Genomic DNA, 56,490 nt, shown 5'->3' with positions numbered 1-56,490 from the left:
GTCGTCGTGACCGACGACCGCCAGGAGGCGCTCGAGCACGCGCAGGCCTGCTTCGCGACGCCGCGCCCCGGTGCGGGGGACCCCGTCGTGGTCATCGAGGAGTACCTCGACGGTCCCGAGGTCTCGCTCTTCTGCCTGTCCGACGGTACGAGCGTCGTCCCCCTGGCCCCCGCGCAGGACTTCAAGCGCGCGTTCGACGGCGACGCCGGCCCCAACACGGGAGGCATGGGCGCCTACAGCCCGCTGCCGTGGGCCCCGGAGGGCCTGACCGAGGAGGTCGTGACCCGGGTCGCGCAGCCCACGATCGACGAGATGGCGCGCCGCGGCACGCCGTTCGCCGGCGTCCTCTACGTGGGCCTTGCGCTCACGAGCCGTGGCACCCGCGTGGTCGAGTTCAACGCGCGCTTCGGTGACCCGGAGACGCAGGTCGTCCTGGCCCGCCTCACGACCCCGCTCTCCGCAGTGCTGCGCGCAGCGGCTCGCGGCGAGCTCGCGGACTTCCCGCGCCTGCGCTGGTCCGACGACGCCGCGGTCACCGTGGTCGTCGCCGCCAACGGCTACCCCTCCACCGTCCGCAGCGGCGACCCGATCACGGGCATCGACCGTGCCGAGGCGGTCGAGGGCGTGCACGTCCTGCACGCGGGCACGGCGCTCGACGAGGGCACGCTGCGCAGCGCGGGCGGCCGCGTGCTGTCGGTCGTCGCCCGCGGCGAGGACCTCGCGGAGGCGCGTCGCCGGGTGTACGCGGGCGTCGACCACGTCGTCCTGCCCGGCTCGCACCACCGCACCGACATCGCTGAGAAGGCCGCGCGGGGCTGACCGTGCGCCTCTGACGGCCCGTGAGGGCCGTGCGCGTGAGGCGGACCGGCGGACGAGGAAGGGCCCGCGAGCCGATGCTCGCGGGCCCTCACCGTCCGGTGCCGTCCGACACAGGGGACCCGGACGGCGCCTCGTGGCCCGAGGGCCACGGACGTCCTGGTCAGGAGGTCGTGCAGGACGTGCCGTTGAGGGCGAACGCGACGGGCGCACCGTTCGTGCCGCTGTGGTCGGCGTTGAAGCCGACCTCGACGGATGCGCCGGGTGCGAGGTTCGCGTTCCAGGAGAGCCCGGTCACCGTGACGTTCGCGCCGGACTGTGTGAACTGACCCGACCACGAGTTGGTGATGGTCTGACCCGACGGGAACGCGAAGGCCAGGCTCCAGCCGTTGATCGTGCTGGTCGAGGTGTTCGTGACCTTCACGGTGCCCGTGAAGCCCGAGCCCCAGCTGTTCGCCGAGTAGGCGACCGTGCACGAGCCGGGTGGCGGCACGACGATCGTCGTGGTCGTCGCGCTCACCGCGGCAGAGGCCGCCGAGAGGTTGCCCGCGGTGTCCTTGGCCCGGACCGTGTACGAGTACGTGGTGCCCGCCGTCAGACCCGTGTCGGTGAAGGACGTCCCGGTCGGGGTACCGACCTGGGCTCCGTTGCGCAGGACCACGTAGCCGGCCACGCCGACGTCGTCGGTCGACGCGTTCCAGGAGAGCGGGACGGTGCTCGCCGTGGTCGTCCCCGCGGTCAGACCCGTGGGTGTCGAGGGCGGCAGGTCCGTCTGGCCCGCCGCGGTCGTGACCGACCGGGCGGCAGACGGCGTCGAGACGTTGCCGGCCGCGTCGCGCGCCGTGACCGTGAACGAGTACGTGGTCGCGGGGCTCAGACCCGTCGCCGTGAAGCTCGTCGAGGTCGAGGTGCCGACCTGCACGCCGTTGCGGTAGATCGTGTAGCCCGTCACGCCGACCGCGTCGGTCGAGGCCGTCCACGAGAGCGGGACCGAGGTGGCCGTGGCCGTGCCCGCGACGAGGCCCGTCGGGGCCGTGGGAGCCGTCACGTCGCCGGGCGTCGTGCCGCCGCCCTCGATGACCGGGTAGGCGTTCTCGACGAGCATCTCGAACTGCGCGTCGAACCACTGGCCCGCGAGCGGGGCCCCGCCCAGCGCGCCCGTCAGCTGGTTGGCGAGCTTGGGCGAGACGAACGTCGGGTCGCACATACGGTCGAACCGCTTGCCCTGGTCGTTCGGGATGTCCGTCGATGCGCCGTCGGACTCGCCCGGAGGCTTGACCCACACGAACGCGTGCAGGTGCGACTCGGGGTAGCCCGAGGGCGTGGCCTGCGGGCGCTCACCGATCCCGGCGCCCGCCGGGTTGCACCACGCGCCACGGTGGACGCGCTTGTCCACGCGGGACTCGTCGACGTAGGTGTTGTGGTTCGTCGACGTGCTGACCGCGGTCGGTCGAGCGTCGCCGCCCCAGCCGTTGCGGGACGTGTCGATGAGCATGCCGATCGAGGCCGGGAAGCCCTCGGCGACCAGGAGGTCGTAGAGGTGCGCGGTCCAGTCGGTCTCGTCGAAGTCGGCGTTCCACTCGTAGAAGCTCGACGACCGGACCGGCGTGCCGCCGATCTGGATGTCCTCGAGGAACGGCTCGGCCAGCGGCGTCGAGTTCGCGGTGTTGGTCACGAAGCCCGTGACCGACGCGAAGCCCGCGTTCGTCGACCTCACGACGTCGGCGAAGAGCTTGGCGGCGGGGCCCGAGTTGCTCGGCCAGCCCAGCCAGCCCGCGTGCGCGGCGTCGATGTAGGAGTAGACGTTGCCGACCGTGTGGAGCTCGTCGAGCGCATACTTCACGCCCGCGCGGTAGTACGGGGCGGACTGCTGGCAGTCGGGCGTGCTGATGTTGGTGATGAGGTTCGGCAGCGAGTCGGGCTCGATCGTCGCGGCGATGCGCAGCGAGTCGTACCTGGGGTCGTCGAGGATGTCGACGATCGGGTCGATGTACTCGTTCTTGTAGCGCACGAGCCCGGCGTCCGTGGCCGGCAGCTCACCGTTCGAGGCGAGCGCGTAGCAGTCACGACCCGGCAGGTCGTAGATGACCAGGTTGAAGACGATCGGCACCCCGGCGTCCTTCTGGGCGAGCGCCTCGTCCAGGTGGTACCGCAGGCCGGGGCCGTCGACGTTGCCCTCGATCGCGCTGATCCGGTCCATCCAGACGGCCGTGGGCTCGTCCGAGATCGCCTGCATCTTCACAGCCAGGTCGCCGTCGGCGCGGGCGGCGGCCGCTTCCACGGCGCCCGACCAGTACGGGTTCACGTACTGGGTCGCACCGGCGTACGGGTTCGCGACGCGTGCCTCGGCGGCGGCGGCCGGGATCTGAGCGAGCGTGAGGGGTGCGGCGACCAGCGCCGCAGCAGCCATGGCTGTCGCGCCCTTGCGCAGCCGATGGGGGGTTGGTGACACGAGGTCCTCCTGAGGTTCGTCCTCGGACCGGACGACACCGGCCGGTCCGTGCCGCGGGGGTGCGGCGTCGAGCGCAACGTGTCACGGACCGGGTGAGGACGGAACGGCGTGAAACGTTTAGGACGACTCGGCCGATCACCCGGCGGCGGACCGGAGGTGACAGGCGAACGATGTGCCGTGCGAGGTCAGCGCGGAGGAGCTGTGGTGCCACGGATGACGAGCCGTCCGCCGGAGACCGTCCGAGAGGCCACGTCGTCCGGGGAGCCTCCCCCGTGTCGCCCGACGGCGTGCAGGACCTGGCGCCCCGCCTCCTGCCCGAGAGCGCGGAGAGGCCGCGCGACGGCCGTGACGGGTGGGGTCGACAGGCGCAGCACCGGGGCGTCGCGACCGGCGACGACCGACACGTCCCACGGCACGGCCAGCCCGGAGCGGCGTGCGACGTCGAGGACGACCAGGGCGCCCAGGTCGTCCGAGGTGACGATCGCCGTCGGGCGGTCCGGGGCCGCGAGCAGCCGACGAGCGGTCGTCGCCACGTCCTCCAGCGTCGTGCAGGGCTCCACGATCGTGATGCCCCCTCGACGGTCGACCTCCTCACCCACGGCGTCCGCAGCGCCGTGCCCTGACCGGAGCGGCGTCGCGGGCGCGAGCACCGCGACGTGCCGGTGTCCCAGGTCGCCGAGGTGCCGGCCGACCTTGACGTCCGCTGCGGCGTCGAGGGCCACCGTCCGCGGGGCCCAGGCCGCCGCGGACATGGTGTGCAGCGGTCCGGCCGGCCTCTGTCGCCTCGGCGCGCCACGGCCGTCGTCGAGGTCCGCCGGGCGGGGCCAGGAGACGTGGTCGACCAGCACGGCCACGACGCCGAGCCGTTCGACGACGGCGAGGCGAGGGTCGTCGGTCCGGATCCCGGTCATGACGAAGGCGTCGTAGCGGTGCTCGGCCCACCAGGTCGCGATCGCGGCCGCCGCCGCGGACGGGGACTCCACGAGGTGCACGGCCAACGGGAGGTCGGCGCCGAGGACGTCGCGAAGTCCGTCGGCGAGCTCGAGATCGGCGTCGGCCGACGTCGCCCCGACCGTGTCCCGGACCAGGAGCAGCGCGACCGTCCCGGGCGTGCCGCGCAGGGCCCTGGCTGCGGCGCTGGGTCGCCAACCGAGTTCCTCTGCGACCTGGAGCACGCGGCGTCTGGTGCGTTCGGAGACGCCCGGGCGCCCGTTGAGGGCGTAGGAGACCACCGCGATCGACACCCCGGCCGCGCGGGCGACGTCGGTGATGGTGGGACGTCTACCGGTAGCAATCGGGCTTTCCGGACGTGAGAATGTGGCCACGGTCACACAGCATGCCGCAGGCGGCGCGCGCAGCACGACCCGACCGGCCCGACGGCGGACCGGTCGCACGGAGAACGCGGTACACGACGGAGTGGACACCATGGTCGATGTCACGACCCACCGACGAAACCTCACGATCGGTGTGCTCTCACCCGTCGTGGGCGGCTTCTACTTCGGCAAGATCCTCGCGGGGATCTCACGAGGACTGCGGACGGGGGGCCACCGGGTGGTCGCGTTCCAGACCTATCCGGCCGACCTGGACCGGGAGGAGTTCCCCGACCGGCCGCCGCCCCGGCAGGTCGTGGGGCTGGACGCGATGGACGGCGTCATCGTGGTGACGTCCGCGGTCGAGCACGACGTCCTGCGTGGGCTCGATCGGTCGGGCAAGCCTCTCGTCGTGATCAGCGAGACGGTCGACGACCTCGGGGCGCCCGTGGTCACTCCCGACAACGCGGGTGGTGTGCGCGCCGCAGTCGAGCACCTCCTCCGGCACGGCCACGAGCGCATCGGCTTTCTCGGGAACCCGCGCCAGCACGACCTCGTCGAGCGGCACGCCGCGTACGAGACCGCGCTGCGCGCCCACGGGATCGAACCCCGGCCCGAGTGGATCTATCAGACCCGCGACAACCAGGAGGCAGCGGGGGCGGCAGCAGGACGGGCCGCGCTCCAGGAGGGGCTCGACACCACCGCGACCGTCGCCGGCACCGATCGCAATGCGGTGGGCTTCCTCCGGTCGCTCGCCGACGCCGGCCTCGTGCTTCCCCGCGACCAGGCGCTGATCGGCTTCGACCACTCCGACGGTGGTGCCCGGTCCCGGCCGCGGCTCTCCTCGGTCGACCCCCATCACGACCGGGTCGGTGAGCTGGCCGCCGAGCTGTTGCTCGCGCGCATCCACGGTGAGCAGGCAGGGCCCGGCCAGCACCTCGCCGAGGCCACGCTGGTCTGCCGCGAGTCGTGCGGCTGCGTCGACAGCACAAGGACGGACCTGCTCGTCGACGGCAAGCCGACGTCGGCCGAGGTGGCGGAGGACGACACCGCCATGGCCCGCCTCGACGCCGTCGCGCGCGCCGTGCTCGACGACTCGGTCGTGCTGCGTGCCCGCCGGGGGGCGGGAAGCACAGGCTCGACCGGGTCTGGGGAGAGCGCCGTCGGTGGGTGGGTTCGGGCGGTGGTCGGCACCATGACGGACGCGGCCGGCGGCGGCACGCTGCCCGCACCGCAGTTCTACCGCGCGCTCGCCGACCGCACCGCCGTGCTGCGCCCCGTGCCCGAGGCGCTCGAGCTGCTCGTGCCGGCCGTGCGTGCGCTCGAGGCCGAGCTCCTGGTCGGGATCAAGCGCCGCGGCCCGGCGGGGTCGATCGGTGCCGTGGTCGGGGTCGGGGTAGGTGCGACGCGGGTGCGCCCGCAGGGGCGCTCGCGGGCACTGGGCGACGTGACGACCGAGATTCTCGTCGCGCTCGCCAAGGGGTGCACCCACGCGCTGCTCGTCCGGTCGGGGAACCTCGAGCGTGCGATGGTCGACCAGTACGAGCTCGACCTCGAGCTCATGCACGCCGACAGCGCCTCGCTGCGCCACCTCGACTGGCTGCCGAGGGGACAGGTGGGTCCGGCTGCGATAGCCCTCTGGAGCCCGCCCGGTGACGGGCCGGGAGGGGATGTGCTGAAGGTCGTCGGCGTCCGTGGCGGTCTGGCCGCTCAGCGCCTCGTGGGGCACAGCTTTCCCGCGGCGCAGTTCCCGCCGCGTGCGCTCCTGAGCACCGACGCCCTCTCGTTCGTCATCCCCGTGGCGTTCGACGCGAGCGACTGGGGGCACCTCGTGATCGGCGGCCCGGTCGACACCCGTGCGACCAGCGCACGCGAGAAGTACAACCACTGGGCGGCGATGCTCGCGGTCGCGCTCGATCAGGAGGATCACCTCGCCGCGCTGCGAGCCCAGCGGACGGAGCTCGAGGAGGCGGCGCTGCGCGAGCGGCGGCTGGCGGAGGAGATCAGCGTGAGCGAGGAACGCTATGCCCTGGCCTCGGTCGCCGCGTACGACGCGACCTGGGACTGGGACGTCGCGACCGGCACGGTCTACTACTCGCCGTCCTGGAGAGCGATGCTCGGCCTCCCTGCCGACGACCTGAAGGCTGCCGACCCCGAGGAGTGGCTCGACCGGGTCCATCCCGAGGACCTCCAGGCGGTCCAGGTCGCGCTCGCGGTCCAGCTCGGCGGCGTCGGCGGGAAGCTCGACCTGGAGCACCGGCTGCTGGCGGCCGACGGCCGCTACCTGCGTGTCCACTGCCGTGCCGTGACGGTGAGCGACGGCGCAGGATGCCCGACGCGGATCGTCGGGGTCCTGACGGACTGCTCGGACGAACGCCGGGAGAACGCCTCCCGGGCGGAATGCGGACCCTCCCACGGGCTCTCGGTGGTGCGCCCGCCGGTGGGTCAGGCGCAGCCGCCACCTCGCCGGGGCGGTGCGTCCGTGACTCGCGGGACCAGCGCCCCGGGCGCCGGGTGAGACGGCGCGCCCGGCGGCCGCACCGCCATCCGGACGGCCCCGGAGACCTGCGACGTGGATGAGAGACTAGGCGCCGTGACTGACTCGCGCGACGCCCTCGACACGGCCCACCTCGATCTCCCGGGGTGGCGGCACGTCTACTCGGGCAAGGTCCGCGACCTGTACGAGCCCGACCTCGCGCAGCTCGGCGGCGCCCACCCGCTCGGTGACGTCGTCCTGGTCGTCGCGAGCGATCGCGTCAGCGCGTTCGACCACGTGCTGTCCCCAGGCATCCCCGACAAGGGGGTCGTCCTGACACAGCTCAGCCTGTGGTGGTTCGACAAGCTCGCGGACCTCGTCCCGAACCACGTCGTCAGCACCGAGGCCAGCGCCATGCCGGGCGACGGTCTGGTGCCGGACCAGGTCGCAGGCCGCGCCATGATCTGCCGCCGTCTCGAGATGTTCCCGGTCGAGTGCGTCGCCCGCGGGTACCTCACGGGCTCGGGCCTCGTCGAGTACCGCGTGGACCGTACGGTGTGCGGAGTTCCGCTGCCCGAGGGGCTCGTCGACGGGTCGCGTCTGCCCGAGGCGATCTTCACCCCCGCGGCCAAGGCCGAGGTGGGGGAGCACGACGAGAACGTGTCGTTCGAGGTCGTCGCGGGGACCATCGGTCTCGACGCCGCGACCCGCCTGCGCGACCTGACCCTCGCCGTCTACTCGCGGGCCGAGGAGATCGCGCGCGAGCGCGGCGTGATCCTCGCCGACACCAAGCTCGAGTTCGGCATCGACCCCGTCACGGGCGCGACCGTCCTGGGCGACGAGGTGCTGACCCCCGACTCCTCGCGCTTCTGGCCCGCCGACCAGTGGCAGCTGGGGCGCTCGCAGCCGAGCTTCGACAAGCAGTACGTCCGCGACTGGCTCGCCTCCGAGGCCTCGGGCTGGGACCGCGCGTCCGACGCGCCGCCGCCCTCGCTGCCCGCGGACGTCGTCGAGCGCACGCGCGACCGCTACCTCGAGGCCTACGAGCGGATCACGGGCGAGTCCCTGTTCTGAGCCCGGAGCCCGTCGGGGAGCCGAGGCGCTCGCGGACGTAGCGGTGCCCGGTCGGTGACGTCCAGCGGACCGTGCCGTCGGTCGCGAGATCGGGGCGCCAGCCGGACCGTGCCCGGACCACGTGGTGGTGCCGGCACAGGGAGATGAGGTCCTCGGGCCGGACGTCGGGCTCGGGGGCGTCCGGCTCTCGCGGCGCAGGGCGGACCACGTGGTCGAGGTCGCAGCGGAACGCGGGCACCGAGCAGCCGGGAAAGGTGCACGTGCGGTCCCGTGAGAGCACGGCGGCGATCACCTGGACCCCGGGCCCGGGGCGGGCTGCGAGCGACGGATCGAACATGTGTTCGATCGTAGGCGAGGCCTCTGACACGGTCCGAGGAGGCCGCCTCCGCGCGAGTTGCCCCATGGGTCGTTGAGCGATATATATCGACCATGCCCACTGCGACGAGCGGCCCGGCCGGCGGAAAGTCCTTCCGCATGACCGAGCAGGCCTACCTGATCCTGCTGTCCCTCACCCCCGAGCCGCTGCACGGCTACGCCGTCATCCAGGCCGTCGCCGAGATCTCCGACGGGGCGACGGCCCTCGGCGCCGGCACGCTGTACGGCAACCTCGACCGGCTCTCGGGCGCGGGCCTCGTCGAGCCCGCAGGTGAGGAGGTCGTCGACGGTCGCCTCCGGCGCTACTACCGGATCACCGACGACGGCCGCCACGCCGCCGAGCAGGAGACGGACAGGCTCCGCGAGCTCGCCGCCCGGGCGCAGAAGGCCCTCGACAAGCGCAGCACCGCAGCGCGCCCGACGTCGGGCAGGCTCGCCGGAGGGCTGGCCTGATGCGCCGCCGCGACCTGACGCCCGACGAACGCTTCGAACGGTCGGCGCGCTTCTGGGCGCGGGCCTACCCACGCCGCTGGCGCGAGGTCCACGGCGACGAGCTCCTCGCGGTCCAGCAGGACGTCGCGCACGCGGCGGCAGAGGCCACCGGGGCGCCCGCGCCCGACCGGTTGAGCACCGACGAGGTCCGCAGCCTGCTGCGCGCCGGCTGGGGCCTTCGCCGGCGGGAGCGCCCGCCGCTGTGGCGGTGGGTGCTGTACCGGTGCTTCGACGTGCGGCTACCGGAGAGGTACTGGTGGTGGGTCGCGGACGACATCCACGGCCTGCTCTACCCCTGGCGTGCGGCGTTCTCCAGCATGGCTGTCGTCGCAGGCATGTGGTTCGTGCCGTGGGTGGTCCTCGAGCTCGGCCCCGGGACGAATGACGACCTCCTCTTCATCGGCGCCGACCCCACGGTCTACCTCATCCTCCTCGCAGTGGGGGTGCTGGCCGGGTTCGCGTTCCGCAAGACAAGGGTCCGGACCGCCTGGCGGCGGCACGTCATGGAGGGCAACGTGCCGCTGCCGCCGCGCGCGCCGGCTCCGCTGCCACCTGGCGTCGAGCGGCGGACGCCCACGAACGGTTCGCCCGACCCCCGGGACGCCGAACCCACCTCCTGAGGTGCGATCCCAGCGGCCGAGAACGAGGTCGGGGTCGCCGAGGCGCGCAGAACGGCCACGACCTCGTTCTCGGCACCCAGGAAGCCCCGCCCCGACCGACGCCTGAGACGCGACCCGGCCCCGTGCGCGGCCCGGGTAAACTGGCCCCGGAATCCCCACCCACCGAGATCCGTGCGACCTCGTCGCCGCCCTCGCGGCGCGCCCGAGCCTCGTGCGGACCTGTCCGAGCCGAGCCGGCCGGACCAACTTCCCGAGGAGCTCCTGTGGGACGCGTAGTCGTCGAGGTCATGCCCAAGCCCGAGATCCTGGACCCGCAGGGCAAGGCCGTCGTCGGGGCGCTCCCGCGCCTGGGCTTCACCCAGTTCACCGGCGTGCGCCAGGGCAAGCGGTTCGAGCTCGAGGTCGAGGGCGACGTCACCCCCGAGGTGCTCGCCGCGGCCCGCGAGGCCGGCGAGAAGGTCCTGTCGAACCCGGTCATCGAGGACGTCGTCCTCGTCGCCGAGCTGACGGCCGAGCTGGGCGGGGAGAGCGCCTGATGAGCGCCCCCGCAGCGACCGGCCTGGCCACGGCCCGGATCGGTGTCATCACGTTCCCCGGCACGCTCGACGACCGCGACGCGGCGCGGGCGGTGCGCCTGGCCGGCGGTGAGCCCGTGTCCCTGTGGCACGCGGACGCGGACCTGCACGGGGTCGACGCGGTCGTGCTCCCGGGCGGCTTCTCGTACGGCGACTACCTGCGCGCCGGGGCGATCAGTCGCTTCGCGCCCGTCATGGACTCGCTCGTCGACGCGGCCAAGGGTGGCCTGCCCGTCCTGGGCATCTGCAACGGCTTCCAGATCCTCACCGAGGCGCACCTGCTGCCCGGCTCGATGATCAAGAACGACCACCTCGCGTTCATCTGCCGCGAGCAGACCATGGTCGTCGAGAACGCCGACACCGCCTGGACGCGCGACTACACCGCGGGCCAGCGCATCACGGTGCCGCTCAAGAACCAGGACGGCCAGTTCGTCGCCGACGAGCGCACGCTCGACGAGCTCGAGGCCGAGGGGCGTGTCGTCTTCCGCTACGAGGGCTGGAACCCCAACGGTTCGCGCCGCAACATCGCGGGCATCTCGAACGCGGCGGGCAACGTCGTGGGCCTCATGCCGCACCCCGAGCACGCGGTCGAGGCCGGGTTCGGCCCCGCGAACGAGTCCGGCCCGCGCGCGGGCACGGACGGGCTGGGCTTCTTCACCTCGGTGCTGAGCACGCTCGTCCAGGCCTGAGAACCCCGTCGCCCCGCGCGACACTTTCGCACTGCCCGACGGCGGCGCTCACCTCCCGAGGTGAGCGCCGCCGTCGCGCACCGCGGGTATGTCCGTCCGCGATATCACCCGCTGCCTGGCCGCCCGACCCGTTACCCTGGTCCGGTGCTCACCCTCTTGTCCGGTTCCTCCGTGTTCGGCGCCCATGTGATCGACTGCGTCGCGTGGGTGACCGGGATGCTCGGCGCGGCGCCGGGCCGGGTGGGGGCGATCGGCTCGCGCATCGAGGCCGTGGTCGCGGACTGGGGCTGGTTCGGCCCGACGGGCGAGATGACCGAGCGCATCGCGTACACCCCGCTGAGGGTTGCCCTCGCACTCTTCCTCGTCACCGCGGTGGCCGCGGTCGCGGCGCTCGTGTCGAGCCTCCTGACCCGCCGGAGCCGGTGAGACGACGGGGTCAGAGCCCCGCGACCAGGTTGACGACGGCGCCGATGATCACGGTCCCGAACATGTAGGACAGCAGGGCGTGCCCCAGTGCGGTCCGGCGGATCGCGCCCGACGTCACGTTGGTGTCGGAGATCGCGAAGCTCATCCCGACCGTGAACGCCACGTACATGAAGTCGAGGTATCGGGGCGGCTCGGCCTGGTTGAAGTCGATGCCACCGTCGACGCCCGTGTAGTACTGCCGCGCGTAGGCCAGCCCGAACAGGGTGTGGACGGCCGCCCACGAGATCGCGACGCTCCCCACGGCGAACACCGCGGTGAGCGCCTGCGCGCTCTTGTCGGCGGGAGACGCGAGCAGCAGGAGCCCGACCCCGACGAGGCTCACGACCGCCGCCGCCAGGATGAACAGGTGCGCCACTCGCCGTGACGGTTCCTCGCGCGTGGCATGGCTCGCGGTCACCCGGGCGTCCATGGGCGCGATGACGGCCCAGGTCCACACGACGAACAGCAGGGCGGCGACGCTCCACCCCGCGAGGACCGCGAACCGCAGGTAGCCCTGCGAACCGAGCCAGGTCCCGACCGCCACCCCGACCAGGACCCCGGCCGCCAGGCGCCACCCGGGGCCGGGCCCGAGCCGGTCGCGGGGGACGGGGTCGGAGGGCAGGTCGGGTCCGGAGGGCGTCACGCGGTCAGTCAACCACCGGCCGCGCGGCCCGGCGCGTCGGCCGGACTCGTCCCGGGGTGTCTGCGGCTACGCCCCTTCGGCGAGGTACCGGAGCTGTGCCCGGACGCTCTGCCGTGCTGCGGAGAGCAGACCGGGGACGACGTCGCCGTAGACCGAGGCGGTCACGTCGTCGACGAGCGCCTCCGTGACCGGGTCGCCCGCTCGGGCCCCGAGCGCCGTGCGCACCTGGGCGAGCCTGCCTGCCCTGTGCTCGCGGTACGTCCGCACGACGGCGGACAGGTCACCCAGGTGCGGGCCGTGGGCAGGCAGGACCGTCGCGGCACCGATCGACTCGAGCGCGTCGAGGCTCGTGAGGTAGTCGCGGAGCGATCCGTCGGGCTCGGCGATGACCGTGGTGCCGCGACCAAGGACCGTGTCGCCCGTGAGCACGCTGCCGTGCGGTCCGTCGTCGGGGAGGTGGAAGCTCGTCGAGTCGCCCGTGTGCCCGGGAGTCGCGAGGACCTCGATCCGCAGCCCGGCCGCGTGGATCGTCTCGCCGCCTCGCAACGGGGTCGCCTCGCGGGAACGGGCCGGGTGGCAGTGCGCCGGGTCCGCGGCGCGGACCGGCGCGCCCGTGAGCTCGGCGAAGCGTGCCGCTCCTGCGGTGTGGTCGGCGTGACGGTGCGTGATCAGCACGACCTCGACGCGCGGGCCGTCGGCCAGGGCGGTGAGGTGAGCGACGTCGTCGGGCCCCGGGTCGACGACCACGCGTGTTCCGGCCCCCGGTGCGGCCAGGACGTACGACCTGGTCCCGTCGAGCGTCATGGGACCGGGGTTGGGTGCGAGCAGCACCGAGGCCAGGCCCGTGACCCGCACGGGCACGCCCGACGACGCCGCGTGGGCGGGCCGTCGGGTGCGGTCGTCGCCGGGTGGGGTCACGGGACGGCCGTCAGTCCTGGAGCGCGGCCGCGAGGAGCTCGATCGTCTGCGTGCGGCCGGGGGTCGCGTCGAGGGACTCGTCCGCGCGCGAGCCTGCGACGGGCACGATCATGACCTCGTCGACGCCGTGCCGGGTGGCGAGCTCGCGCACGCGGCGGGCCGCGGCCTGCGGCTCGTCGACGATCCAGCGGTCGAGCATCTCGTCGGCCATCTGGGACGTGAGACCGTCGAGCGGCGTGGACGCGGCGTCCTCGACGCTCTCCTGTGCGCCCAGCGGCTTGCCCGAGCGCAGGCGGGCCATCATGCGGGCCTGCGGCAGAGCGCGGGCGCGGGCCTCGTCGAGCGTCGGGGCGACCGACACGTTGACCGTCAGGAACGTCTCCGGCGTCGGGTGCTCGGCCGACGGGCGGTAGCCGTCGCGGTAGAGGGCGAGGATCTCGTCGATGCCGGCGCCCGAGAAGTGGTTGGCGAACACGTACGGCAGGCCGAGCTCGGCCGCCAGGCGCGCGGAGTAGTCGCTCGACCCGAGCAGCCACACGGTCGGCACCGACTCGGCGGCCGGGGTCGCGTGGACGTCGTAGACCTGACCGGTCGTGAGGCGGACCGAAGCGCCCTCGGCACTCATGAGCGAGCGGATGTCCTGGACGTGCTGGGGAAAGCGGTCGACGTCGGACGTCGGGCCGCTGCTGCGCAGCAGGGCGGTGACGACCGGGTCGCTGCCGGGCGCGCGCCCGATGCCCAGGTCGACCCGCCCCGGGGCCATGGCCTCCAGGACCGCGAACTGCTCGGCGACGACGAGCGGCGCGTGGTTGGGCAGCATCACGCCGCCCGACCCGACGCGGATCCGCTCGCTCACCGCGGCGGCCGCCGAGATCATGACGGGCGGTGCCGACGCCGCGACCGCGGGCATGTTGTGGTGCTCGGCGAACCAGTAGCGCGTGAAGCCGAGACGGTCGGCGAGGCGCACGAGGTCCAGGGAGGCGGCGATGGCCTGGGCGGAGGACTGTCCCGAGCGGACGGGGACGAGGTCGAGGACGGAGAGGCGCGGCGAGGTAGTCATCGCCAGGTGCAACCCCGGGATACGGCTGGGGTATTCCTGCGCAGCCGCTGGGTGCGGAGCGGGTGTCGTCGATCACTCGCTCCGGCGACACGTACTCCGCACCCAGCGCGCGGCCGAGGGCCTAGCGTGCGGCGAGCGCCTGCTCGACGTCCTCGATCAGGTCGAGCGGGTCCTCGAGGCCGATCGACAGGCGCACGGTCGTCTCCGCGATCCCGACGGCGGCACGCCCCTCCGGACCCAGCTTGCGGTGCGTCGTGGTCGCCGGGTGCGTGATGAGCGACTTGGCGTCACCCAGGTTGTTGGAGATGTCCACGACCCGCAGGGCGTCGAGGAACTGGAACGTGCGCTTCTTGAGGAGCTCGGGGTCGGTGTGCGGGTCGTCGGCGCCGGGCACGTCGAGGTTGAACGTGACGACCGTCCCGCCGCCGCTCTGCTGGGCCTTGGCGAGCTCGACCTGGGGGTGCGAGGCGAGGAACGGGTAGCGCACGGCCGTGATGCCGGGCAGCTCCTCGAGCGCGGTCGCGACGTGGAGGGCCGAGGCGTTCTGCGCCTTGACGCGCACCGACAGGGTCTCGAGCCCCTTGACGAGGACCCACGCGTTGAACGCACTGAGCGAGGGGCCGGTGTTGCGGATGAAGGTCTGGACGGGGCCCTTGACGTACTCCTCGGAGCCCAGGATCGCGCCGCCCAGCACGCGGCCCTGCCCGTCGATGTGCTTGGTCGCCGAGTACACGACGACGTCGGCGCCGAGCTCGAGCGGCTTCTGCAGCACGGGGGTCGCGAACACGTTGTCGAGCACGACGACGGCACCCGCGGCGTGCGCGAGGTCGCTCACGCGGCGCACGTCGATCACGTCCTGCATGGGGTTGGACGGGGTCTCGAAGAAGACGACGTCCGCGGGGGTCGACAGCGCCTCCTCCCACTGGGAGAGGACGTGTCCGTCGACGTAGTCGGTGCGCACGCCCCACTTGGCGAAGATCTCGTCGAAGATCACGAGCGACGAGCCGAACAGCGCGCGGGCCGCGACGATGCGCGACCCGGCCCCGACCAGCGCCGCGAGGGACGTGAAGACCGCGGACATGCCCGACGCCGTGGCGTAGCAGGCCTCGGCCCCCTCGATGAGGCGCAGCCGCTCCTCGAACGTGTGCACGGTCGGGTTGCCGTAGCGCGAGTAGATGAAGCGGTCGACCTCGCCCGTGAACGCGGCCTCGGCCTCGGCGGCGCTCCCGTACACGTAGCCCTGCGTGAGGAAGAGCGCTTCGCTCGTCTCCTCGAAGTTCGTGCGGGCGTGGCCGCCGCGCACGGCGAGCGTGTCGGGGCGGACCGAGCGGGGGAGCGGGCCTCGCCCCGAGCCGCCCGGGATGCCGGCGGGGATGCGGAGCACGCCGTCCCCGGTCGCGGCGCTCACGACTGCGTCCAGGGCAGGCCCGCGGCGCGCCAGCCGTCGGAGCCACGGTGACCGGCGTCGTCGAGCCCTCCCTCGAAGCCCTCGAGGACGTTGTACGCGGGACCCAGCCCCGCGGCGGTCGCGGCCTTGGCCGCGCCGATCGAGCGGGCTCCCGAGCGGCACAGGAAGACGACCGGACGCTCAGGGCTCAACCCGGCCGCGGTGAGCTCCGCGACGAACGCCGCGTTGGGGCGGCCCGTGACGTCGACCCACTGGGTCAGGACGGGCTCACGGCCCGTCGAGGCAAGATCGGGGATCCCGACGAAGCGCCACTCGGCGTCGGTGCGGACGTCCACGAGGACGGCGCTCGGGTCGCTCTGGAGAAGGGCCCACGCCTGCTGGGGCGTGATGTCGCCGGCGTAGCCGTCGGCGGGCCGGGCGTCGGGGACCGGGGCAGCGGTCGCGCGGTCGGGGGCACTCATGGTGATCCTCCATCGGTCGTGGCGGTAGCACCCTCGCCCGTCACCGGGGGGTTGCTGCGGCGTCATCGTGCCAAGTCACTCAGCCGCTCTGGATGGTTGCGTCGGATCGTACGCCACCGTGACCACGGAAAAGAACAGGTGTCTCGCAGGGTGGTCGGGCTAGGTTCCTGCCCATGAGCCACCTCCCCGAACCGGACCGCGCGCCCGACCAGGCCGAGGAGCTCCTGGCCGGAGGGAACTCGACGACCGTGGTGCGGCGCGGTGAAACCGTCCGGCGGACCGCAGGGCCCTGGACGCCCACGGTCCAGGCGCTCCTGCGGCACCTGCGAGCACAGGGCGTCACCGAGGTGCCCGAGCCGCTGGGGACCGACGACCAGGGCCGCGAGGTGCTGTCCTTCCTCACCGGTGACGTCGCGCACTACCCGCTGCCCGAGTGGGTCTGGGACGAGTCGGTGCTCCGTGACGCGGGCGCGCTGCTGCGGCGCGTGCACGACGCGAGCGTCGGGTTCCTCGCCGCGGGCGGTGCGCCCGCGCCACCCGTCTGGCAGACCGCACCGCACGAGCCCGCCGAGGTCGTGTGCCACAACGACGTCGCCCCGTACAACCTGGTCTTCCGCGACGGGGTCGTGGTCGGGCTCATCGACTTCGACACCGCGAGCCCCGGCCCCCGGATCTGGGACCTGGCCTACCTGGGCTACCGGCTCGCGCCCCTCGTGGCGGATGCCGCGGAGGGGGAGGGGGGCGACGCCGTCGGGCGCTTGGACCCGTTGGCGCGGCTCGACACCCTGGTCTGCGCGTACGGGATGCCGTACTCGCGTCGCGAGGTCCTGACCGTCGTGGTCGCTCGCCTCGACGAGCTCGCGGCGTTCACGGACGAGCGTGCGGCCGCGACCGGACGCGACGACTTCCGGGCGCACGCGACCATGTACCGGGCCGACGCGCGACGTGTCCAGGCACTCGCGGACGCGTCGCCCCGCTGAGCCGGCCCGCCCGCCTGACAGACCGCACTGACCACCATCCGAGACGCGGTGCCCACCGGTTGACACGCTCTGCGGGCCTCGACCATCCTGGACACCAGGTCATGAGTGCCAGCGCAAAACCCCGGTTTGCTGGCCGGCAACCCTCCTCCGCGGTGGGGTGCCCCGGGTGACGACCAGGTCCCTCTCTATCTGGAGGGGGGCAAGCGCGGAGGGGCCGGCACGGCGAACTCCGACGACCACCGGAGGACGTGCCATGAGCGCACACGCAGTCATCGAAGCACCCACCTCGTGTGCCGTGCTGCCCGTCGTGGGCAGCGACACCCTGGTCCCCCTCGTCGACGGGCGCAGCGTCCCGTACGCGAACCTCGACGTCGCGGCCTCGGCCCCGGCGCTCCAGGTCGTGGCCGACCGGGTCAACGAGGTCCTGCCGCTGTATGCGAGCGTGCACCGCGGCGCGGGCTACCTCTCCCAGGTGTCGACGGCCCTCTACGAGGCCGCCCGCCAGACCATCGGCGCGTTCGTCGGCGCGCGCGAGGACGACGTCACGATCGTCACGCGCAACACCACGGACTCCCTCAACCTCCTCGCGGGCTGCGTCCCGGTCCAGGCGGACGGCTCGCCGGGGCGCGTGCTCGTCCTCGACGTCGAGCACCACGCGAACCTCCTGCCCTGGCAGCGCACGGGCGGGGCCACGGTCCTCGTCGGTGGAGCGACGGTCGCCGAGACCCTGTCGGGCCTGCGCGCCGAGCTCGCCCGCTTCCCGTACGCGCTCGTCGCGGTCACGGGGGCGTCGAACGTCACGGGCGAGTCGCTGCCGCTCGCCGCGGTCGTGGCCGCGGCGCACGACGCCGGCGCGCGCGTCCTGCTCGACGGCGCCCAGCTCGTCCCGCACCGGGGCGTCTCGCTCGCCGCGAGCGACGTGGACTACGTCGCGTTCTCGGGGCACAAGACGTACGCGCCGTTCGGTGCGGGCGCTCTCGTCGGGCGCCGCGACTGGCTCGACTCCGGCACGCCCTACCTCGCCGGTGGCGGGGCGGTGCGCAACGTGACGCTCGACGGCACCACGTGGCAGAGCGCCCCGGCACGGCACGAGGCCGGGTCGCCCAACGTGATCGGCGCGGTCGCGCTCGCCTCGGCGTGCGACGCGCTCGCGGCCCTCGAGCCCGGCGAGCTCGTCGCGCACGAGACCGAGCTGCGGGCCCGCCTCGTCGAGGGGCTGGAGGCGATCGACGGCGTGCGCGTCGTGCGGGCCTGGGCCGACGCCGTCGACCCGGTGGGGGTCGTGACGTTCTCGGTCGACGGCTCGGACGCGGGGCTGGTCGCGGCCTACCTGTCGGCCGAGCACGGCATCGGCGTGCGCGACGGCCGCTTCTGCGCGCACCCGCTCCTGGCCCGGCTGGGCTTCCCGGCCGGGGCGATCCGGGCGTCGATCGGGGTGGGCACCACGGGCGAGGAGATCGACCGTCTCGTCACCGCGCTGCGCACCTGGGTGAGCGAGGGGGCCAAGGCCCGGTACGAGGTCGTGGACGGCTGCTGGGTCGTGAGCGACGACCCGCGTCCGCTCCTGCAGGTCGCGGGGCTCTCGGGCCTGTTCGCGACGGCCGCCGCAGGCAACATCACGGCCGCCGTGGGCTGCGGACCAGCCCCCGCGTGAGTACCCTCTGACCTGCGAAGACGTTGCCTGGAGCGCAACGTTCACCGGGGCGTCACCTCGTCGTTCACGAACGACCGCTCCGTGGTCTTGGCGGCGACGCCTGCGTGTGTTCTGATATGCGCTGTGCAGCACGATGTCCACCTAGAAGGCCACGGGTTCCGCCTCGAACCCCTGGCTGTCGCGCACGCCGGTGCGCTGGCCCAGATCGTCGATCCGTCGATGTGGGCAGGCATGAGTACGACCCTCCCCGAGGGGGAGGTCGGGATGGTGAACTTCATCGAGGACACCCGCGCCACCCGCGCGCTGACGGCCTTCGCCGTCGTCGACGCGGGCTCGGGTCTCGTGGTGGGGAGCACCGCTTTCCGTGACCTGTCGCTCGACGACAGGCGCGTGGAGATCGGGCGGACCTTCTACGCCCGTTCCACGTGGGGGAGCCTCGTCAACCCGGTCTCGAAATGGTTGCTGCTCCGACATGCGTTCGAGTCGTGGGACGTGCACCGCGTGGGGTTCCGGGTGGACGCGCGCAACGCGCGCTCGCTCGCCGCGATGCGTCGCCTCGGCGCCTACGAGGAGGGCGTCATGCGGGGTCATCGCACGGCGCCCGACGGGACCCGTGCCGACTCGGTGTGCTTCTCGATCCTGGCGCACGAGTGGGCGGGCGTCGAGCTCGGCCTGCTCGACCGCATCGCGAGCCCGCGCATCGTGCCCGTGCTCGGCCCGGTCGGGCTGACCGATGCCGGGGAGCCCGATGCCGGGGCGCTCGGTGCCGCGGTGCCTGTGGGGCCGCCGGTCCTCACCGTGGTGCCGCCCGTCGGCGAGGTCCCGCTCGGAGGGGGCTTCGACGTCGTGGTCGCGGCCGGCCCGGGCGACCTCGCCGCGGTCCCCGACCTGCCCCCGGTCATCGCGCTCTGACCTTCGCCGCGTCCACCCTGTCCACAGCACCGCCCCGGGACCCGCAAGCGGGTCCCGGGGCGGTCCTCGTCGGGGCGTCAGTCCTTCTTGAAGGCGTCCTTGACGTCGTCGCCGGCCTGCTTGACGTTGGCCTTCGCCTGGTCAGCGTGGCCCTCGGCCTCGAGGCGCTCGTTGCCGGTCGCCTTGCCGGCGCCTTCCTTGACCTTGCCCTTGGCCTCTTCGGCACCGTGCTTGATCTTGTCTCCCAGTCCCATGGGGTTCCTCCCTCGGTGGTGGTGGCTGCTTCCCGACGACCGTAGGCAGGGGTCGCGGGGACTCGCATCTCGGGTGACGGGCGGTCCACGAGACCTTCACAACTGGTCGGGCAGGATGACCGGATGGAGAACGACGTCGTCCTGGAAGGGTTCGGGCTGCGGCTCGAGCCGCTCGCCGCGCAGCACGCGCCCGCGCTCGGCGCGTTCGTCGACGACGCCCTGTGGGCGGGGATGTCATCGCCTACGCCGCGCGGTACGTCAGCGATGTCCGCCTACGTGCGCGAGGCGGTGGCGGCGCCGGGGCGCCTGGCGTGGGCCGTCGTCGGGCCGGTGGCTCCGGGGTCCGCGCCCGACGGCGCCACGTGCGTCCGCGGCAGCACCTCGCTCTACGAGTGGTCGCCCGCCCAGCGGCGCGTCGAGCTCGGATCGACCTTCTACGACCGACCCTGGTGGGGCGGCGTGACCAACCCGGCGTGCAAGTACCTGCTGCTGCGGCACGCGTTCGAGGTGCTCGACGTCGAGCGCGTCGCGCTGCGGGCCGACGCGCGCAACGCGCGGTCCATCGCGGCGATCCGGCGCCTCGGGGCCGTACCCGAGGGGGTGCTGCGCAGCCACCGCGTCGCGCCCGACGGGTCGCGCGGCGACACCGCCTACTTCTCGATCCTCGCGGACGAGTGGCCGGGGGTCCGCGACGGGCTGCTGGAGCGGCTGCATCGCCTGGGCACCGCGCGGCGGGCGAGGTGACGGGCCGACCTGAGGCGCCCCTGTGGCCTCTTCGCCCGAACCTCCTTAGGTTGGAAGGATGCCTCCGCGGACCTGCGACGGGCTGACCGAGCGCTGGAGGGCTGTTGACGACCGAGGACGCGCGACCGGCAGGACCCGCGGTCGACCCCGACGACAGAGCCTTCTTCGGGCACCCCCGAGGCCTCTCGACCCTGTTCGGCCTCGAGGTCTGGGAGCGGTTCTCCTTCCTCGGGATGCAGGCGATCCTCGTCCTGTTCTTCACCGCGTCGGTCGCGGACGACGGGCTCGGCATGGCCGCCGGGCCCGCGGCCTCGATCGCGGCCGGGTACGGGACCATGGTCTACCTGGTCTCGGTCGGCGGCGGGTGGATCGCGGACCGGGTCCTGGGCTCGTACCGCGCGGTCCTGTGGGGCGGCATCCTCATCGCGTGCGGGCACTACACCATGGCGATTCCCGCCGAGCTCTCGACGTGGCTCGGCCTGGTCCTCATCAGCCTGGGCACGGGCCTGCTCAAGCCCAACGTGTCGACGCTCGTGGGCAAGCTCTACTCGACCACCGACGAGCGCCGGGACGCCGGGTTCGCGCTCTACTACATGGGCATCAACGTCGGGGCGTTCTTCGGCCCCCTCGTCACGGGATGGCTCGGCGCCGACGTCGGCTGGCACTGGGGCTTCTCGGCCGCCGCGATCGGCATGACCGCCGGAGTGGTCCAGTACGTCGTGGGCCGCAAGCACGTCCCCGGGCACGGGCGCGGCCCCGAGGCGCCCCTGCCGCCGGCCGTGATGCGCCGGACCCTGTGGATCCTGGGAGGGGTCGCGGCCGGGGTGGTGGTCCTCGCCGTCGGGCTCGCGCTCGTGGGGCGACTCAGCATCGCGGGCGTCGTCGACGCGCTGACCGTGGTCGCGATGGCCGCGCCGATCGTCTACTTCACCGTCATGTTCCGCAGCCCGCGCGTGACTGGCGAGGAGCGCGGCAGGCTGCGCCCGTTCCTCGTGCTGTGGTTCGCGTCGGTCGCGTTCAACTTCGTGCTGTTCCAGGCGTACAGCGTCCTGATCCTGCTGGCCGACCAGCACGTCGAGCGCACGATCTTCGGGTGGGAGGCCCCCGCGGCCTGGTTCAGCTCGTTCCTCGGTGGCGTCGAGGTGCTCGTCGCGCCCGTGGTCGCGGCGCTGTGGACCTGGCTCGGACCGCGGCAGCCGCACGCCTCCAAGAAGATCGCGATCGGCGCACTCCTCGGTGGGCTGTCCTACCTGGTCCTCGTGCCCGCCGTGACGGGGCAGAGCGGCGACTGGAAGATCGCCGTGTGGTGGCTCCTGGCCTCGCTCCTGCTGCTGGGCCTCGGTGACGTGCTGCTGCAGACGACGGGCCTGTCCGCGACGACCAAGCTCGCGCCCGCGGCGTTCTCGAGCCAGTCGATGGCCGTGTGGTTCCTGTCGATCGCGCTCGCCAACGGCATCCAGGCGCAGACCGTCAGGTTCTACGGCGAGATCCCCGACGGCCTCTACTTCACGCTCAACGGGGCCGTGGCCGTGCTCGTCGCGGTCGTCGTCCTGATCCTCTCGCCCTGGATGAAGCGGACCATGCACCCCGTCCACTGACCCAGCACCACCCGCACCACCCGATCGACCCAGCACCGGAGGAACGACCATGCGGTACGTGACCGAGCTCCCGTTCGAGACCACGGTCGAGGACCACTGGATACCCCTCGCCGACGGCACGCGCCTCGCCGCGCGCGTGTGGCGACCGGTCGACCCCGCGCCCGTCCCCGCGATCCTGGAGTACCTGCCCTACCGGCTGTCCGACTGGACCGCCCCGCGTGACGCGCAGCGTCACCCCTACTACGCGGGCCACGGCTACGCGTCGGTGCGCGTCGACATCCGCGGCAGCGGGAACTCGGACGGGCACCAGGACGACGAGTACTCCCCGACCGAGCTCGCGGACGGCGTCGCGGTCGTCGAGTGGCTCGCGTCGCAGGAGTGGTGCAGCGGCAAGGTCGGGATGTTCGGCATCTCGTGGGGAGGGTTCAACGCCCTGCAGGTCGCGGCCCTCGCACCCGAGGCGCTGCGCGCGATCGTCACGGTGTGCTCGACCGACGACCGCTACGACAACGACGTCCACTACACGGGCGGCTCGGTGCTTGCGGTCGACATGCACGCGTGGGCCGCGACCATGCTCGCGTTCTGCTCCCGGCCCCCGGACCCGGCCGTCGTGGGCGACCGGTGGAAGGAGCAGTGGCTCGACCGCCTCGAGCACACCGAGCCGTTCGTCCACACCTGGCTCGACCACCAGGTGCGCGACGACTACTGGCGCCACGGCAGCGTCGTCGAGGACTACTCGGCGATCAAGGCCGCGGTGCTCGCGGTCGGCGGGTGGAACGACCCCTACCGCGACACGGTCCTGCGGCTCGTCGCCGCAGGGGACCAGGCGGCCGACGGCGACCGCGCCCTGGGCGGTCCGGTCCGGGGCATCGTCGGTCCCTGGTCGCACCAGTACCCCGACCGCGGCCTGCCCCCGGGCCCCTCGATCGGCTTCCTCCAGGAGACCCTGCGCTGGTGGGACCAGTTCCTCAAGGACGAGGACACGGGCGCCCTCGACGAACCGGTGCTGCGCGCATGGGTCACCGAGTCCGTGCCGCCCGCCACGGTCTACGACGAGCTGCCCGGCCGCTGGGTCGGGGAGGAGCGGTGGCCGTCGCCGCACGTGCGTCCCACGGCCCTCCCGCTCGCGGGAGCGCCGGGCGGAACGGACGACACCGACGACGCCCTCGGCCGGGTGCTGCGCACGACCGCCCCGCTCGTCACGCACCTTCCCGCCCACCCGGGCCCAGCGGGCGGCGAGCTGGGGGCCCTGGCGGACGTGCCGCCGTCGTGCCTCGTGGCTTCTCCCCAGCACACCGGGATCGACGCGGGGCGCTTCTTCCCGTTCGGCAACGACGCGGACCTGCCGCCCGACCAGCGCGAGGAGGACGGGCGGTCCGTGTGCTTCGACTCGGCCCCGCTCTCCCAGCGGCTCGAGATCCTGGGCCGGGCACGGGTCCGACTGCGGCTGTCGTGCGCGGGCGACAAGGGGCAGGTCGTGGCACGGTTGTGCGACGTGGGCCCCGACGGCTCCTCGACGCTCGTGACCCGCGGCGTGCTCAACCTGTCGGCCCGCGAGGGGCGCGACCGCGTCGTCCCCTGGGAACCCGGTACGACGCGCGACGTGACGTTCGAGCTCAGCGGCGTCGGGTACGCCCTCGCCCCCGGGCACCGGCTCCGGCTCGCGGTCTCGTCGGCGTACTGGCCGTGGGTGTGGCCGCAGCCGGGCGGTGCGGCGCTCGCGGTCGCGCCCGCGGGCAGCTCGCTCGAGCTCCCGCTGCACGACGGCGCGGCTCCCGGCGGGCACCCGGTCGTCACCTTCGAGGAGCCCGAGCAGGCGCCCCCGCTCGGGGTCGTCTACCCGGAGGACGCCGACCAGCGACCCGAGCGGCGCGTCGTGCGCGACGTCGCGGCCGACGAGTGGCTCCTCGAGGTCGACCCGCGGTACGGCGGGACGCGCATCTACCCCGACGGGCTCGAGTTCACCGAGGACGCGCTCGAGCGGTACTGGATCGGGCGCGACCCGCTGAGCGCGCGCACCCGCTCCGACTGGAAGGTGCGGCTGCGCCGACCCGGTGCCACGCCGGCCGACCTCGCGTGGGACGCGAGCATCGTGACGCGCTCGGAGATCACGTGCGACGCCGAGTACTTCCACACCGACGACGAGGTCGTGGCACGTGACGGCGACGACGTGGTGTTCGAACGTCGGTGGCGGCGCAGCATCCGGCGCACCGCGGGGTGAGCTCCGCCGAGAAGTGAGCAGACGCCCCTGATCTGACCCGACCAGGGGCGTCTTCTCACTTCTCGGCGAGCGGCAGGAGCAGCGTTCAGCGCGGCGTGACCGTCCCGCCGAGGTGCCGCTTGCCGCTCTTCCCGTTCCACCCCACGTACGTGAAACCGCCCGGGTGAGCGGCGTCGTCGGGCGTGCGGGTGATCGCGACCTGGACCGTGCCCGGGAGCAGGACCGGCTTCTCGAACTCGACCGTCCAGTCGTAGGCGTCGCCGCGCGCGGCGCCGACCTCGGCCAGCGCGCGGGCCGCCGTGTACATGCCGTGCGCGATGGTCCGCGGGAAGCCGAACGCCTTGGCGCCCAAGGTCGAGGTGTGGATGGGGTTGCGGTCGCCGGAGATCGCGCCGTAGGCGCGCCCCGTCCCGCTGCCGAGCGCCCAGCGTGCGGTCGGGAACGGTGGCACGAAGTCCTCGCGGGGCACCTCGTCGGTCTGCTCAGGGAGCGGCTCCTCGCCCGACGGCAGCCGGAAGCCCTTGGCCAGGTACGTCGAGACACCGCGGTACGCGAGCTCGCCGCCCGTGCTCACCTCGGTCACGAGGTCCACCTGGACCCCGCGCCGGTGGGCGCGCAGGTTCTCGGCGGACGCGCGTACCTCGAGCACGTCGCCGACCCGCACGGGCCGGTGCACCGAGACCGCGTTGGACACGTGCACCAGCCCCAGCAGCGGCAGCGGGAAGTCGCCGCGGACCATGAGCGCGGTCGCGAGCGGGAACGCGAGCACGTGCAGGTAGCCGGCGGGCAGGGTGTCGTCGACGCGCTCGCCGACCAGCCGCTGGTACGCGGTCAGGTGCTCGGTCACGTCCGCGGTCGGGACGTCGGCGACGCGGTAGACGACGTCCGGCAGGACGACGTCGCGCGGCCCGGGCAGGACGCGCCCCACGGGGGAGCGCGTCACGGCGATCCGGCCCGACGACGCCACGCCCTTCGCGTACAGGCCGCCGAGCCCCGGCAGCGTGGGCAGCGTGACGAGACGCGGGTTGCGGCGCTCGGGGGCCTCCTGCTCGGCGGCCGTCACGCGCCCACCAGGCTCTGGCCGCACACGCGCAGCACCTGGCCGTTGACGCCCGCCGCGGCGGGGGACGCGAGGAACGCGATGGCCTCGGCCACGTCGATGGGCTGACCGCCCTGCTGGAGCGAGGACACGCGGCGCGCCATCTCGCGCTGGACGAGCGGGATGGAGGCCGTCATGTCGGTCTCGATGAACCCGGGCGCGACCGCGTTGGCCGAGCCGCCGAGCGGGGCCAGGAGGCGCGCGGTCGCCCGCGTGTGCCCGATGACCCCGGCCTTGGAGGCACCGTAGTTCGTCTGGCCCCGGTTGCCCGCGATGCCGCTCGTCGAGGCGAGCGAGACGATGTGCGGGGCCTCCGAGAAGCCGTTCGCGCCCAGCAGGTACTCGTTGATCCGCAGCTGCGAGAGCAGGTTGACCGCGATCACGGCGTCCCACTTGTCGGGGGACATGTTGGCGAGCAGCTTGTCGCGCAGGATCCCGGCGTTGTGGACCAGGATGTGCAGGCCGCCGTGGCGGGTCCGGGCGTGCTCGAGGATGCGGGCTCCCGCGTCCTCGGCCGTCACGTCGAGCTGCAGGGCCGTGCCCTTGATCTCGTTGGCGACCTTCGCGAGGGACTCGCCCGCAGCGGGGACGTCGACCACGACGACCGTCGCGCCGTCGCGTGCGAGCGTGCGGGCGATGGCCGCGCCGATCCCGCGGGCCGCGCCCGTCACGACCGCGACGCGCCCCGCGAGGGGACGGTCCCAGTCGGTCGTGGCCTCGGCCGCGGCCGGGCCCACGTGCAGGAGCTGCCCGTCGACGAACGCCGAGCTGCCCGACAGGAAGAACCGCAGCGTGGCCAGGGCCGACGTCGAGTCCGGTGCGGCATCGGCCGTGAGCTGGATGCCGTTGGCCGTGGCGCCCGCGCGCAGCTCCTTGGCGAGCGAGCGCAGGAACCCGTCGACGCCCTGGCGGGTGGCGGCGAGCAGGGGCGTGTCGTCGTCGGCCGGTGCACGCGAGACGGTCACGACGCGCCCGCCCGGCGCGAGGCGGCGCAGGTTCGCGCCGAGCTCGAGCACGGGGGCCGAGAAGTCTGCGGGGCTGGTGGCGCCCGTCAGGACGACCACGATCGCCCCCCAGCGGGTCTCCCCGTCGCCGGCGTTCTGCCGGACGTCGAGGTCCCACCCGAGCAGGGCCTGCGCGACGGCGTTCGTGTCCTTGGCCGAGCCGGGCTCGCCGATCACGAGCACCGGGCCGGGCACGAGCGGGTCGCCCGGGCGGTAGCGGCGCAGGACCGCGGGCCGGGGCAGACCGAGCTTCTTGGCGAGGGTCTTGGTGAAGCCGGAGTTCACGGCGGACAGGTACTTGTCGGTCATGGTGGGCTCCCTCAGCTCTCGGTGCTCTGTGCGGGCGTGACGGCCGGGCTCGCGGTGCTCTCGAGGATCGCGGCGAGGCCCAGGCCACCGGCCGCGCAGATCGAGATGAGCGCGCGGGCCGGGCGGCCCGTCTCGCGCGCCTTGTCGGCCACGAGCTTCGCGGCGGTCGCGACGATGCGACCGCCGGTCGCGGCGAACGGGTGCCCCGCGGCCAGCGACGACCCGTGGACGTTCAGACGAGAGCGGTCGATCGACCCGAACGCGCCGTCGAGGCCGAGCTCGGTGCGGCAGTAGTCGTCGTCCTCCCATGCGGCCAGGGTCGTCAGGACGGTCGAGGCGAAGGCCTCGTGGATCTCGTAGAAGTCGAAGTCCTCGAGTGCCAGGCCGTTGCGGGCGAGCAGGCGGGGGACCGCGTGCGCCGGGGCCATGAGCAGCCCCTCGTGGCCGTGCACGAAGTCGACCGCGGCGGACTCGGCGTCGACCACCCGGGCGAGGACGGCCAGGTCGTGCTCGGCGGCCCACTCGCGCGACCCGAGCAGGACGACCGAGGCGCCGTCGGTCAGGGGCGTCGAGTTGCCGGCGGTCATCGTGGGCCCTGTCGGCAGAGCGGGTCCTCCTCCCTCGCTCGCCGCCGCCCCGTGCGTGGGTGCGCTCGGCGTGAGGTGCTTGCCGAAGACCGGCTTGAGCGACGCGAGCCTCTCGGCGGACGAGTCGGCGCGCATGTTCTGGTCCTGCGTCAGACCGCGGAACGGGGTCACGAGGTCGTCGAAGAACCCCGCCTTCCATGCGGCGGCGAGGTTCAGGTGGCTGTTCAGGGCGACCTCGTCCTGCGCCTCGCGGCTGATGCCCCAGGCCGCGGTCGTGATCGCCTGGTGCTCGCCCATCGACAGCCCCGTGCGGGGTTCTCCCGTGCTGGGCGTCGACGGCGCCAGGTCGCCCGGGCGCACCGCTGCGAAGGCCTTGAGGCGAGCGCCCAGGGTCTTGGCGTGGCTGGCCTTGAGCAGCGCCTTGCGCAGTCCTTCGCTCACGGCGACGGGCGCGTCGGACACGGTGTCGGAGCCGCCCGCGACGCCCGACTCGATCTGCCCGAGCCGGATCTTGTTGGACACGGTCACGACGGCCTCGAGGCCCGTGGCGCATGCCTGCTGGAGGTCGAACGCGGGGGTCTGCGGGGAGAGCGACGAGCCGAGGACGGACTCACGGATCAGGTTGAAGTCGCGCGAGTGCTTGAGCACGGCACCGCCGACGACCTCGCCCAGGCGCTCGCCCTGGAGGCCGTAGCGCGCCACGAGCCCTTCGAGGGCGGCCGTGAACATGTCCTGGTTGCTGGCTCCCGTGTACTTGCCGCCCGCACGGGCGAACGGGATGCGGTTGCCGCCCAGGACGTAGGCGTCGCGAAGGGCGGGAGTGCGCCCGGGCTGCTCGACGGGCAGCGCGTCCGGCCGCTCGTCGGTTCCGGGGGTGGTGGTCTGGGGTGTCTTCGGGGTGGCCACTTCGCCTGCTCTCTCTCGCGTCGTTGCTGAGGGTGGGGACCGCGGGCGCGATCCACGCGGTGTCCAAGACCCACAGTACCTGATACTCTCGGTACCGTGAGGTGGGTCACACCCCTCGCTCCCTGCGCCCCGGCGGTCCCCGCCTCGAGGGGGCGCCGCCCGGCCGGCCACTCGCGGACCGCCGGACGGACGACCAGGGACGACACCGACGTCGGGCACCACTGGAGGACTGCGTGATCAACGGCGACACGAACGGACGAGCCGGGAGACCCCGCACTGCCGTGCTCTCTCGCGACCCCGGACGCACCGCGCCCCCCGCCCCCGTGACCGACGGCCGCTCGACCCGCTGGGACGACCACCGCGCCATCCGTCGCGCCGAGCTCGTGCACGCGGCCCGCAAGGCCGTCCACAAGGGCGGACCCGGGGTCTCCATGGACGAGATCGCGGCGGCCTCGGGCACGTCCAAGTCGATCATCTACCGCTACTTCGAGGACAAGACGGGGCTGCAGATCGCGATCGGCGCCTCGGTCGTCGGACAGATGCACGACGCCCTGACCCAGGCCGCGGAGTCCGCCGAGACCCCGCGCCGTGCGCTGCGCGCCATGGTCGGCGTCTACCTCGAGATGATCGCGAGCTCGCCCAACGTCTACTACTTCGTGACCCGCACGGGCGCGATCGCGGGCACCGACGGCACGGCCCGCACCGCCTCCGCGCCCCTCGCGGCGTTCCTCGACTCCGTGACCCAGCTCGTCGCCCAGCCCTTCACGCGCGCGACCGACGTGAGCCCCGCCGACGCCGCCGCGTGGGCCGCGGGCGCCGTCGGCTTCGTGCGCGGCGCCGGCGAGTGGTGGCTCGGGAACCACGACGGGCCCGACGCCCCCGACCGTGACGAGCTCACCGAGCGCGTCGCCGCCTGGCTGTGGGGCGGACCCGTCGGGGTCATGGCCCGCGGGCGGGGCGCAGCGCCCGCCGCGGAGGACACCGCCCCCTCGACCGACGACCTCTGAACCTCTCTCATGGCTACCACCGGCACACAGGAGTCCCGATGACCACCACCTCAGACCGCACCACCGCCCGCGACACCCGCGGCGACGGCGCAGCCGCCTCCACGTCGATCCCCGCCGCGGGCGTCACACCCTCGATGCCTGCGGGCGAGGTCCGCATCGCCGTGGCCGACCTCTCCCACCAGCTCCTGGGCCGTTGGGCGGACCTGCGGGCCAAGGCTCGCGCGACCGCCGGCGAGGAGCGTTTCCACCGCATCGAGGGACTCTCGCTCACCGAGCACCGCGAGCGCGTCATGGACCAGGTCAAGGCGCTCGTCGAGATCGGGCAGGTGCACCGCGGGTTCCCCACGCGGCTCGGCGGGCAGGACGACGCGGGCGGCAACCTCGCCGGGTTCGAGGAGCTCGTCGCCGCCGACCCCTCGCTCCAGATCAAGGCGGGCGTCCAGTGGGGTCTGTTCGCGTCGGCGATCCTGCACCTCGGCACGCCCGAGCAGCAGGACCGCCTGCTGCCGGGTGCGATGGACGCCTCCGTCCCCGGCGCGTTCGCCATGACCGAGACGGGCCACGGCTCGGACGTCGCCTCGATCGCGACGACCGCGACGTACGACGTCGCGACGCAGGAGTTCGTCGTCCACACCCCGTTCCGCGGGGCGTGGAAGGACTACCTCGGCAACGCGGCCGTCAACGGGACCGCGGCGGTCATCTTCGCGCAGCTCGTGACGAACGGCGTCAACCACGGCGTCCACGCGTTCTACGCGCCCATCCGCGAGACCACTGCTGACGGAGGGGCCGGTGCTTTTCTGCCCGGCGTCGGCGGGGAGGACGACGGGCTCAAGGGCGGGCTCAACGGGATCGACAACGGGCGCCTGCACTTCACGCACGTCCGCGTCCCGCGCGAGAACCTCCTGGCCCGCTACGGCCAGGTCGCCGAGGACGGCACGTACACCTCGCCGATCGACAGCCCCGGGCGCCGCTTCTTCACGATGCTCGGCTCTCTCGTCCAGGGCCGCGTCTCGCTCGACGGTGCCGCGATCACCGCATCGAAGCTGGGCCTCGCGACCGCGGTGACCTACGGCAACCAGCGCCGCCAGTTCAACGGCGCGTCGGCCGTCGACGAGGTCGTCCTCCTCGACTACGGCACCCACCAGCGCCGTCTCCTCCCGCGCATCGCGCAGACGTACGCGATGCACTTCGCGCACGACCGTCTGCTCGACCTGTTCGACACCGTGTTCTCGGGGGAGAACGACACCCCCGAGTCGCGCGAGGACCTCGAGACCATGGCGGCCTCGCTCAAGCCGATGAGCACGTGGTTCGCGCTCGACACGCTGCAGGAGGCACGCGAGGCCTGCGGCGGCGCCGGGTTCCTCACCGAGAACCGGCTCACGAGCCTGCGAGCCGACCTGGACGTCTACGTCACGTTCGAGGGTGACAACACGGTCCTGCTCCAGCTCGTCGCCAAGCGGCTCCTGGCCGACTACGGCAAGGAGTTCAAGGACATCACGCCCGGGCAGATGGCCCGGTTCGTCGTCGAGCAGGCCGCCGACGCCGCGCTGCACCGCACGCCGCTCAAGCGCGCCGCGCAGACCCTCGCGGACGTGGGCGACCCGCGCCGCGCCGTCGGGCACCTCAAGGACGTCGGCAACCAGCGCGACCTGCTGACCGACCGGGTCGAGACCATGGTCGCCGACGTCGCCGCGGCCCTGCGCCCGGCCCAGAAGGCCACGCCCGAGAAGGCCGCCGAGCTCTTCAACGAGCACCAGCACGAGCTCATCGAGATGGCGAAGGCGCACGCCGACCTGCTGCACTGGGAGGCGTTCACGCAGGCCCTCGACACGATCGAGGACGCGGGCACGCGCCAGGTCCTCACGTGGGTGCGCGACCTGTTCGGGCTCACGACCATCGAGCGCAACCTCGCGTGGTACCTCATCAACGGGCGCCTGTCGGCGCAGCGCGCGCGCACCGTCAGCGGGTACGTCGACCGCCTCGTCGCCCGCCTGCGGCCGCACGCGCAGGACCTCGTCGACGCCTGGGGCTACGGCCCCGAGCACCTGCGCGCCAAGATCGCGTCGGGGGCCGAGCAGGTCCGTCAGGACGAGGCCCGCGAGTACTACCGGCAGCTGCGTGCGAGCGGCGACGAGCCCGTGAGCGAGAAGTCGATCAAGGCCCGCGAGAAGGCCGCGGCCAAGGCGGCGGCACGAGGCGGGTCGAAGGTCGCCCGTCGCTGACGCAATCTCGGTGCCGAGCACGAGGTTGAGGTCGTCATCCGGCCCGTTGCGGCCTCAACCCCGTGCTCGACCGCGTGCAACCTCGTGCTCGGCCCGGCTACGGGCGCACGAACGACCTCGGACCGACGGCGGAGCGGTACCGCCACCGAGGGAACCGGGACCCGCCCGCCCGACCTGACGACCACCAGCCGTCAGGTCGGATCGGCGGGTCGCGTCATTCCTGTTGACGCACCTCGTGGACTTCGCCAGGCTGCACCGATGGCACCCGATCCCGTCCCTGACGCACCCGACCCCGACGCCCCCGCGTCGGCAGGGGCCGCCCCCGCACGCCCGACGCCCACCGACCTCTGGCCTCCGTCCGGCCTGCGCGTCGTCTCGGGGGACCTCGAGCTGCGTCACCTCGACGAGGACCTCCTGTACCGGCTCGCTGCCGTCGGCGGCGAGGGCATCCACGACGAGGGGTTCATGCCCTTCGCGTTCCCGTGGTCACGCGGTTCGGCGGTCGAGGTCGGTCGCAGCATCCTGGCCTACCAGTGGGGTGCGGCGTCGCGGATCGCACCCGCGTCCTGGGCGGTCGAGCTGGCCGTGGTGCGCGACGGGGAGGTGCTGGGCGTGCAGGCGCTCACGGCGTCGGACTTCGTGGTGACCCGCACGGCGGAGTCCGGCTCGTGGCTGGGGCGCCGGTACCAGGGGGCCGGCGTCGGCACGCTCGCGCGGCTCATGATCCTCGAGCTCCTCTTCACGGGGTTCGACGCCCGGACGGCCACGACGTCGGCCTGGGAGGACAACGCTCCCTCCCACGGCGTCACGCGCAAGCTCGGCTACCGGCCCAACGGCACCGAGACGCTCGCCCGCGAGGGCAAGCCGGTGGTCAACGTCCGGTACCGCCTCGACCGGGCGGACTGGGACGCGCGCCCGGCGGCGCTGCGCCCCGAGGTGACGCTGCACGGCGTCGGACCGGTCAGGGAGATGCTGGGCCTCGACTGAGCGCGGCGTGCGAGCCGGGGCGCCGGATGCCGGGCGCCGGGTGCCGACCATGCGGTTGCTGTCGGTCGAGCATGCGGTTGGCGTCCGGATCCGGCCGATTCTCGACGCCAACCGCATGTTCGGCACCGAGAGGGGCGGGGTCGGCCGAGGCTAGGCGGTCGGGTTGCAGCGCGCCGCGGCCGTCGCCAGGAACCCGACGTCCGGGCGCCACGGCTCCAGGTTCCACGTCTTCTTGTCGGTCGCGCCGAGGGCGTGGCAGTCGAACTGGTCGCGCATGGTCGTCGAGGCGGCCTCGGGCTCGCTCGCGACGAGCTGGGCCCAGGCCGTCGCCTCGCCCACGATGCCCGACTGGCGCGCCCACGGCGTCGGGTCGACCGCGAGCGAGCGTCCGCCCTCGCGGTTCCCCCAGGTCGCACTGCGCACGCCCTGCGCGCCGAGCCACGTGGTCACGGTCCAGCCCTGCGCCGGACCGGCACCGTCCCCTGTGGCGCCCCCGGTGCCCGACGGCGTCGCCCCCCGGGCCTTCGCGTGCACCTCCGCGCGGGTCGGCGCCACGACCACGACTCCTGCGCGGCCTGCTGCTCCGGACGTCTCCGTCGCCTCCGGCGCCGACAGCCCGCCGAGCGGGGTGCCTGCGGCGTCGAGGACGGTGACGCTGCCGTCGCTGTTGCGCACCAGGGAGCCGTCGGCGGGGGAGACGAGGTCGATCGTCGCGGGGACCGCGGTGCTCACGGCGTCGCTGCCGTCGGCCGTGCCGGTCGGGGTGCCGCCCGACGAGGCGACGGGCGCCGCCTCGTCGGCGGGCAGCGCGAACGTGACGCGGCTCGACGCGTCCTCGTCCGGGGTGACCGTGACGGCCTCACCACCGCCGGTCCCGTCGGCTGCCACGATCGGCACCGTCAGCACGAGCTCGATCCCGTCGGCCGTGAGGGCCTGCGTCACGGTGGCCCGCTCGGGTGAGGGTGCCGTCGAGGGTTCTCCCGACGCGGCCCCCTCGGAAGCCGCGGACGCGGGCGGGACGGGAGCGGCGCCGTCGGGCAGGGAGCAGCTCGTCGCCAGGGCGGCCACGACCACGCCCACCACCGCGACGGTGGCGTGCGGGCGGGGGCGACGGAGAACGAGGGAGGTCACCGTGCGAGGCTATCTCCGCTCGCCGAGGGTTCCGCACCCCGCCGCCCACGTGCCCGGGAGCCGTCCGCCGCGCGCGTTCGTGGACGCCCGACCCCACCGCTCCCGACCGCCGGTAAACTGGCCGCACCTGTGCAGCCCCGTGCCGGTCGCCTCCTCGATGACTCGCTCGTCGAAACGCGCCGGCTGGCACGCCACCCCGAGGGATTCGATGACCGCCCCCAGCAACGCCCCGACGCCCGCCGCAGCGACCTCCGAGCACCGGCCGAACCTCGACACGGTCGAGCGCGCAGCCGCCACCCCCGACGAGGCGCAGCCCTTCGCGGAGCTCGGCCTCAAGCCGGACGAGTACCAGCGCATCCGCGACATCCTCGGGCGACGCCCCACGGCCGCCGAGCTCGCGATGTACTCCGTCATGTGGTCGGAGCACTGCTCGTACAAGTCGTCCAAGGTGCACCTGAGCACGTTCGGCAAGAAGACGACCGACGAGATGAAGAAGCACCTCCTCGTCGGCATCGGCGAGAACGCGGGCGTCGTCGACATCGGTGACGGCTGGGCCGTGACGTTCAAGGTCGAGTCCCACAACCACCCGAGCTTCGTCGAGCCCTACCAGGGTGCGGCGACCGGTGTCGGCGGGATCGTCCGCGACATCATCTCGATGGGCGCACGCCCCGTGGCCGTCATGGACCAGCTGCGCTTCGGCGCGGTCGACCACCCGGACACGGCGCGCGTCGTGCACGGCGTCGTGTCGGGCGTCGGCGGCTACGGCAACTCCCTGGGTCTGCCGAACATCGGCGGCGAGCTCGTGTTCGACTCCTCCTACCAGGGCAACCCGCTCGTCAACGCGCTGTGCATCGGCGTGCTGCGTCACGAGGACATCCACCTCGCCAACGCCTCGGGCGTCGGCAACAAGGTCGTCCTGTTCGGTGCGCGCACGGGCGGCGACGGCATCGGTGGCGCCTCGATCCTCGCGTCCGAGACGTTCGAGGACGGCGTCCCCGCCAAGCGCCCCTCGGTCCAGGTGGGCGACCCCTTCATGGAGAAGGTCCTCATCGAGTGCTGCCTCGAGCTCTACGCGGCACGCGTCGTCGAGGGCATCCAGGACCTCGGTGCGGCCGGCATCTCGTGCGCCACCTCGGAGCTCGCGTCCAACGGTGACGGCGGCATGCACGTCGAGCTCGACTCGGTCCTGCTGCGCGACCCGTCGCTCAACGCGGGCGAGATCCTCATGTCGGAGTCGCAGGAGCGCATGATGGCGGTCGTCGCGCCCGACAAGCTCGACGAGTTCCTCGCCATCACGAGCAAGTGGGACGTCGAGACGTCCGTCATCGGCGAGGTCACCGGCACCGGGCGCCTCACGATCGACCACCAGGGCGAGCGCATCGTGGACGTCGACCCCAGGTCGGTGGCGCACGAGGGTCCCACGTACCACCGCCCCTACGCGCGCCCCACGTGGATGGACGGTCTCAACGCCGACAGCATCTCGACGGGTGAGGGCGCCGCGCGGTTCGCACGTCCCGAGACGGCCGACGAGCTCCGCGCGACCGCGCTGCGCCTGCTCGGCTCGCCCAACCTCGCCTCGAAGGAGTGGGTCACCAACCAGTACGACCGCTTCGTCCAGGGCAACACGGCCCTCGCCCAGCCCGACGACGGCGGCGTCATCCGCGTCGACGAGTCCACGGGCCTCGGGGTTGCCCTCGCGACCGACGCCAACGGCCGCTACGCGAAGCTCGACCCGCGCACGGGTGCCCAGCTCGCGCTCGCCGAGGCGTACCGCAACGTCGCCACGACCGGCGCCCGCCCGCTCGCCATCACCGACTGCCTCAACTTCGGCTCCCCCGAGGACCCCGACTCCATGTGGCAGCTCGTCGAGGCCATCGAAGGCCTGGCCGACGCGTGCCAGACCCTCGGGGTTCCCGTCACGGGCGGCAACGTCTCGCTCTACAACGGCACGGGAGAGCCCGGGCAGATCGACTCGTCGATCCACCCGACGCCCGTCGTCGGCGTCCTGGGCGTGCTCGACGACGTCGCGCACGCCACCGGGTCCGGCTGGCGCGAGGCCGGGGAGGCCATCTACCTCCTCGGCACGACCCGCCCCGAGCTCGACGGCTCCGCCTGGGCCGACGTCGTCCACCAGCACCTCGGCGGCGTGCCCCCGCAGGTCGACCTCGCGGCCGAGCGCGCCCTGGCCGAGGTGCTCGTCAACGCCAGCCGTGACGACCTGGTCTCCGCCGCGCACGACCTCTCCGAGGGCGGCCTGGTCCAGGGCCTCCTCGAGGCGTCGCTGCGCTTCGGCACCGGCGCCAAGGTCTCGATCGACGCCCTCGCCGCGCGCGACGGCGTCACCCCGTTCGAGGCCCTGTTCTCCGAGTCGACGGCCCGCGCGCTCGTCGCCGTGCCGCGCGGCGAGGAGACCAAGCTGGTCGACGCGTGCGTCGCGCGCGGCGTGCCCGTCCTCAAGATCGGCGAGACCGGCACCGAGCCCGCCGAGGTCACCGAGACCGGGGAGTCGCTCGAGGTCGAGGGCATCTTCACGATCCCGCTGAGCGAGGCCGACCAGGTGTTCCGTGCGACGCTGCCGGGGATCTTCGGCTGATTCGTCGCTGAGCCGCCGACGGGGCGGGGCGCGCGAGGTCTTCCTCCGCGCCCCGCCCCGTCGGCGTTCACAGGATCCCTCCGCGGGCTGCACCGGGTCTGCCCGCCGCCCGTGACCGACCGGCCCAGAACGGCCCTAACCGGTCGATAGGGTCGCTGCATGACAGGGGACAGCAGCACCATGGGGGAGATCGGCGCCTCGGAGGCCGAGCCACCGGCCACCCCGCCCGACGTCGCCTCCACCTCGACCCGCCGCAAGCGCCCGGGTGGGCGCGCCGTCGGGCTGGGGCTGTGGGTCCTGGGCGGGGTGGTCCTGGCCATGACGCTCGTGCGCGCCGTCCCGTACGACGGCGTCACGCCCCTCGCGCAGGTCGTCGGCGTCACGCCGTGGGTCGTCCCGCTCGCGCTGCTGGTGGCTGCGGCGGCCTTGGTCCTGCGGCGCCGGCTGCTCGCGATCCTGTGCGGGGTCGCGCTCGTGGCGCAGATCGCGTGGGTCGCGCCGTTCTTCGTGCCCGGGCGCGGCATCGAGGCGGGTGCCCAGGGAACGCTGCGGGTGCTGACGGTCAACGCGTACTTCGGGCAGGCCGACGCCGCCGCCGTGGTGCGGATGGTCCACGAGCAGGACGCGGACGTGCTCGCGGTCGTCGAGCTCACGGCCGCCTTCCACGACCGTCTCGAGGCCGCGGGCATCGAGGCGGTCATGCCGCACCACGTCGACGCCAAGGTGGGCACGGGCTCGCCCGGGAGCGGCCTGTGGAGCAGGACCGCGCTGACCGACCCCGACACGAGCGAGTGGAGCACGTTCGCCATGCCCGCAGCCACCGTCGACGTGGACGGCACGCCCGTGCGCGTGACCGCAGTCCACCCCGTCCCTCCGCTGCCCGAGATCACGGGCGTGTGGCACCAGGAGATGGCCGACCTCGCCCGGCGCGCGCACGACGACCCCCTGCCTCAGGTGCTGCTGGGCGACTTCAACGCGACGTACGACCACGCGTCGTTCCGCGCCGTCCTGGGCGACCGCTTCCACGACGCGACACGCACGGCCGGGCACGGCCTGAACCTGTCGTGGCCCGTGGGGGAGCGGGTCCCCACGTTCCTCGACCTCGACCACGTCGTGGTCGACGCGGGCATGCGGGTCGACGACCTCGACTCGCTCGTCGTTCCCGGCTCGGACCACCGGGCGCTCGCGGTCACGGTCCAGGTGGCACTGTGAGCGCGCCCGTCCTGACCGAGGAGCGCCCGCCGTCGAGGGCGCGGCGAGCGGGCGCCGTCGCGTGGACGGTCGTCCTGTCGTTGTGCCTGGTGGGGGTGGGGGCGCTCACGCTCGCGCGCACCCTGGGGTTCGACGGCGTCACGCCCTTCGCGCAGCTCGTGTCCCTCACGCCGTGGGTCGCCCTCGCGGCGCTCGTGGTGCTGTTGCTCTCGCTGAGCCGGCGGCGCTGGGTGCTCAGCGCGGTCGCGGGGGTGCTGGTCGTCGCGCACGCGGTGTGGCTCGTGCCGTTCTTCGTCCCTGGCCCCGGGATCGAGCCGGGCGCGGACGGGACGCTGCGCGTCATGGCGACGAACGCCCTCTACGGGCGGGCGGACGCCCGGGCGGTGGTCGAGGCCGTGCGCGAGGAGGAGGTCGAGCTGCTGAGCGTCGTCGAGCTGACCGACGACTTCGAGACCGCTCTCGTGGCCGCCGGGATCGAGGACGTGCTGCCGTACGCGTGGACGAGGACCCACCCGACCGAGGGGGCTGCGGGCAGCGGCCTGTGGAGCGCGACCCCGTTGACCGACCCTCGCGACGGCGTGGCGAGCCGGTTCCACCAGCCGAGCGCCGTCGTCGGGGTGGACGGGACGTCCGTGCGGGTGACGGCCGTGCACTCGCACCCACCCACTCCCGGCGAGGTCGACCTGTGGACGGACGACCTCGCGCTGCTGGGCGACGCGGCGCACGCAGACCCCACGTCGCAGATCCTGCTCGGCGACTTCAACGCGACCTCCGACCACTCGGCCTTCCGCGACCTGCTCGGGGACCGGTTCGCCGACGCGACCCGGCTCGCAGGGGACGGCCTGAACCTGTCGTGGCCCGCCGACCGCCGCTACCCGCCGCTCGTGGACCTCGACCATGTGGTCGTCGACGCCGGTATGCGGGTCGACGACGTCGGGCCCGTCGCGATCCCGGGCACCGATCACCTGGCGATCCTGGCGACGGTGCAGGTCAGGCCCTAGGTTGGTGGCATGAGCGACGACGACACCGCCACCACGTACGAGGCTCGGCTGCGCGACCTCCTCGAGCACCGCATGGACTCGGGCCGCGTCCTGGCCGAGCGGGCCGAGCAGGTCGCGGCAGCCAAGACAGCGCTCGAGGAGGCCGAGCGCGAGTACGCCACGGCGTTCTCCGACGCGCTCGCCGCGGGCTGGACCGAGGCCGAGCTGCGCAAGGTCTTCAAGTCCCTCGGCGTCCCGGTGCCGACGCGCCCGCGCCGCAGCAAGAGCACGGGCGTCAAGGCGCAGCCGCCGGTGCCCAAGCCGCCCGTCGTGACGGCGCTGGCCCGCCGCCACGACGACACCGAGGTCATCGACGTCATCACGGCCTGAGCGCCGCGCACCTGCGACCCCCGGCTACGCTGTCGCGGACCCCGGCCTACGTGAGGATGCCCTGATGGCGCTGTTCGGCTCGCTGTTCCGCAAGAAGTCCGACCCGTCCACGTGGGACGAGCTGTGGACGGTGCTCGCTCCGTACGGCGGGCGCGTGACGCCGTCGAGCACGCAGGCCTGGCTCCGGGCCGCGGCCACCATGGACCCCAAGGTGCTCGCGAAGGCCAAGGACCAGCTCGAGCGGGCCTACGACCTGCTCGACACCGAGGCCGCCGCGCGCTTCGCGGGCGAGATCCCGTTCACCGGGCCCGACCGGCCGTTCGCGCGCCGCCGCTTCCTGCGGACCGTCGACGCCGTGATCGTTGCCGGCCCCGACGCCGTCGCGCGCGTCGTGGGCGACCCGTCGTACCTGCGGTCGTACGACTCGTCGCCTGCCGTCGCGCCGTACGAGACGCCCGACCCCGAGGGATACCTCGCCGACCGGTGGGACGTCGAGAGGTGGAAGGACCCGCTGAACCGCATGATCTGGAAGGACGTGCTCGTGAGCCTGAGCACGCGGCGCGAGAAGGCCTGGCCGAGCCTCGCGAACGACTCCGCCGCCCAGATGTTCCACCTCGACCCCGAGTACGGGTGGGTCGACGTCGACGCGTCGTCGATCTCCGCAGAGCTGGGCGCACCTGTCGAGGCCCGCGACGGGTGGACCGGAGCCGGCATCGAGGCGAGCAAGCGGCTCTACGCGGCCCTCGGGAGCCCCCTCGAACGACCTGACGTGCTGGGGCTCGTCGCGGTCGTCGTGCTGTCGCAGGCCGAGTGGGACAGCGAGGTCGAGGACGGGGACGAGGACGACGTGCGCGAGGGCGTCCTGAACGTCGGGATCGACAGGTCCGCGACCGAGCTCGACATCGCGCTCTCGGACGCGGAGTGCGCGATCACGGACCAGTCCGAGCGGGTCGCGCTGCTGGTCCGCCGTGCCGCACACGCGCTCCTGGCGTTCGACCTGCCGTTCACCGGGGCGCAGGCCGCGGCGCTCGGGGAGCTCGCAGGCCCGCGGGAGAGCGTGAGTCGCTGAGACGGAGTCCGCGGGTGGTCGGCGCGAGATCGGCGACGGGCTCGTGCCGAGACCCCGCGTCACGCCTCCCGAAACCCCGATCCTCGCTCGGCGAGCTCCTCGCCCAGGATGCGGATCGCCTTCGGCCCGACGCCGTGGATCGTGAGCAGCTCCTGGGCGGTCGCGCGCGTGAGGTCCTCGTAGTGCGTGTACCCGTGGTGGGCGAGCTCGCGCGTCGCGACCTTGCCGATGCGCGGCGTGAGGTCGCTGGGCGGGACGGCAGCGCGGTCGTCGGTCATGGCAGGGTCCTCTCGGGCGGCCCGTGAGCGGGCGTGGACACCCAGCATCACCGAGGGACGGTCTCGCTCGCGACCCCGGCCGGTGCCGCGGGCTCCACCGCCACCGCCACCGGCACCGGCCGCGGCCACGGCGCCCACACGGGCACGTACCGCCAGAACACCGCCCCGCCCGCGACCGACGTCGCGCCGACGACGAGCGCGGCGACCCCCAGCGGCGCGACGAGGGCGGTGCCCGCGACGACGAGCGGACCCGCGAAGGCCCCCGCGTCGTGCAGGAGCCGCCACGCCCCGAAGAACTCGGCACGCTGCGCGGGCGGTGCGACGTCGGCGCCGAGCGTCATGATGACGCCGTTGCTCAGCCCGTTCCCGAAGCCGAGCACCAGGGCCACCACCGCCAGGGACGCGATGCCGCCCGCCCACGGCAGCGTGAGGTAGCCCGCCGCCAGGACCGCGAGCGACGGGACGGCGAGGGCGCGCCGACCGAACCGGTCCATGAGGTACCCCGCGGGGATCGACACGAGCACGTCGAGCGCGGCGCTGGCCCCGAAGACCAGGCTCGTCGTCGCGGCGTCGACGCCCAGGAGGTCGGCCCACAGGGGCAGGAGCACGGTGCGGGCCGTCCGCGAGAGTCCCATGAGCGCGGCCCCGAGGCCGAGCGTGCGCAGCAGCCGGCGGTGCTCGACGAGCACGCGCCACAGCCCCGCCTTCCGGGCGGCCACGTCGCCGGGTGCGGCGCGTGCGCGAGGCGAGCGTCCGACGTCGGGCACGCGGCCCATGAGGACCGCCGTGACGCACACCGCGACGAGCTGCACCGCGAACCCTCCGCGCGTGCCGACGGCCAGGATCGCGGCCGCCCCGAGGATCGGGCCGACGAAGAACCCGACCCGCATCATGGCCGCGACGCTCGACATGACGCGAGCGCGGCGCGCGAACGGCACGGCCTCTGCCAGGTACGTCTGGCGGGCGAGACCCCACACGGCCTGCGAGAGGCCCGCGAGGAACACGCCGACCGCGAGCGAGACGACCGACCACGAGACCAGGCAGAGCGCGACGCCGCCCACGGCCAGCACGCTCGCCCCCACGATCGAGCGCCGTTCCCCGAACCGGGACACGAGCCGCCCGGCGGGCAGGTCGCCGACGAGCTGGCCCAGCGCGGCGAGCGCCACGACCAGGCCTGCGACGCCGAGCGACGCGCCGTGCTCGCGCGCCGCGAGCGCGACGACCGGTGCGGCCGCGCCCTGGGCGACACCCCAGACCCCGGCGGGCACGTGGACGGTCCACGCCAACCTGACCGGCGGGGAGCCCGTGCCCGCGCTCACGCCAGGACCGGCTCCGTGGTCCGGGCCCCCTCCTGCCCGACGGCGCCGCTCGCCTCGTCCGTGTCGCCCGCCTCGGGGAGCGCGTCCGCCGCGTGCGTCGCGTACCGGCTCTCGGGGCGCGCGAGGCCGAGGTGGTCGCGCAGCGTCGTGCCCTCGTACTCCGTACGGAACAGGCCGCGCTCGCGCAGGATCGGGACGACGTGGTCGGCGAAGTCGTCGAGCCCGCCCGGCAGGTAGGGCGGCATGACGTTGAACCCGTCGGCGGCGCCCTGCGTGAACCACTCCTCGATCGTGTCGGCGACCTGCTCGGGCGTGCCCGCGACGACGCGGTGGCCGCGCGCCCCGGCGAGGCGGTGGAGCAGGCCGCGGACCGTGGGCTGCTCGCGCTCGACGATGCCTGCGACGACCTGGAGGCGGCTGCGCGAGTTGTCGGTCACGTCGCCCGCGTCCGCGAAGAGCTCGGCCGGCACGGGGCCGTCGAGCTGCGCGTGGTCGAGCCTGACCCCGGTGAGCTTCTCGAGCTGGCGCAGGCCGTACTCGGGGACGGTGAGCTCGTTGAACTCGCGCTCCAGTGCCTTGGCCTCGTCCTCGGTGGACCCGATGAACGGGCTGATGCCGGGCAGGATCTTGACCGCGTCGCGCGACCGGCCCAAGGCCTCGGCCCCCGCCTTGATGTCGGCGTAGAACGCTTGCGCGTCGGACAGGCGTTGGTGCGCCGTGAAGATCGCCTCGGCGTAGCGGCTCGCGAACGCGCGTCCCTCGTTCGACGCGCCCGCCTGGACCAGGACGGGGTGGCCCTGCGGCGAGCGGGCGGCGTTGAACGCACCCTCGACGCGCAGGTGCTCGCCGCGGAAGGCCGCGTCGTGGATCTTCGCGGGGTCGGCGTAGCGGCCCGAGGCGCGGTCGATCAGGACAGCGTCGTCCTCCCAGCTGTCCCAGAGCCGGGTGGTGACCTCGACGAACTCGGCGGCTCGCGCATACCGCTCGACGTGGTCCGGGTGGGAGTCCAGGCCGAAGTTGCGGGCCGCGTCCTCGCTCGCCGTCGTGACGATGTTCCACCCGGCGCGCCCGTTGCTCAGGTGGTCGAGCGTCGAGAAGAGCCGCGCCAGGTTGTACGGGTCGTAGAACGTGGTCGACGCGGTCGCGATCAGGCCGATCCGCGTCGTCGCGGCCGCGATCGACGCGAGCGTCAGGATCGGTTCGAGCCTGCCCACGCTGTTGAACTCGACGCCGTCGTGCAGGACGGGGCCGTCCGCGAAGAAGACCGCGTCGAACCTCGCGGCCTCGGCCGTGCGGGCGAGGTCGGTGTAGAAGTCGGCCGTGAAGATGCGCTCGGGCTGGGTGTCCGGGTGGCGCCAGGCCGCCTCGTGGTGGCCGGCGGGGTGGATGAACAGGTTCAGGCTGAGCCGGCGGGCCGGTGCGTGCTCGGTCATGGTGCGTCCTCGGGTCGTGGGATGGGTCGGGAGACGGTTCGTGCGGGGGCCGGGTCGCTCACTGGCGATCCGTTCACGTCGTGCGCCAGCGCGAGAAGTGACGTTCGAGGCTCACGAGCACCGCGTTGATCGAGACCCCGACGAGCGAGATCGCGATGATCCCGGCGTACATGTTCGTGATCTGGAAGTTGAACTGGGCGTAGGTGATGAGGTACCCGAGCCCGGCCTTGGCGCCGACCATCTCGGCCGCGATGAGCACGAGGATCGAGCTCGTCCCGGCCATGCGGATACCCGTGAAGATCGTCGGGACGGCGGCCGGCAGCACGACCTTCTGGAACAGCCGGAGGGGCGGCAGCCCGAGCGACCGGGCCGACTTCACGAGCAGCGGGTCCACGGTCCGGACCCCGGCGATCGTGTTGAGGAGGATCGGGAAGAAGCACGCGTAGACGACGAGCGTGATCTTCGACGTCTCGCCGATCCCCAGGACGAGGATGAACACGGGCAGGAGAGCGAGGGCAGCGGTGTTGCGGAACAGCTCGAGGAAGGGGCCGAGGAACTGGGCGACGCTCGCCCACCACCCGATCGCGATGCCCAGCGGGATCGCGAGCAGGACCGCGATCGCGAAGCCCGTGCCGGCCCGCGTCAGGCTCGTCCCGACGTGCTTGCCCAGCTCGCCGCTCGTGAGCAGCTCCCAGAAGGACTCGAGCACCGCGCTGAGCGGCGGCAGGAAGACCTTGTCGACCAGCCCGACGCGCGGCGCGACCTCCCAGATCACCAGGAACAGCACGATCGCTGCCGAGGCCCGCAGGACGTGTACCCCGACGCCGCGCAGGCGGGCACCGACGGACGGCGTCGGGTCCTGGTCGGCCGTGAGCACCTGACGGCGTCCGAGCGTGGGCGGGTCGGCGAACGCGACGGTGTCCGCCGCAGGGCGGGCCAGCGGCTCGCCCCGCGCGGGGGCGTGCGGGGTCACGGTGCTAGACATGGGCGTCCTCCTTCTGTGTGTGGAGCGCGCTCCACACCTCGTGCCGGTACCGGCCGAAGCGCGCCGAGGAGCGGACGTCGTCGTGCTCGCCGTCGCCGCCGCCAGGGTCCGCGGCCCCCGCGAGGTCCACGTCGATCACGGTCTGCAACCGGCCCGGGCGCGGCGTCATGACCGCGACGCGCTGCCCCAGGTACACCGACTCCTCGATGCCGTGCGTGATGAAGACGATCGTCTTGCCCGTCGCGCGCCAGATCCGCAGGAGCTCGTCCTGGAGGGACTCGCGCGTCTGGGCGTCGAGAGCCGCGAAGGGCTCGTCCATGAGGAGGACCTCGGGGTCGAACGCGAGGCTCCGCGCGATCGCCACTCGTTGCTTCATGCCGCCCGACAGCTCGTGCGGGTAGCGGTCCGCGAACGCCGTGAGGCCCACGAGGTCCAGGTATTCGTCCGCGACCCGGGCCCGGGCGCCGCGCGCGACGCCCTTGGCCTCCAGCCCGAGCTCGACGTTCGCGCGGGCCGAGCGCCAGGGGAGCAGCGCGTACTGCTGGAAGACCACGCCCCGGTCGAGACCCGGCCCCGTGACGGGCGAGTCGTCCAGGAGGATGCGGCCCGACGTCGGCTCGGTGAGCCCGCCGAGCAGGTCCAGCAGCGTCGACTTGCCGCAGCCCGAGGGCCCGACGACCGTCAGGAACTCGCCCGCGCGGACGTCGAGCGTGAAGTCCTCGACGGCCGTGAACCGCTTGCGTGCCCCGCGGCCCGCGGCCGCGTCGCGCACGATGAACTCCTTGTGCACGTGCTCGAGGCGGAGCTTGGGGGTCGACCCCGGGACGTCCGCCGCCTCCGTGGAACCCGTCGCGCTGGGCCGGGTCGTCGTGACCGTCACCGTGCCGCTCACGGCGCGCCCTCGACGGGCTCGCCGTCGGGGCCCGCGTCCTTCGCGTAGGTCCCGTTCGCGTAGGGGTTGTGCTCGTTGGTGTAGATGTCGGAGGGGGAGAACTGGCCCTTCTCGAGCTCACCCTCGCGCACGAGCCAGTCGATCCACGTCGCGATCTCCTCCTTGGCGATCACGCCGCCGGGGGCCGTGATGCTCGCGGACTTCCAGTAGGGGACCAGCTCGGTGCTCTCGCCGCGCCCGCGCCCCTCGATGATCGACGTGTACCGCGCGCGCACCTCCTCGACCGGGGTGACCTGCGCCCACCGGATCGCGCGCGCCGTGCCCTGCACGAAGTCCTCCACGACCTCGGGGTTCTTCGCGATGTACTCGTCGCGGAAGATGTACGTCCCGTAGGAGAAGTTCCCGTAGAGCGACGTCTCGCTGAAGAGCTGCGTGATCCCGCCGCGCTCCAGAGCCTTGTCCTGGAAGACGCGCGAGAGCCCGACCACGTCGACCTGCCCCTCGCGCAGCACCTGCTCGGCGTTCACGGGAGGCACGACGACGAGCTCGACCTGGTCGATCTCCTCGGGGCTCAGCCCGCCGCGCGAGAGCCACTCGCGGATGAGGAACTCGCTCTGTGCGCCCAGCGTGTTGACGCCGATCGACCTCCCGACCAGGTCCCGGGGCTCGGTGATCGGGCTGCCCTCGACCGTGTAGAAGCCGCCGTAGGACAGCTCGTCCGAGCCGTAGTAGGAGATGACGGACGTGATGGGAGAGCCCGACGCCTTGAGCTTGACGATCGCGCCGTTGAACGCGCCGCCGAAGTCGGTCGAGCCCGTCGCGGCGGCCTGGATGCTCTGCGGGCCGCCCGTCGAGTCTCCGACCCACTCGAGCTCGACCTTCTCGTAGTAGCCGAGGTCCGCCGCGAGCTCGGGGAACGTCACCTGCCCGACCGAGCCGTCGTAGCGCAGCACGGCCCGGCCGGACTCGCCGACCGTGGCCTCCTCGGCGCTCGCGGCCGAGCACGCCACGAGCGTCACGGCGAGGCCCGCGGTCAGTGCGGCCCGGACGGCGGTGCGGACGGCGGTGCGGGCCGGGTGGAGGGCGTGGGGTCTGAGGGTGCGGGGCATGGGAGCTCCAGGGAGTCGGGTACGGGTGCCCTGCCGTCCGCGAGTACGCCGACGGCAGGGTGGGAAGGGTGGTCTCTCGGTCCGCCGGTGCGCGAGGTGTGCGACGGCGGGAGCGGGACGGTGAGCGCGCGAGGAGAGCGGAGCCGGTCGTCGACGCGAGCGACGGCCGGGGTGGGGCGGGGCTATCGACAGAGACAGCCGGCGACGCGACGCAGGTCGACGGCGCGACGCACCACGAGGCGCACGGGTGTCCCGGCGTGCTCGTGGAGGCTGACGTCGAAGCGCATGGCGGCGATCCTGGCGGCAGCCGCCGGGACGGCACAAGGCCCCATCCGGTCCCCGAGACGATGTTTCGCCCGGTTCCTCCGGGTTAACCGGCTCAACCGGGTTGGCGGCGCCCGACGGTGCTGCGTGCGAGGTACGCGAGAACGGGCCGTGCGTCCTGACTCGTGGCGACGAGGGTCCTAGAAGCGTGCGCCGACGATGTGGGTGTTGTGGTACTCCACCGAAGACTCCGCAAGGCGATGGCCGCTCGCTTGACGAAGTGAGGCGACATCGAGAGCGATGGCCCCGTAGTCACAGAGTGCATGGTGGTTTGGGCAGAGAACGAGGATGTTCTCCGCTGTGTCGGGTCCATGATGTGGTGCCCCAAGGGGCACCACGTGGTGGGCCTCTGAGTAGGTCCTTGCGCTTGAGAGTCGGAGTGCCAGGCCGCAGAGCTGGCACTGGTCCCGGTGGAGAAGCTTGAGCTGACGCGCTAGCTCCGTATCGCGCAAGACTCTGTAGATGAGTTGTGGTGTCCGTCCGGGCGCCTCGGACCCGGCGTCCTTGTCGATCGCGTCGGGTGTCGATATGGCAAGACTGCGCAGTCCCCACACTCCGGCCCCTAGTCCGGAGACCGAGAAGAACAGGTCCTGCGCACCGCGATACCCGGCCGAGTCGGACGAGCGGTCCTGGATGTTGCGACGGATGATGTCGCGCCACGACTCGGGAAGCGTTGGGCGCAGTGGGCCGACCGCACTGTAGATGTCGCTGAGCGTGCCGGTGCCCCCCAGTGCCCGCAGACCGTCGACGATGTCCTCGGTCCACGTTGCCATGTCGTCATCCTGGCACAAGTGTTCGACAATCCCGGTCACAGAAGGGACGCGAGATCCGTGCCTAGGGCTGGGGACGGGATGTCCGCTACGCGAGCGCCCTGACCGCCTCGATCGTGTCCGCCTCGTCGGCGGTCTTGTCGTCGCGATAGCGCAGCACGCGCGCGAACCGCAGCGCGAGCCCGCCGGGGTAGCGCGTGGACCGTTGGAGCCCGTCGAACGCAATCTCGACGACCTGCTCGGGCCGCAGGTGCACGACGTAGTCGGTCCGCGAGGTCTCGAGCGCGAGGAACCGCTCGGTCTGCCAGCGCAGCATCTCGTCGGTCATGCCCTTGAACGTCTTGCCGAGCATCACGAACCCGCCCTGGGGGTCGCGGGCGCCCAGGTGGATGTTGGACAGCAGCCCCGTCCGGCGCCCCGACCCCCACTCGACCGCGAGCACCACGAGGTCGAGCGTGTGCCGCGGCTTGACCTTGACCCACCCGGCGCCGCGGCGCCCTGCTGCGTAGGGCGCGTCGAGCGACTTCACGACCACGCCCTCCTGCCCCTCGCGCACGGCCTCGGCGAAGAACTCCTCGGCAGCGCCGGGAGAAGAGGTCGCCAGGCGACGGACCGTGAACGACCCGGCGACGCGGTCGAGCACGTCGAGCCGCTCGTGCAGCGGGGCGTCGATCAGGTCGTCGCCGTCGGCGTGCAGCACGTCGAAGAAGTACGGGCGGAGCGCGAGCGCCCCCGCGAGCGCGGTCTCGTCCGCTCCGCTCGCTGCGGGGGCGTCGCGTGTGGCCGACCGGGCGGCCGTCTCCTGGAAGGGCCGGGCCACCCCGTCCGGCCCGACGACGAGGGCCTCGCCGTCGAGCACGAACCGCTCCGAGGCCAGGGCTCGCGCATCCGCGACGATCTCCGGGACGCGCGAGGTGATGTCGTCGAGCGAGCGCGTGAACACCCGCACCTCGTCGCCGTCCCGATGGACCTGGATGCGGATGCCGTCGAGCTTCACGTCGACCGACAACCGGTGTCCCGGGTCGTCCGCCGCGGGCGGGACACCGAGCTTGTCGAACGCCGCCGCCACGTCCGGGGCCGACTGCGCGAGCATGGGCCGCACGGGGCGACCCACCTCGAGGCCGAACCCGGCCAGGGCGGCGAGCGCCGCCGTCGGGCCGGGGGCTTCGAGGGCCGTGCGCGCGACCGGACCCGTCGCGCCGCGCAGCATGACCGCACGACGCACCGCGTCGACCGGGACGCCCGCAGCCTCCGCGACCGCGTCCACGACCAGGGCGTCGAGCGCGCCCTGCCGCAGGTCGCCCGCGACCAGGCCGCGCAGGAACGACTGCTCGCGCTCGGTCGCCGCCGCGAACAGCGCCGTGGCCGCCGCGGACCGGGCGGTGTCCGAGCCGGGACCCGAGAGCGCCGCCATCTCCTCGAACGTCGCGTCGACCGCCTCGACCGTGAGCGTCGGGGAATCGGCGGGCGGGGGCAGCGAGCGCAACGACGCCCAGCCGAGCCCCGTGCGCCGCTGCCGCAGCTCGCCCGCGAGGTAGGACACGACGATCTCGACGTCGTCACCGGGCCGGCCTGCCTCCCTGTCCGGTGCAGCCCGACGCAGCAGGTCGGCCAACGCCGCACGTTTGGCGAGGCGCGAGCGGGTGGCGGCGACGGCGTCGGACGTGGCGGCGACCTCGGCGAGCAGCATGTCTCATCCTCGCGCCACCCCGCCCGGCCCGCTCGGCCAGCCCGACGGCGGCGCCCGGCCCTGCGGACCTCCTCGCCCCCGGGCTACGCTGCCCAGACCGTCGACGAAGGAGTGGGACGTGGAGATCGCGGGCAAGGTCGCGCTGGTGACCGGAGGGGCCTCGGGCCTGGGGCGGGCGACCGTCGAGGAGCTGGTCGGCGCCGGGGCGCGCGTCGTGGTCGCGGACCTGGCGGGCTCTCCCGGTCAGGCGCTCGCGGACGCCCTGGGCGATGCGGTCCGGTTCGTGCCGACCGACGTGACGAACGAGGACGACGTGTCCCGGGCGCTCGACGCCGCCGCCGACCTGGGCGGGCTGCACGTCGCGGTGAGCTGCGCGGGGATCGTGCTCGCGCGGCGCGTGCTCGGCAAGGGCGGCGTGCACGACCTCGCGTCGTTCCAGAAGGTCGTGACCGTGAACCTGGTCGGGACGTTCAACGTCGCGCGGCTCGCGGCCGAGCGCATGGTCGCGCTGGACGGCGACCCGCGCGGCGAGGTCCCCGAGGAGCGCGGCGTGATCGTGAACACCGCCTCCGTCGCGGCGTTCGACGGCCAGGTGGGCCAGGCCGCCTACGCGGCGTCGAAGGGCGCCGTCGCCGCGATGACGCTGCCGCTCGCGCGCGACCTCGCGGACAGACGCATCCGGGTCATGACGATCGCGCCCGGCATCTTCAGCACGCCCATGATGGCGTCCTTGCCGCCCGAGGCCCAGGAGTCGCTCGCGGCCCAGGTGCCGCACCCGCGCCGCCTCGGCCGCCCCGAGGAGTTCGCGCACCTGGTGCGCGCGATCGTCGAGAACCCCATGCTCAACGGCGAGGTGATCCGCCTCGACGGCGGTATCCGGATGGCGCCGCGCTGACCGTGGTGTCCGATTCGGACCGGTTCGAGTCTCAATCTCTACTGATTCGGTCCAGAATGCGGACGGTTGGCCCAAGTCGTTGACACGCCCGGTGCCCAGGCATACATTCCGGGCCATCGGCAGACACCCCGTCCGCCGCACCCACGCACCGACGACCGGAGGAGGACCCGTGGACACCAGCGTCACGCTCGCCGCGTCCCCCGCCGGTCCCGCACGTCGAACGTGTTGTTCCCCCGGGCGCCCCGTCGTCCCGGGCCGCGTCTGTTGTTGAGCCTGCGCTCCTCCTGACGCCTCCCGAGCCGCACCGGCTCGTCCCTGAACCGCCCCGCCCGTGAACGGGTCGCCGCGGCATGCCGATCTGCGGCGAGCCACGCCACCCGCCACCGCGCCCGGCGGTCCACCCGCTGCACCCCAGTTCTCGCGACCCGTCGCGGCCGCCCGCCGACCCCTGCGGCGGCGGCCGAGCGACCCCGCACCCGACCTCCCGGAGTGGAACGACCCATGCCTGACTCGAACCTGACGCCGCTGTTCGCCCCCACCGCCCAGCCCGACGAGCAGTCCGCGTCCCGGTCCGTCGAGGACGACCTCGACGTGCTCGCCGGCATCGACGACCTGCTCGACGAGCGACCACGCCGCTCGGTGCACCTCGGCGTCGACCTGTCCGACGCCGGAGCGCGAGCGGGTGCGTGGCGGGCCGTGGGCTCGCAGTCGCCGCGCCTGTTCGACGCGCACCGGCTCCAGGAGCTCGTCGCGACCGCCGAGCGCGGCGTGCTCGACTTCGCGCTGTTCGACGACACGTTCTCGCTCCAGCCCACGCGCAACACGACGCTCCGCGGTCGGCTCGACGCGGCCCTCGTGGCCTCGCGCCTCGCCCCCCGCTCGACGGGGATCGGCCTCGTCGCGACCGTCGACACGACGCACACCGAGCCCTTCCACGTCTCCAAGGCGATCGCGACGATCGACCACGTGAGCTCGGGCCGCGCCGCGTGGCAGGTGGGCTGGTCGACGAGCGAGGCCGCCGCGGCGCTGTTCGGGCGCAAGGAGGTCCAGGGCACCGCGGACGCGGTCGCCGAGGCCGAGGAGGCGATCGAGGTCGTGAGCCGCCTCTGGGACAGCTGGGAGGACGACGCCGAGATCCGCGACGTCCCCTCGGGGCGGTTCATCGACCGCGACAAGGTGCACTACGTCGACTACGACGGCGTCCGGTTCGCCGTGAAGGGCCCTTCGATCACGCCCCGCTCGCCCCAGGCGCAGCCGCCGGTCGTGGTGCGCGGGGACTCCGTGGAGGCGCTGGCCCTCGCGGGCCGCCGCGCCGACGTCGTGCGGGTGCGGGCCACGACGCTCGACGCGGCCAAGGCGCTGCGCGACCAGGTGCGCGCCGCGGCCGCCGAGGCGGGCCGTGACCCCGACGAGCTGCGCGTCCTGGTCGACCTCTACGCCGTGATCGGGCAGGACCGGGCCAGCGCGCAGGCGCGGCTCGACCTGCTCGAAGGGCTCGAGGGCGTCACGTGGGACACCGACTCGCTCACGCACGTGGGCACGGCCCGCGACCTCGCGGAGGTCGTCGAGGAGTGGTTCGAGGCGGGCGCCGCGGACGGGTTCACGATCCGTCCGTCCTCGCTGCGCACGGACCTCGACGCGCTGGTCGACGGCGTCGTGCCGCTGCTCCAGGAGGCCCGCGTCTTCCGGTCGACCTACCCGGGCACGACCCTGCGGGACACCCTGGGGCTCGCACGCCCCGCCAACCGCTACGCCGCCGCGATCGCCTGAGGACCCGCCACCATGACGCACCCCACCCCCGCCTCGTCGGACCGCTCGCACGACGGCCGGCCCCGCAAGCAGATCCACCTGGGCGCCCACTTCCCGGGCGTCAACAACACGACCGTGTGGAGCGACCCGGCCTCGCGCAGCCAGATCGAGTTCAGCTCGTTCGAGCACCTCGCGCGCCGGGCCGAGGCCGCGAAGCTCGACTTCTTCTTCCTCGCCGAAGGCCTGCGGCTGCGCGAGCACAAGGGGCAGATCCACGACCTCGACGTCGTCGGCCGCCCCGACACGCTCCCGGTCCTGGCCGCGCTCGCCGCGGTCACCGATCGCCTGGGCCTCGCGGGCACGGTCAACACGACGTTCAACGAGCCCTACGAGCTGGCCCGCCAGTTCGCGACGCTCGACCTCCTGTCCGGGGGGCGTGCAGCCTGGAACCTGGTCACGAGCCCCGACGCCTTCACGGGAGCGAACTTCCGCCGCGGCGGCTTCCTGCCCTACGAGGAACGGTACGAGCGCGCGGGCGAGCTCGTCGCCCTGGCCCGGCAGCTGTGGGACTCGTGGGACGGCGAGGCCGTGGACGAGGACGAGCTCGTGCGGACGGGGTCCGTGCGTCCGTTCGCGCACCAGGGCAAGCACTTCGACGTGTCCGGCCGGTTCGAGACCCCGCGCGGGCCTCAGGGGCACCCCGTCCTGTTCCAGGCGGGCGACTCTGCCGACGGGCGCGACTTCGCGGCGGCGACGGCCGACGTCGTCTTCTCGGCGCACTCCGCGTTCGAGGACGGTCAGGCGTTCTACGCCGACGTGAAGTCCCGCCTCGCGGCCCACGGTCGCGACCGCGACTCGCTCAAGATCCTCCCCGCGACGGTCGTCGTCCTGGGGGACACGGCCGAGGAGGCCGCCGAGCGTGCGCGGGAGATCCGGCTCCAGCAGGTCCCGGGTCGGACGGCGATCGCGTTCCTCGAGCAGGTCTGGGGGCGGGACCTCACGGCGTACGACCCCGAGGGGCCGCTGCCCGACGTCGAGCCCGACCTCGACCACCTGAACATCACGCGCGGCCGCGTCCGGCACATCAAGGATCCGGCGCCCGTCGTCAAGGCGTGGCGCGAGAAGGCCGCAGCCAACGGCTGGTCCATCCGGGACCTCGTGATCGAGGTGTCCGGCCGCGGCGGGTTCGTCGGCACGGCCCAGCAGGTCGCCGACGACATCGACCGCCACGTGCAGGAGGACGCGTCGGACGGCTTCATCCTCGTGCCGCACCTGACGCCCACGGGCCTCGACGACGTGCTCGACCAGGTCGTGCCGCTGCTCCAGGAACGCGGCTCGTTCCGCACCGAGTACACGGGCACGACGCTCCGCGACCACCTCGGGCTCTCGCGCCCCGAGGTGGGTGCGGGGACCACCGCGAGCGCCGCGTCCGCCGCCCCGTCGCGCTGACCCGGCTCGACAGCCCGACCACCTGCCCGACCACCGCCCGACCACCAGCCCGACCACCGCCCGACCACCAGCCCCGAAGGAGCATCATGACGACGAGCACCACGTCCCCGGCAGGCGTCACCACGCGCGGCCGCCACACGGCGTCCGCACCCACGGGCACGCCCGTCGAGCCGTCCGGCGGCTCGGCGCCGAGTGCCGCCGCGGCCGTGTGGTCGGCGTGGCACGCCGAGCGCGAGCGCACCCTGCGCGAGCAGCACGGCTGGCTCACCCTCACGTCGCTGCACTGGGTCCCGGAGTCCCCGACGTCCTTCCCGGGCCTGCCCGGCGAGTGGTGGTCGGACGCGGACGGCGTGCACCTGCGCGCCGCGGCGGCCGACGCGATCGTCCCGGCCGGCGGCCAGGACGCGCTGCGCGGCACGCACGTCCAGGACGTCGCGGAGGGTGCGTCGACGTTCGTCGCGACCTTCGTGCCCGACGGCGCCGACCCGGCTTCTCCGGTCGCGGTCGAGCTCGTGCGGCGCACCGGGCGCTACGGGCTGCGCGTGCGTGACCCCCGGGCCCGCACCCGGGTCACGTTCGAGGGTGTCCCGACCTTCGCCTACGACCCGTCGTGGGTCCTCGACGCACCTGTCCGCTGGTACGACGAGCCGGTCGCGGAGGTCGTGGGCGGCGCGCAGCCCGGACTGGAGCACCACGTGCAGGTCGTGGGCGAGGTCGACGTCACGCGCGACGGCCTGACGACGACCCTGCGGCTCACGGGCACGCCGGGCGGTGGCGCGAGCCTGCTGTTCACCGACCCGGCCCCCGGCGTCGCAGACTGGCGTGTGCTGTTCGTCGACCGCGCCGCAGCCTCCGACAAGGCCGAGGCGACCGACGAGGTCGAGGTGTCCGAGGACGAGCGCGCGGCCGGGCAGGACGCCGCCCGGACGCTGCGGCTCGACCTGAACCGCACGCTCAACCTGCCCTACGCGTTCACCGACTTCGGCACGTGCCCGCGTCCGGTCGAGGGCAACGTCCTGCCGTTCTCGGTCGAGGCGGGGGAGAAGGTGCCGCGATGAGCGCGCCCACGACGGCGGTCACGATCCGCTCCGTGCACCTGCACGACCCTCTCGTGCGCCCGCTGCTCGACGAGCTCGCGCACGAGTACGCCTCGCGCTACCGCAGCCTCCTCGACGAGGACGACCTGCGCGCCGAGATGGAGCACTACCCGGCGGCCGACTTCGCGGCCCCGCACGGCGACCTCGTGCTGCTCCTCGCGGACGGCGAGCCGGTCGCGGGTGGTGCGTTCCGCCGTCGGGCAGAACCCGAGGTCGGCGAGCCCGCGCGCCGGACCCGGCCCGGCTCCGGGCCCCACGCGCAGGGTGCCACGCACTCCGACGACGGCGTCCCCCTCGTCGCGACCGCCGAGCTCAAGCGCATCTGGACCCACTCGGCCCACCGGCGGCGCGGGCTCGCCCGACAGGTCCTCGGCGAGCTCGAGCACCGCGCGGCCGAGCGAGGCTACCCCCGGATCTACCTGACGACCGGGCCGCGCCAGCCCGAGGCCGCAGGCCTGTACCTCAGCGCGGGATACACCCCGCTGTTCGACGTGACGCGCGACCCCGAGGAGATCGGCCCTCTGGCGTTCGAGAAGTGGCTCTGTCCGCACGTGTCAGAACCGGCGTGACCCCGAGGTCACGCTCGCTCTGACACGGCAGGTCCAGCCCACTCCCACCGCCCTTCTCCCACCGAGGTCCACCATGAGCACCCTCTCCCTCCCGCAGGACGAGTCGCGCCAGCTCGCCCCACCCCCCGGGTCCCTGCCCGACCCACCGGGCGCCACCGCCACCACCGACCGGTCCGTCGTCGACGGGCCCACCACTCCCGACGAGGCCACCCCGCGCTGGGAGGACCTCAAGGTCGTCCCCGCTCGACACCCGGGCCGGTGGGTCGCGACCGCGTTCGTCGCGGTCCTGCTCGCGATGGTCGTCAGCTCGCTCGTGACCAACCCCAAGTGGGAGTGGTCGGTCGTCGCGCAGTACCTGACGTGGCCCTCGGTCCTGGGCGGGCTGTGGGGGACCATCCGGTTGACGGCGGTCGCCGCGGTCATCGGGTTCGGGCTCGGGACGGTCCTCGCGCTCATGCGCCTGTCCCGGTCGCCGCTGCTCCAGGCCGTGTCGTCGGCGTACACGTGGGTGTTCCGCTCGGTGCCGCTGATCCTGCAGCTCCTGCTCTGGTACAACCTGGCCTACCTGTACCCGACGCTCTCGCTCGGCATCCCGTTCGGCCCCGGGTTCCTGGAGTTCGGGACGCTCGACGTGATCGACAAGTTCGGTGCCGCGATCCTGGGCCTGGGCCTGTCGCAGGCCGCCTACTCCTCGGAGATCGTGCGCGCCGGGATCCTCTCGGTCGACCAGGGCCAGCACGAGGCCGCGGCCTCCCTGGGCATCCCACGCTCGCGCCAGACGCTGCGCATCGTGCTGCCGCAGGCCATGCGGACCATCGTGCCGACGTCGGTCAACGAGATCATCGGCCTCGTCAAGGGGACCTCGGTCGTGTACGTCCTCGCGTACGGCGAGCTGTTCTACACGATCGGCGTCATCTACGGCCGCAACCAGCGCGTTGTCCCGCTGCTCATGGTCGCGGCCATCTGGTACCTCATCATCACGACGGTCCTGACGATCGCGCAGTACTACGTCGAGCGGCACTACGCCAAGGGCGCCGTCCGCACGCTGCCCCCGACCCCGGTCCAGCGTGTCCGGTGGACGCTCCAGGTCGCGTGGTCCCGGATCACCGGACGCCCCGCGCCCGCCCACCTGCCCCCCGCCTACGCGGCGCGCGCCGCCGTCGGGCGCGGTCACCTGACCCGCACCGGGGCGACCGACCGCCACCCCGGAGGTGCCGCATGACCGCCACGACCACCCGTCCCGCGGCCGAACCGGCCAGCCCGGCCGCGACGCCCCTGGGCCTCGTCGAGGTCCGCGGCGTCCACAAGTCCTACGGCACGCTCGAGGTGCTCGCGGGCATCGACCTCGTGGTCCGCCCGGGCGAGGTGAACGTGATCCTCGGCCCGTCCGGCTCGGGGAAGTCGACGCTGCTGCGCGTCATCAACCACCTGGAGAAGGTCGACCGCGGGTTCGTCGCGGTCGACGGCGACCTCATCGGGTACTCCCGCCGGGGAGACACGCTGCGCGAGCTCAAGGAGAAGGACATCCTCGTCCAGCGGACCCGGATCGGGTTCGTGTTCCAGAGCTTCAACCTCTTCCCGCACCTCACGGCCCTCGAGAACGTCGTCGAGGCGCCCGTCTCGGCACAGGGCCGACCGCGCGCCGAGGTCGAGGTCGAGGCGCGCGAGCTCCTGGCCCGGGTCGGCCTCGCCGACAAGGTCGACGCCCGCCCGCGCCAGCTCTCGGGCGGCCAGCAGCAGCGCGTGGCGATCGCCCGCGCGCTCGCGACCCGGCCCCGCGTCCTGCTCTTCGACGAACCGACGTCGGCGCTCGACCCCGAGCTCGTCGGCGAGGTGCTCGACGTCATCAAGGACCTCGCGCACGGCGGCACGACCATGGTCGTCGTCACGCACGAGATCGGCTTCGCCCGTGAGGTCGCCGACACGGTCGTCTTCATGGACGCGGGCCGCATCGTCGAGCAGGGACCGCCCGCCCAGGTCCTCGACGCGCCCCTCCACGACCGGACCAAGGCCTTCCTCGACAAGGTCCTGTGACGCCACGGCACGTCTGCTGCCCGGTCCGCGTCACCCGCCCCACCGCACTCCCACCCACCACGAAAGAGAACACGATGTCCCTGCACACCTCCGGCGCGCCCGCCCGCTCCTCCGCGGCGTCCCGCACCGGCCGCCGCCCCGCCCGTCTCTCCCACCGCGCGGTCGCCGCCGTCGCGACCCTTCCCCTCCTCGCGCTGCTCGCGG

General features: G+C 73.4%; 52 protein-coding genes and 2 riboswitches (2 of these 54 cut by a window edge). Of the genes, 30 read left to right on the top strand and 22 right to left on the bottom strand.

Annotation, left to right across the window (positions count from 1 at the left end; all coding sequences use genetic code 11):
• Positions 1-819: the 3' portion of a phosphoribosylamine--glycine ligase gene (gene purD / locus WFH32_RS07355; RefSeq protein ID WP_191795544.1), read on the top strand. The gene continues 471 nt to the left of window position 1, outside the view; the window shows 819 of its 1,290 coding nt (coding positions 472-1,290); the start codon falls outside the window, past its left edge; the stop codon is at positions 817-819.
• A 160-nt stretch (positions 820-979) separates the two neighbouring features.
• Here the strand turns inward: purD and WFH32_RS07350 are convergent, their stop codons facing one another.
• Both WFH32_RS07350 and WFH32_RS07345 read right to left on the bottom strand, forming a co-directional pair.
• Complete coding sequence (locus tag WFH32_RS07350; protein ID WP_442946319.1) at positions 980-3,226, bottom strand: glycoside hydrolase family 6 protein; 2,247 nt, start codon at positions 3,224-3,226, stop codon at positions 980-982.
• A gap of 227 nt (positions 3,227-3,453) precedes the next feature.
• Positions 3,454-4,593 carry a LacI family DNA-binding transcriptional regulator gene (locus tag WFH32_RS07345; RefSeq protein ID WP_336706733.1) on the bottom strand — a complete coding sequence of 380 codons (1,140 nt, stop codon included), beginning with the start codon at positions 4,591-4,593 and terminating at the stop codon, positions 3,454-3,456.
• Positions 4,594-4,693: 100 nt separating this feature from the next.
• On the opposite strand from WFH32_RS07345, the gene WFH32_RS07340 reads away from it, so the two are divergent.
• Both WFH32_RS07340 and WFH32_RS07335 read left to right on the top strand, forming a co-directional pair.
• Positions 4,694-7,096 carry a substrate-binding domain-containing protein gene (locus WFH32_RS07340; RefSeq protein ID WP_336706732.1) on the top strand — a complete coding sequence of 801 codons (2,403 nt, stop codon included), beginning with the start codon at positions 4,694-4,696 and terminating at the stop codon, positions 7,094-7,096.
• A 75-nt stretch (positions 7,097-7,171) separates the two neighbouring features.
• Complete coding sequence (locus WFH32_RS07335) at positions 7,172-8,128, top strand: phosphoribosylaminoimidazolesuccinocarboxamide synthase (RefSeq protein ID WP_336706731.1); 957 nt, start codon at positions 7,172-7,174, stop codon at positions 8,126-8,128.
• Here the strand turns inward: WFH32_RS07335 and WFH32_RS07330 are convergent.
• A complete protein-coding gene (locus tag WFH32_RS07330; RefSeq protein WP_191795540.1) occupies positions 8,106-8,465 on the bottom strand; it encodes an HNH endonuclease signature motif containing protein in 360 nt (119 codons plus the stop codon). The two genes, WFH32_RS07335 and WFH32_RS07330, sit on opposite strands and share 23 nt — an antisense overlap.
• A 92-nt stretch (positions 8,466-8,557) precedes the next feature.
• Here WFH32_RS07330 and WFH32_RS07325 point away from each other — a divergent pair, with 92 nt between their 5' ends.
• The 5 genes from WFH32_RS07325 to WFH32_RS07305 all read left to right on the top strand — a co-directional run bounded on the left by WFH32_RS07325 (position 8,558) and on the right by WFH32_RS07305 (position 11,305).
• The gene (locus tag WFH32_RS07325) at positions 8,558-8,956 is read left to right on the top strand and encodes a PadR family transcriptional regulator (RefSeq protein WP_225227837.1); all 399 of its coding nucleotides are present in this window, start codon (positions 8,558-8,560) and stop codon (positions 8,954-8,956) included.
• Positions 8,956-9,615 carry a hypothetical protein gene (locus WFH32_RS07320; RefSeq protein ID WP_336706730.1) on the top strand — a complete coding sequence of 220 codons (660 nt, stop codon included), beginning with the start codon at positions 8,956-8,958 and terminating at the stop codon, positions 9,613-9,615. The genes WFH32_RS07325 and WFH32_RS07320 overlap by 1 nt, the downstream gene beginning before the upstream one ends.
• Before the next feature lie 263 nt (positions 9,616-9,878).
• A complete protein-coding gene (purS, locus tag WFH32_RS07315) occupies positions 9,879-10,151 on the top strand; it encodes a phosphoribosylformylglycinamidine synthase subunit PurS (protein WP_030151045.1) in 273 nt (90 codons plus the stop codon).
• Complete coding sequence (gene purQ / locus WFH32_RS07310) at positions 10,151-10,879, top strand: phosphoribosylformylglycinamidine synthase subunit PurQ (protein WP_030151044.1); 729 nt, start codon at positions 10,151-10,153, stop codon at positions 10,877-10,879. The genes purS and purQ overlap by 1 nt, the downstream gene beginning before the upstream one ends.
• A 144-nt stretch (positions 10,880-11,023) precedes the next feature.
• Positions 11,024-11,305, top strand: a complete 282-nt coding sequence (locus WFH32_RS07305; RefSeq protein ID WP_030151039.1) for a hypothetical protein — start codon at positions 11,024-11,026, stop codon at positions 11,303-11,305.
• 10 nt (positions 11,306-11,315) lie between these two features.
• On the opposite strand, the gene WFH32_RS07300 is transcribed toward WFH32_RS07305, so the two are convergent.
• The 5 genes from WFH32_RS07300 to WFH32_RS07280 all read right to left on the bottom strand — a co-directional run bounded on the left by WFH32_RS07300 (position 11,316) and on the right by WFH32_RS07280 (position 15,834).
• Positions 11,316-11,987, bottom strand: a complete 672-nt coding sequence (locus WFH32_RS07300; RefSeq protein WP_191795538.1) for a DUF1345 domain-containing protein — start codon at positions 11,985-11,987, stop codon at positions 11,316-11,318.
• Between the two features lie 66 nt (positions 11,988-12,053).
• Positions 12,054-12,848 carry an MBL fold metallo-hydrolase gene (locus tag WFH32_RS07295; protein WP_336706826.1) on the bottom strand — a complete coding sequence of 265 codons (795 nt, stop codon included), beginning with the start codon at positions 12,846-12,848 and terminating at the stop codon, positions 12,054-12,056.
• A gap of 67 nt (positions 12,849-12,915) precedes the next feature.
• Positions 12,916-13,965: an LLM class flavin-dependent oxidoreductase gene (locus tag WFH32_RS07290; protein WP_191795537.1), complete on the bottom strand. Its 1,050-nt coding sequence runs from the start codon at positions 13,963-13,965 to the stop codon at positions 12,916-12,918.
• A gap of 121 nt (positions 13,966-14,086) precedes the next feature.
• Complete coding sequence (locus WFH32_RS07285; RefSeq protein WP_336706825.1) at positions 14,087-15,349, bottom strand: O-succinylhomoserine sulfhydrylase; 1,263 nt, start codon at positions 15,347-15,349, stop codon at positions 14,087-14,089.
• Positions 15,350-15,369: 20 nt separating this feature from the next.
• Positions 15,370-15,834 (bottom strand): rhodanese-like domain-containing protein, encoded by a 465-nt coding sequence (locus WFH32_RS07280; RefSeq protein ID WP_336706729.1) that lies wholly within the window; start codon positions 15,832-15,834, stop codon positions 15,370-15,372.
• Positions 15,835-15,840: 6 nt separating this feature from the next.
• Positions 15,841-15,933: riboswitch (SAM riboswitch) on the bottom strand.
• A gap of 74 nt (positions 15,934-16,007) precedes the next feature.
• On the opposite strand from WFH32_RS07280, the gene WFH32_RS07275 reads away from it, so the two are divergent.
• The 3 genes from WFH32_RS07275 (at position 16,008) to WFH32_RS07265 (ending at position 19,380) form a co-directional block, all read left to right on the top strand.
• Positions 16,008-16,814, top strand: coding sequence for a phosphotransferase enzyme family protein (locus WFH32_RS07275; protein ID WP_336706728.1), 807 nt, complete (start codon positions 16,008-16,010; stop codon positions 16,812-16,814).
• 97 nt (positions 16,815-16,911) lie between these two features.
• Positions 16,912-17,026, top strand: a riboswitch (SAM riboswitch).
• Between the two features lie 41 nt (positions 17,027-17,067).
• Positions 17,068-18,468 (top strand): aminotransferase class V-fold PLP-dependent enzyme, encoded by a 1,401-nt coding sequence (locus WFH32_RS07270; protein WP_336706727.1) that lies wholly within the window; start codon positions 17,068-17,070, stop codon positions 18,466-18,468.
• Between the two features lie 81 nt (positions 18,469-18,549).
• Positions 18,550-19,380, top strand: a complete 831-nt coding sequence (locus tag WFH32_RS07265) for a GNAT family N-acetyltransferase (RefSeq protein ID WP_318244011.1) — start codon at positions 18,550-18,552, stop codon at positions 19,378-19,380.
• 77 nt (positions 19,381-19,457) lie between these two features.
• On the opposite strand, the gene WFH32_RS07260 is transcribed toward WFH32_RS07265, so the two are convergent.
• Entirely contained in the window at positions 19,458-19,634 is a 177-nt protein-coding gene (locus WFH32_RS07260; protein ID WP_138826384.1) for a CsbD family protein, read from the bottom strand.
• Between the two features lie 123 nt (positions 19,635-19,757).
• On the opposite strand from WFH32_RS07260, the gene WFH32_RS07255 reads away from it, so the two are divergent.
• The 3 genes from WFH32_RS07255 (at position 19,758) to WFH32_RS07245 (ending at position 24,197) form a co-directional block, all read left to right on the top strand.
• On the top strand, positions 19,758-20,378 hold the full coding sequence (locus WFH32_RS07255) for a GNAT family N-acetyltransferase (protein WP_336706726.1): 621 nt from the start codon (positions 19,758-19,760) through the stop codon (positions 20,376-20,378).
• 104 nt (positions 20,379-20,482) lie between these two features.
• Positions 20,483-21,976 carry a peptide MFS transporter gene (locus tag WFH32_RS07250; protein ID WP_225227836.1) on the top strand — a complete coding sequence of 498 codons (1,494 nt, stop codon included), beginning with the start codon at positions 20,483-20,485 and terminating at the stop codon, positions 21,974-21,976.
• A 49-nt stretch (positions 21,977-22,025) separates the two neighbouring features.
• A complete protein-coding gene (locus WFH32_RS07245; RefSeq protein ID WP_336706725.1) occupies positions 22,026-24,197 on the top strand; it encodes a CocE/NonD family hydrolase in 2,172 nt (723 codons plus the stop codon).
• An 85-nt stretch (positions 24,198-24,282) separates the two neighbouring features.
• On the opposite strand, the gene WFH32_RS07240 is transcribed toward WFH32_RS07245, so the two are convergent.
• The 3 genes from WFH32_RS07240 to WFH32_RS07230 are packed head-to-tail and all read right to left on the bottom strand — an operon-like array spanning position 24,283 to position 28,102.
• Entirely contained in the window at positions 24,283-25,260 is a 978-nt protein-coding gene (locus WFH32_RS07240) for a MaoC/PaaZ C-terminal domain-containing protein (RefSeq protein ID WP_336706724.1), read from the bottom strand.
• Entirely contained in the window at positions 25,257-26,609 is a 1,353-nt protein-coding gene (locus WFH32_RS07235; RefSeq protein WP_191795529.1) for a 3-oxoacyl-ACP reductase, read from the bottom strand. The genes WFH32_RS07240 and WFH32_RS07235 overlap by 4 nt, the downstream gene beginning before the upstream one ends.
• Positions 26,610-26,620: 11 nt before the next feature.
• A complete protein-coding gene (locus WFH32_RS07230; protein WP_442946314.1) occupies positions 26,621-28,102 on the bottom strand; it encodes an acetyl-CoA C-acetyltransferase in 1,482 nt (493 codons plus the stop codon).
• A gap of 281 nt (positions 28,103-28,383) precedes the next feature.
• Between WFH32_RS07230 and WFH32_RS07225 the strand changes: the two genes are divergently transcribed.
• From WFH32_RS07225 to WFH32_RS07215, 3 genes are all read left to right on the top strand, one after another.
• Entirely contained in the window at positions 28,384-29,109 is a 726-nt protein-coding gene (locus WFH32_RS07225; protein WP_191795527.1) for a TetR family transcriptional regulator, read from the top strand.
• Positions 29,110-29,147: 38 nt separating this feature from the next.
• Positions 29,148-31,331, top strand: coding sequence for an acyl-CoA dehydrogenase family protein (locus WFH32_RS07220; protein ID WP_336706723.1), 2,184 nt, complete (start codon positions 29,148-29,150; stop codon positions 31,329-31,331).
• A 258-nt stretch (positions 31,332-31,589) separates the two neighbouring features.
• Positions 31,590-32,318, top strand: coding sequence for a GNAT family N-acetyltransferase (locus tag WFH32_RS07215; protein ID WP_336706722.1), 729 nt, complete (start codon positions 31,590-31,592; stop codon positions 32,316-32,318).
• 150 nt (positions 32,319-32,468) lie between these two features.
• Here WFH32_RS07215 and WFH32_RS07210 read toward each other — a convergent pair whose 3' ends face one another.
• Positions 32,469-33,449 carry a DUF2599 domain-containing protein gene (locus WFH32_RS07210; RefSeq protein WP_336706721.1) on the bottom strand — a complete coding sequence of 327 codons (981 nt, stop codon included), beginning with the start codon at positions 33,447-33,449 and terminating at the stop codon, positions 32,469-32,471.
• Positions 33,450-33,657: 208 nt separating this feature from the next.
• Between WFH32_RS07210 and purL the strand changes: the two genes are divergently transcribed.
• The 5 genes from purL (at position 33,658) to WFH32_RS07185 (ending at position 39,693) form a co-directional block, all read left to right on the top strand.
• On the top strand, positions 33,658-36,042 hold the full coding sequence (purL, locus tag WFH32_RS07205) for a phosphoribosylformylglycinamidine synthase subunit PurL (protein WP_336706719.1): 2,385 nt from the start codon (positions 33,658-33,660) through the stop codon (positions 36,040-36,042).
• 159 nt (positions 36,043-36,201) lie between these two features.
• Positions 36,202-37,254 (top strand): endonuclease/exonuclease/phosphatase family protein, encoded by a 1,053-nt coding sequence (locus WFH32_RS07200; protein ID WP_336706718.1) that lies wholly within the window; start codon positions 36,202-36,204, stop codon positions 37,252-37,254.
• Positions 37,251-38,255, top strand: a complete 1,005-nt coding sequence (locus WFH32_RS07195; RefSeq protein ID WP_336706717.1) for an endonuclease/exonuclease/phosphatase family protein — start codon at positions 37,251-37,253, stop codon at positions 38,253-38,255. The genes WFH32_RS07200 and WFH32_RS07195 overlap by 4 nt, the downstream gene beginning before the upstream one ends.
• A 9-nt stretch (positions 38,256-38,264) precedes the next feature.
• A complete protein-coding gene (locus tag WFH32_RS07190) occupies positions 38,265-38,624 on the top strand; it encodes a hypothetical protein (protein ID WP_191795519.1) in 360 nt (119 codons plus the stop codon).
• A 64-nt stretch (positions 38,625-38,688) separates the two neighbouring features.
• Positions 38,689-39,693 (top strand): hypothetical protein, encoded by a 1,005-nt coding sequence (locus tag WFH32_RS07185; RefSeq protein ID WP_336706715.1) that lies wholly within the window; start codon positions 38,689-38,691, stop codon positions 39,691-39,693.
• Between the two features lie 59 nt (positions 39,694-39,752).
• Here the strand turns inward: WFH32_RS07185 and WFH32_RS07180 are convergent, their stop codons facing one another.
• From WFH32_RS07180 to WFH32_RS07145, 9 genes are all read right to left on the bottom strand, one after another.
• A complete protein-coding gene (locus tag WFH32_RS07180; RefSeq protein WP_191795517.1) occupies positions 39,753-39,971 on the bottom strand; it encodes a helix-hairpin-helix domain-containing protein in 219 nt (72 codons plus the stop codon).
• A 47-nt stretch (positions 39,972-40,018) separates the two neighbouring features.
• The gene (locus tag WFH32_RS07175) at positions 40,019-41,290 is read right to left on the bottom strand and encodes an MFS transporter (protein WP_336706713.1); all 1,272 of its coding nucleotides are present in this window, start codon (positions 41,288-41,290) and stop codon (positions 40,019-40,021) included.
• Positions 41,287-42,723 carry an LLM class flavin-dependent oxidoreductase gene (locus WFH32_RS07170; RefSeq protein ID WP_336706712.1) on the bottom strand — a complete coding sequence of 479 codons (1,437 nt, stop codon included), beginning with the start codon at positions 42,721-42,723 and terminating at the stop codon, positions 41,287-41,289. The genes WFH32_RS07175 and WFH32_RS07170 overlap by 4 nt, the downstream gene beginning before the upstream one ends.
• 73 nt (positions 42,724-42,796) lie before the next feature.
• Positions 42,797-43,708 carry an ABC transporter permease gene (locus WFH32_RS07165; protein ID WP_336706711.1) on the bottom strand — a complete coding sequence of 304 codons (912 nt, stop codon included), beginning with the start codon at positions 43,706-43,708 and terminating at the stop codon, positions 42,797-42,799.
• Positions 43,701-44,498 carry an ABC transporter ATP-binding protein gene (locus WFH32_RS07160; protein WP_442946318.1) on the bottom strand — a complete coding sequence of 266 codons (798 nt, stop codon included), beginning with the start codon at positions 44,496-44,498 and terminating at the stop codon, positions 43,701-43,703. The genes WFH32_RS07165 and WFH32_RS07160 overlap by 8 nt, the downstream gene beginning before the upstream one ends.
• A gap of 98 nt (positions 44,499-44,596) precedes the next feature.
• Positions 44,597-45,709: an ABC transporter substrate-binding protein gene (locus tag WFH32_RS07155; protein WP_336706710.1), complete on the bottom strand. Its 1,113-nt coding sequence runs from the start codon at positions 45,707-45,709 to the stop codon at positions 44,597-44,599.
• Between the two features lie 182 nt (positions 45,710-45,891).
• Entirely contained in the window at positions 45,892-45,996 is a 105-nt protein-coding gene (locus tag WFH32_RS19290) for a putative leader peptide (protein ID WP_442946313.1), read from the bottom strand.
• Between the two features lie 177 nt (positions 45,997-46,173).
• Positions 46,174-46,806 (bottom strand): HNH endonuclease, encoded by a 633-nt coding sequence (locus tag WFH32_RS07150; protein ID WP_336706708.1) that lies wholly within the window; start codon positions 46,804-46,806, stop codon positions 46,174-46,176.
• An 85-nt stretch (positions 46,807-46,891) separates the two neighbouring features.
• Positions 46,892-48,493 (bottom strand): ATP-dependent DNA ligase, encoded by a 1,602-nt coding sequence (locus WFH32_RS07145; protein ID WP_336706707.1) that lies wholly within the window; start codon positions 48,491-48,493, stop codon positions 46,892-46,894.
• A 118-nt stretch (positions 48,494-48,611) separates the two neighbouring features.
• Between WFH32_RS07145 and WFH32_RS07140 the strand changes: the two genes are divergently transcribed.
• The 8 genes from WFH32_RS07140 to WFH32_RS07105 all read left to right on the top strand — a co-directional run.
• On the top strand, positions 48,612-49,388 hold the full coding sequence (locus tag WFH32_RS07140; protein ID WP_336706705.1) for a 3-hydroxyacyl-CoA dehydrogenase: 777 nt from the start codon (positions 48,612-48,614) through the stop codon (positions 49,386-49,388).
• Positions 49,389-49,889: 501 nt separating this feature from the next.
• Positions 49,890-51,158 carry an LLM class flavin-dependent oxidoreductase gene (locus WFH32_RS07135; RefSeq protein WP_336706703.1) on the top strand — a complete coding sequence of 423 codons (1,269 nt, stop codon included), beginning with the start codon at positions 49,890-49,892 and terminating at the stop codon, positions 51,156-51,158.
• 12 nt (positions 51,159-51,170) lie between these two features.
• Positions 51,171-52,586, top strand: a complete 1,416-nt coding sequence (locus tag WFH32_RS07130) for an NtaA/DmoA family FMN-dependent monooxygenase (protein ID WP_191795510.1) — start codon at positions 51,171-51,173, stop codon at positions 52,584-52,586.
• 86 nt (positions 52,587-52,672) lie between these two features.
• The gene (locus WFH32_RS07125; RefSeq protein ID WP_191795509.1) at positions 52,673-53,644 is read left to right on the top strand and encodes a DUF1684 domain-containing protein; all 972 of its coding nucleotides are present in this window, start codon (positions 52,673-52,675) and stop codon (positions 53,642-53,644) included.
• Positions 53,641-54,252 (top strand): GNAT family N-acetyltransferase, encoded by a 612-nt coding sequence (locus WFH32_RS07120; protein ID WP_191795508.1) that lies wholly within the window; start codon positions 53,641-53,643, stop codon positions 54,250-54,252. Before WFH32_RS07125 ends, WFH32_RS07120 begins: the two co-directional genes overlap by 4 nt.
• Before the next feature lie 73 nt (positions 54,253-54,325).
• Positions 54,326-55,474, top strand: a complete 1,149-nt coding sequence (locus tag WFH32_RS07115) for an amino acid ABC transporter permease (protein WP_191795507.1) — start codon at positions 54,326-54,328, stop codon at positions 55,472-55,474.
• Positions 55,471-56,286, top strand: coding sequence for an amino acid ABC transporter ATP-binding protein (locus tag WFH32_RS07110; RefSeq protein ID WP_336706701.1), 816 nt, complete (start codon positions 55,471-55,473; stop codon positions 56,284-56,286). Before WFH32_RS07115 ends, WFH32_RS07110 begins: the two co-directional genes overlap by 4 nt.
• A 74-nt stretch (positions 56,287-56,360) precedes the next feature.
• Positions 56,361-56,490, top strand: the start of a protein-coding gene (locus WFH32_RS07105) for an ABC transporter substrate-binding protein (protein ID WP_191795505.1). 932 nt of this gene lie beyond the right edge of the window; only the first 130 of its 1,062 coding nucleotides appear in the window; its start codon is at positions 56,361-56,363; its stop codon lies beyond the right edge, outside the window.

The sequence above is a fragment of the Oerskovia sp. USHLN155 genome (assembly GCF_037145535.1).
Classification (GTDB): Bacteria; Actinomycetota; Actinomycetes; order Actinomycetales; family Cellulomonadaceae; genus Oerskovia; species Oerskovia rustica.
This window is presented reverse-complemented; position numbering and strand designations above follow the sequence as displayed.

Excerpts from the sequence above, each read along its gene's own strand:
- WFH32_RS07350 (WP_442946319.1), bottom strand. The coding sequence starts at position 3,226 with ATGGCTGCTGCGGCGCTGGTCGCCGCACCCCTCACGCTCGCTCAGATC.
- WFH32_RS07340 (WP_336706732.1), top strand. The coding sequence starts at position 4,694 with ATGGTCGATGTCACGACCCACCGACGAAACCTCACGATCGGTGTGCTC.
- WFH32_RS07330 (WP_191795540.1), bottom strand. The coding sequence starts at position 8,465 with ATGTTCGATCCGTCGCTCGCAGCCCGCCCCGGGCCCGGGGTCCAGGTG.
- WFH32_RS07325 (WP_225227837.1), top strand. The coding sequence starts at position 8,558 with ATGCCCACTGCGACGAGCGGCCCGGCCGGCGGAAAGTCCTTCCGCATG.
- WFH32_RS07320 (WP_336706730.1), top strand. The coding sequence starts at position 8,956 with ATGCGCCGCCGCGACCTGACGCCCGACGAACGCTTCGAACGGTCGGCG.
- purQ (WP_030151044.1), top strand. The coding sequence starts at position 10,151 with ATGAGCGCCCCCGCAGCGACCGGCCTGGCCACGGCCCGGATCGGTGTC.
- WFH32_RS07290 (WP_191795537.1), bottom strand. The coding sequence starts at position 13,965 with ATGACTACCTCGCCGCGCCTCTCCGTCCTCGACCTCGTCCCCGTCCGC.
- WFH32_RS07280 (WP_336706729.1), bottom strand. The coding sequence starts at position 15,834 with ATGAGTGCCCCCGACCGCGCGACCGCTGCCCCGGTCCCCGACGCCCGG.
- WFH32_RS07275 (WP_336706728.1), top strand. The coding sequence starts at position 16,008 with ATGAGCCACCTCCCCGAACCGGACCGCGCGCCCGACCAGGCCGAGGAG.
- WFH32_RS07270 (WP_336706727.1), top strand. The coding sequence starts at position 17,068 with ATGAGCGCACACGCAGTCATCGAAGCACCCACCTCGTGTGCCGTGCTG.
- WFH32_RS07260 (WP_138826384.1), bottom strand. The coding sequence starts at position 19,634 with ATGGGACTGGGAGACAAGATCAAGCACGGTGCCGAAGAGGCCAAGGGC.
- WFH32_RS07255 (WP_336706726.1), top strand. The coding sequence starts at position 19,758 with ATGGAGAACGACGTCGTCCTGGAAGGGTTCGGGCTGCGGCTCGAGCCG.
- WFH32_RS07245 (WP_336706725.1), top strand. The coding sequence starts at position 22,026 with ATGCGGTACGTGACCGAGCTCCCGTTCGAGACCACGGTCGAGGACCAC.
- WFH32_RS07235 (WP_191795529.1), bottom strand. The coding sequence starts at position 26,609 with ATGACCGACAAGTACCTGTCCGCCGTGAACTCCGGCTTCACCAAGACC.
- WFH32_RS07220 (WP_336706723.1), top strand. The coding sequence starts at position 29,148 with ATGACCACCACCTCAGACCGCACCACCGCCCGCGACACCCGCGGCGAC.
- WFH32_RS07215 (WP_336706722.1), top strand. The coding sequence starts at position 31,590 with ATGGCACCCGATCCCGTCCCTGACGCACCCGACCCCGACGCCCCCGCG.
- purL (WP_336706719.1), top strand. The coding sequence starts at position 33,658 with ATGACCGCCCCCAGCAACGCCCCGACGCCCGCCGCAGCGACCTCCGAG.
- WFH32_RS07200 (WP_336706718.1), top strand. The coding sequence starts at position 36,202 with ATGACAGGGGACAGCAGCACCATGGGGGAGATCGGCGCCTCGGAGGCC.
- WFH32_RS07190 (WP_191795519.1), top strand. The coding sequence starts at position 38,265 with ATGAGCGACGACGACACCGCCACCACGTACGAGGCTCGGCTGCGCGAC.
- WFH32_RS07185 (WP_336706715.1), top strand. The coding sequence starts at position 38,689 with ATGGCGCTGTTCGGCTCGCTGTTCCGCAAGAAGTCCGACCCGTCCACG.
- WFH32_RS07180 (WP_191795517.1), bottom strand. The coding sequence starts at position 39,971 with ATGACCGACGACCGCGCTGCCGTCCCGCCCAGCGACCTCACGCCGCGC.
- WFH32_RS07170 (WP_336706712.1), bottom strand. The coding sequence starts at position 42,723 with ATGACCGAGCACGCACCGGCCCGCCGGCTCAGCCTGAACCTGTTCATC.
- WFH32_RS07165 (WP_336706711.1), bottom strand. The coding sequence starts at position 43,708 with ATGTCTAGCACCGTGACCCCGCACGCCCCCGCGCGGGGCGAGCCGCTG.
- WFH32_RS07155 (WP_336706710.1), bottom strand. The coding sequence starts at position 45,709 with ATGCCCCGCACCCTCAGACCCCACGCCCTCCACCCGGCCCGCACCGCC.
- WFH32_RS19290 (WP_442946313.1), bottom strand. The coding sequence starts at position 45,996 with ATGCGCTTCGACGTCAGCCTCCACGAGCACGCCGGGACACCCGTGCGC.
- WFH32_RS07150 (WP_336706708.1), bottom strand. The coding sequence starts at position 46,806 with ATGGCAACGTGGACCGAGGACATCGTCGACGGTCTGCGGGCACTGGGG.
- WFH32_RS07145 (WP_336706707.1), bottom strand. The coding sequence starts at position 48,493 with ATGCTGCTCGCCGAGGTCGCCGCCACGTCCGACGCCGTCGCCGCCACC.
- WFH32_RS07135 (WP_336706703.1), top strand. The coding sequence starts at position 49,890 with ATGCCTGACTCGAACCTGACGCCGCTGTTCGCCCCCACCGCCCAGCCC.
- WFH32_RS07130 (WP_191795510.1), top strand. The coding sequence starts at position 51,171 with ATGACGCACCCCACCCCCGCCTCGTCGGACCGCTCGCACGACGGCCGG.
- WFH32_RS07125 (WP_191795509.1), top strand. The coding sequence starts at position 52,673 with ATGACGACGAGCACCACGTCCCCGGCAGGCGTCACCACGCGCGGCCGC.
- WFH32_RS07120 (WP_191795508.1), top strand. The coding sequence starts at position 53,641 with ATGAGCGCGCCCACGACGGCGGTCACGATCCGCTCCGTGCACCTGCAC.
- WFH32_RS07115 (WP_191795507.1), top strand. The coding sequence starts at position 54,326 with ATGAGCACCCTCTCCCTCCCGCAGGACGAGTCGCGCCAGCTCGCCCCA.
- WFH32_RS07110 (WP_336706701.1), top strand. The coding sequence starts at position 55,471 with ATGACCGCCACGACCACCCGTCCCGCGGCCGAACCGGCCAGCCCGGCC.